Annotated in this window: 59 protein-coding genes and 2 riboswitches (2 of these 61 cut by a window edge); of the genes, 33 read left to right on the forward strand and 26 right to left on the reverse strand. The window is 37.3% G+C overall.

The window, feature by feature from the left end:
• The 13 genes from scpB to MKY76_RS06415 form a co-directional block, all read left to right on the forward strand.
• Nucleotides 1-417, forward strand: the 3' portion of a protein-coding gene (gene scpB, locus MKY76_RS06355; protein WP_342557534.1) for an SMC-Scp complex subunit ScpB. Its footprint begins 177 nt before the window's first position; only the last 417 of its 594 coding nucleotides appear in the window; its start codon lies beyond the left edge, outside the window; the stop codon is at nt 415-417.
• Between the two features lie 77 nt (nt 418-494).
• Nucleotides 495-1,565 (forward strand): serine hydrolase, encoded by a 1,071-nt coding sequence (locus MKY76_RS06360; RefSeq protein WP_054550607.1) that lies wholly within the window; start codon nt 495-497, stop codon nt 1,563-1,565.
• Nucleotides 1,566-1,612: 47 nt separating this feature from the next.
• The gene (locus MKY76_RS06365) at nt 1,613-2,185 is read left to right on the forward strand and encodes a hypothetical protein (RefSeq protein ID WP_342557535.1); all 573 of its coding nucleotides are present in this window, start codon (nt 1,613-1,615) and stop codon (nt 2,183-2,185) included.
• Between the two features lie 300 nt (nt 2,186-2,485).
• Entirely contained in the window at nt 2,486-3,217 is a 732-nt protein-coding gene (locus MKY76_RS06370; RefSeq protein WP_004232209.1) for a pseudouridine synthase, read from the forward strand.
• A gap of 317 nt (nt 3,218-3,534) precedes the next feature.
• On the forward strand, nt 3,535-4,074 hold the full coding sequence (gene resA / locus MKY76_RS06375) for a thiol-disulfide oxidoreductase ResA (RefSeq protein ID WP_004232210.1): 540 nt from the start codon (nt 3,535-3,537) through the stop codon (nt 4,072-4,074).
• Between the two features lie 6 nt (nt 4,075-4,080).
• The gene (locus MKY76_RS06380; RefSeq protein WP_066036606.1) at nt 4,081-5,757 is read left to right on the forward strand and encodes a cytochrome c biogenesis protein ResB; all 1,677 of its coding nucleotides are present in this window, start codon (nt 4,081-4,083) and stop codon (nt 5,755-5,757) included.
• Nucleotides 5,754-6,935, forward strand: coding sequence for a c-type cytochrome biogenesis protein CcsB (gene ccsB, locus MKY76_RS06385; protein WP_048391290.1), 1,182 nt, complete (start codon nt 5,754-5,756; stop codon nt 6,933-6,935). The genes MKY76_RS06380 and ccsB overlap by 4 nt, the downstream gene beginning before the upstream one ends.
• Before the next feature lie 114 nt (nt 6,936-7,049).
• Entirely contained in the window at nt 7,050-7,766 is a 717-nt protein-coding gene (locus MKY76_RS06390) for a response regulator transcription factor (RefSeq protein WP_004232215.1), read from the forward strand.
• Nucleotides 7,759-9,534: an ATP-binding protein gene (locus MKY76_RS06395; RefSeq protein ID WP_048391287.1), complete on the forward strand. Its 1,776-nt coding sequence runs from the start codon at nt 7,759-7,761 to the stop codon at nt 9,532-9,534. Before MKY76_RS06390 ends, MKY76_RS06395 begins: the two co-directional genes overlap by 8 nt.
• A 57-nt stretch (nt 9,535-9,591) precedes the next feature.
• A complete protein-coding gene (sigX, locus tag MKY76_RS06400; RefSeq protein ID WP_081011069.1) occupies nt 9,592-10,146 on the forward strand; it encodes an RNA polymerase sigma factor SigX in 555 nt (184 codons plus the stop codon).
• Nucleotides 10,143-11,429, forward strand: coding sequence for a hypothetical protein (locus MKY76_RS06405; protein ID WP_048391284.1), 1,287 nt, complete (start codon nt 10,143-10,145; stop codon nt 11,427-11,429). The genes sigX and MKY76_RS06405 overlap by 4 nt, the downstream gene beginning before the upstream one ends.
• Before the next feature lie 144 nt (nt 11,430-11,573).
• Nucleotides 11,574-11,759, forward strand: a riboswitch (FMN riboswitch).
• 217 nt (nt 11,760-11,976) lie between these two features.
• Nucleotides 11,977-12,564 carry an ECF transporter S component gene (locus MKY76_RS06410; RefSeq protein WP_036080135.1) on the forward strand — a complete coding sequence of 196 codons (588 nt, stop codon included), beginning with the start codon at nt 11,977-11,979 and terminating at the stop codon, nt 12,562-12,564.
• A gap of 219 nt (nt 12,565-12,783) precedes the next feature.
• The gene (locus MKY76_RS06415; RefSeq protein ID WP_233436312.1) at nt 12,784-14,130 is read left to right on the forward strand and encodes a sodium-dependent transporter; all 1,347 of its coding nucleotides are present in this window, start codon (nt 12,784-12,786) and stop codon (nt 14,128-14,130) included.
• A gap of 571 nt (nt 14,131-14,701) precedes the next feature.
• On the opposite strand, the gene MKY76_RS06420 is transcribed toward MKY76_RS06415, so the two are convergent.
• Genes MKY76_RS06420 through MKY76_RS06435 form a run of 4 tightly spaced genes read right to left on the reverse strand, consistent with a single transcriptional unit; the run spans nt 14,702 to nt 18,411 of the window.
• On the reverse strand, nt 14,702-15,088 hold the full coding sequence (locus MKY76_RS06420; RefSeq protein ID WP_009370722.1) for an STAS domain-containing protein: 387 nt from the start codon (nt 15,086-15,088) through the stop codon (nt 14,702-14,704).
• Between the two features lie 38 nt (nt 15,089-15,126).
• The gene (locus MKY76_RS06425; RefSeq protein WP_048391281.1) at nt 15,127-16,824 is read right to left on the reverse strand and encodes a methyl-accepting chemotaxis protein; all 1,698 of its coding nucleotides are present in this window, start codon (nt 16,822-16,824) and stop codon (nt 15,127-15,129) included.
• Nucleotides 16,825-16,851: 27 nt separating this feature from the next.
• The gene (locus MKY76_RS06430) at nt 16,852-17,271 is read right to left on the reverse strand and encodes an ATP-binding protein (RefSeq protein WP_342557536.1); all 420 of its coding nucleotides are present in this window, start codon (nt 17,269-17,271) and stop codon (nt 16,852-16,854) included.
• 6 nt (nt 17,272-17,277) lie between these two features.
• Nucleotides 17,278-18,411 (reverse strand): response regulator, encoded by a 1,134-nt coding sequence (locus tag MKY76_RS06435; RefSeq protein WP_305193171.1) that lies wholly within the window; start codon nt 18,409-18,411, stop codon nt 17,278-17,280.
• 585 nt (nt 18,412-18,996) lie between these two features.
• On the opposite strand from MKY76_RS06435, the gene glnA reads away from it, so the two are divergent.
• On the forward strand, nt 18,997-20,331 hold the full coding sequence (glnA, locus tag MKY76_RS06440) for a type I glutamate--ammonia ligase (RefSeq protein ID WP_048391277.1): 1,335 nt from the start codon (nt 18,997-18,999) through the stop codon (nt 20,329-20,331).
• A gap of 85 nt (nt 20,332-20,416) precedes the next feature.
• The gene (locus MKY76_RS06445) at nt 20,417-20,611 is read left to right on the forward strand and encodes a hypothetical protein (protein WP_048391275.1); all 195 of its coding nucleotides are present in this window, start codon (nt 20,417-20,419) and stop codon (nt 20,609-20,611) included.
• Nucleotides 20,612-20,646: 35 nt separating this feature from the next.
• Here the strand turns inward: MKY76_RS06445 and MKY76_RS06450 are convergent, their stop codons facing one another.
• Complete coding sequence (locus tag MKY76_RS06450) at nt 20,647-21,030, reverse strand: NUDIX hydrolase (RefSeq protein ID WP_112117576.1); 384 nt, start codon at nt 21,028-21,030, stop codon at nt 20,647-20,649.
• Between the two features lie 255 nt (nt 21,031-21,285).
• On the opposite strand from MKY76_RS06450, the gene MKY76_RS06455 reads away from it, so the two are divergent.
• A complete protein-coding gene (locus MKY76_RS06455; protein ID WP_066036610.1) occupies nt 21,286-22,149 on the forward strand; it encodes an AraC family transcriptional regulator in 864 nt (287 codons plus the stop codon).
• A gap of 168 nt (nt 22,150-22,317) precedes the next feature.
• Nucleotides 22,318-22,821, forward strand: coding sequence for a pyridoxamine 5'-phosphate oxidase family protein (locus tag MKY76_RS06460; RefSeq protein ID WP_342557537.1), 504 nt, complete (start codon nt 22,318-22,320; stop codon nt 22,819-22,821).
• Between the two features lie 50 nt (nt 22,822-22,871).
• On the opposite strand, the gene MKY76_RS06465 is transcribed toward MKY76_RS06460, so the two are convergent.
• Nucleotides 22,872-23,378, reverse strand: coding sequence for a GNAT family N-acetyltransferase (locus tag MKY76_RS06465; protein WP_339280663.1), 507 nt, complete (start codon nt 23,376-23,378; stop codon nt 22,872-22,874).
• A 133-nt stretch (nt 23,379-23,511) separates the two neighbouring features.
• On the opposite strand from MKY76_RS06465, the gene MKY76_RS06470 reads away from it, so the two are divergent.
• Complete coding sequence (locus tag MKY76_RS06470) at nt 23,512-24,297, forward strand: GNAT family N-acetyltransferase (RefSeq protein WP_342557538.1); 786 nt, start codon at nt 23,512-23,514, stop codon at nt 24,295-24,297.
• A 24-nt stretch (nt 24,298-24,321) separates the two neighbouring features.
• Here the strand turns inward: MKY76_RS06470 and MKY76_RS06475 are convergent, their stop codons facing one another.
• On the reverse strand, nt 24,322-24,585 hold the full coding sequence (locus MKY76_RS06475; RefSeq protein ID WP_081011051.1) for a Parvovirus coat protein VP1-like protein: 264 nt from the start codon (nt 24,583-24,585) through the stop codon (nt 24,322-24,324).
• Nucleotides 24,586-24,767: 182 nt separating this feature from the next.
• Between MKY76_RS06475 and MKY76_RS06480 the strand changes: the two genes are divergently transcribed.
• The 3 genes from MKY76_RS06480 to MKY76_RS06490 all read left to right on the forward strand — a co-directional run bounded on the left by MKY76_RS06480 (nt 24,768) and on the right by MKY76_RS06490 (nt 27,887).
• On the forward strand, nt 24,768-25,817 hold the full coding sequence (locus MKY76_RS06480) for a DUF418 domain-containing protein (protein ID WP_328012176.1): 1,050 nt from the start codon (nt 24,768-24,770) through the stop codon (nt 25,815-25,817).
• 136 nt (nt 25,818-25,953) lie between these two features.
• Nucleotides 25,954-26,610 carry a hypothetical protein gene (locus tag MKY76_RS06485; protein ID WP_048391262.1) on the forward strand — a complete coding sequence of 219 codons (657 nt, stop codon included), beginning with the start codon at nt 25,954-25,956 and terminating at the stop codon, nt 26,608-26,610.
• Nucleotides 26,611-26,633: 23 nt separating this feature from the next.
• A complete protein-coding gene (locus MKY76_RS06490; RefSeq protein WP_054550617.1) occupies nt 26,634-27,887 on the forward strand; it encodes a glutathionylspermidine synthase family protein in 1,254 nt (417 codons plus the stop codon).
• A gap of 590 nt (nt 27,888-28,477) precedes the next feature.
• Here the strand turns inward: MKY76_RS06490 and MKY76_RS06495 are convergent.
• Nucleotides 28,478-28,951 carry a YbaK/EbsC family protein gene (locus tag MKY76_RS06495; protein WP_342557539.1) on the reverse strand — a complete coding sequence of 158 codons (474 nt, stop codon included), beginning with the start codon at nt 28,949-28,951 and terminating at the stop codon, nt 28,478-28,480.
• A 235-nt stretch (nt 28,952-29,186) separates the two neighbouring features.
• On the opposite strand from MKY76_RS06495, the gene MKY76_RS06500 reads away from it, so the two are divergent.
• The 3 genes from MKY76_RS06500 (at nt 29,187) to MKY76_RS06510 (ending at nt 31,238) form a co-directional block, all read left to right on the forward strand.
• Entirely contained in the window at nt 29,187-30,329 is a 1,143-nt protein-coding gene (locus MKY76_RS06500; RefSeq protein ID WP_313871560.1) for a substrate-binding domain-containing protein, read from the forward strand.
• A 30-nt stretch (nt 30,330-30,359) separates the two neighbouring features.
• Nucleotides 30,360-30,456, forward strand: a riboswitch (guanidine-I (ykkC/yxkD leader).
• A gap of 126 nt (nt 30,457-30,582) precedes the next feature.
• Nucleotides 30,583-30,924, forward strand: coding sequence for a multidrug efflux SMR transporter (locus MKY76_RS06505; RefSeq protein ID WP_004232293.1), 342 nt, complete (start codon nt 30,583-30,585; stop codon nt 30,922-30,924).
• Nucleotides 30,924-31,238, forward strand: a complete 315-nt coding sequence (locus MKY76_RS06510) for a multidrug efflux SMR transporter (protein WP_016991838.1) — start codon at nt 30,924-30,926, stop codon at nt 31,236-31,238. The genes MKY76_RS06505 and MKY76_RS06510 overlap by 1 nt, the downstream gene beginning before the upstream one ends.
• A gap of 42 nt (nt 31,239-31,280) precedes the next feature.
• On the opposite strand, the gene MKY76_RS06515 is transcribed toward MKY76_RS06510, so the two are convergent.
• From MKY76_RS06515 to MKY76_RS06530, 4 genes are all read right to left on the reverse strand, one after another.
• Nucleotides 31,281-32,165: a glycine betaine ABC transporter substrate-binding protein gene (locus MKY76_RS06515; RefSeq protein WP_342557540.1), complete on the reverse strand. Its 885-nt coding sequence runs from the start codon at nt 32,163-32,165 to the stop codon at nt 31,281-31,283.
• Nucleotides 32,166-32,249: 84 nt separating this feature from the next.
• Complete coding sequence (locus tag MKY76_RS06520; protein WP_048391252.1) at nt 32,250-33,104, reverse strand: proline/glycine betaine ABC transporter permease; 855 nt, start codon at nt 33,102-33,104, stop codon at nt 32,250-32,252.
• On the reverse strand, nt 33,097-34,296 hold the full coding sequence (locus MKY76_RS06525) for a glycine betaine/L-proline ABC transporter ATP-binding protein (protein WP_048391251.1): 1,200 nt from the start codon (nt 34,294-34,296) through the stop codon (nt 33,097-33,099). Before MKY76_RS06525 ends, MKY76_RS06520 begins: the two co-directional genes overlap by 8 nt.
• A 158-nt stretch (nt 34,297-34,454) precedes the next feature.
• Nucleotides 34,455-35,090 (reverse strand): TrkA C-terminal domain-containing protein, encoded by a 636-nt coding sequence (locus MKY76_RS06530; protein ID WP_048391250.1) that lies wholly within the window; start codon nt 35,088-35,090, stop codon nt 34,455-34,457.
• A 269-nt stretch (nt 35,091-35,359) separates the two neighbouring features.
• On the opposite strand from MKY76_RS06530, the gene MKY76_RS06535 reads away from it, so the two are divergent.
• The 4 genes from MKY76_RS06535 to MKY76_RS06550 are packed head-to-tail and all read left to right on the forward strand — an operon-like array spanning nt 35,360 to nt 38,881.
• Nucleotides 35,360-36,091, forward strand: a complete 732-nt coding sequence (locus MKY76_RS06535; protein WP_048391249.1) for a GTP cyclohydrolase II — start codon at nt 35,360-35,362, stop codon at nt 36,089-36,091.
• Between the two features lie 15 nt (nt 36,092-36,106).
• Nucleotides 36,107-37,219, forward strand: a complete 1,113-nt coding sequence (ribD, locus tag MKY76_RS06540) for a bifunctional diaminohydroxyphosphoribosylaminopyrimidine deaminase/5-amino-6-(5-phosphoribosylamino)uracil reductase RibD (RefSeq protein WP_112117584.1) — start codon at nt 36,107-36,109, stop codon at nt 37,217-37,219.
• Complete coding sequence (locus MKY76_RS06545) at nt 37,216-38,301, forward strand: FAD-dependent monooxygenase (protein WP_112117585.1); 1,086 nt, start codon at nt 37,216-37,218, stop codon at nt 38,299-38,301. Before ribD ends, MKY76_RS06545 begins: the two co-directional genes overlap by 4 nt.
• Before the next feature lie 16 nt (nt 38,302-38,317).
• A complete protein-coding gene (locus MKY76_RS06550) occupies nt 38,318-38,881 on the forward strand; it encodes an HAD family acid phosphatase (RefSeq protein ID WP_066036621.1) in 564 nt (187 codons plus the stop codon).
• Nucleotides 38,882-38,923: 42 nt separating this feature from the next.
• Here the strand turns inward: MKY76_RS06550 and solA are convergent, their stop codons facing one another.
• The 4 genes from solA to MKY76_RS06570 all read right to left on the reverse strand — a co-directional run bounded on the left by solA (nt 38,924) and on the right by MKY76_RS06570 (nt 44,020).
• Nucleotides 38,924-40,039 carry an N-methyl-L-tryptophan oxidase gene (gene solA, locus MKY76_RS06555; protein ID WP_342557541.1) on the reverse strand — a complete coding sequence of 372 codons (1,116 nt, stop codon included), beginning with the start codon at nt 40,037-40,039 and terminating at the stop codon, nt 38,924-38,926.
• 127 nt (nt 40,040-40,166) lie between these two features.
• The gene (locus tag MKY76_RS06560; RefSeq protein WP_313871567.1) at nt 40,167-41,516 is read right to left on the reverse strand and encodes a solute carrier family 23 protein; all 1,350 of its coding nucleotides are present in this window, start codon (nt 41,514-41,516) and stop codon (nt 40,167-40,169) included.
• A 51-nt stretch (nt 41,517-41,567) separates the two neighbouring features.
• Nucleotides 41,568-42,935 (reverse strand): guanine deaminase, encoded by a 1,368-nt coding sequence (gene guaD, locus MKY76_RS06565; protein WP_112117588.1) that lies wholly within the window; start codon nt 42,933-42,935, stop codon nt 41,568-41,570.
• 194 nt (nt 42,936-43,129) lie between these two features.
• Nucleotides 43,130-44,020, reverse strand: a complete 891-nt coding sequence (locus tag MKY76_RS06570) for a LysR family transcriptional regulator (RefSeq protein WP_115673501.1) — start codon at nt 44,018-44,020, stop codon at nt 43,130-43,132.
• A 117-nt stretch (nt 44,021-44,137) separates the two neighbouring features.
• Here MKY76_RS06570 and MKY76_RS06575 point away from each other — a divergent pair, with 117 nt between their 5' ends.
• The 3 genes from MKY76_RS06575 to MKY76_RS06585 all read left to right on the forward strand — a co-directional run bounded on the left by MKY76_RS06575 (nt 44,138) and on the right by MKY76_RS06585 (nt 46,777).
• Nucleotides 44,138-45,322 (forward strand): YbfB/YjiJ family MFS transporter, encoded by a 1,185-nt coding sequence (locus tag MKY76_RS06575; protein WP_048391235.1) that lies wholly within the window; start codon nt 44,138-44,140, stop codon nt 45,320-45,322.
• A 185-nt stretch (nt 45,323-45,507) separates the two neighbouring features.
• Nucleotides 45,508-46,248 (forward strand): class I SAM-dependent methyltransferase, encoded by a 741-nt coding sequence (locus tag MKY76_RS06580; protein ID WP_103117660.1) that lies wholly within the window; start codon nt 45,508-45,510, stop codon nt 46,246-46,248.
• A gap of 13 nt (nt 46,249-46,261) precedes the next feature.
• On the forward strand, nt 46,262-46,777 hold the full coding sequence (locus tag MKY76_RS06585) for a DUF6886 family protein (protein ID WP_257961725.1): 516 nt from the start codon (nt 46,262-46,264) through the stop codon (nt 46,775-46,777).
• A gap of 48 nt (nt 46,778-46,825) precedes the next feature.
• On the opposite strand, the gene MKY76_RS06590 is transcribed toward MKY76_RS06585, so the two are convergent.
• Nucleotides 46,826-47,311: an 8-oxo-dGTP diphosphatase gene (locus MKY76_RS06590; RefSeq protein ID WP_342557542.1), complete on the reverse strand. Its 486-nt coding sequence runs from the start codon at nt 47,309-47,311 to the stop codon at nt 46,826-46,828.
• A gap of 19 nt (nt 47,312-47,330) precedes the next feature.
• Nucleotides 47,331-47,816 carry a GrpB family protein gene (locus tag MKY76_RS06595; RefSeq protein WP_342557888.1) on the reverse strand — a complete coding sequence of 162 codons (486 nt, stop codon included), beginning with the start codon at nt 47,814-47,816 and terminating at the stop codon, nt 47,331-47,333.
• Nucleotides 47,817-47,961: 145 nt separating this feature from the next.
• Between MKY76_RS06595 and MKY76_RS06600 the strand changes: the two genes are divergently transcribed.
• Nucleotides 47,962-48,411, forward strand: coding sequence for a DUF523 domain-containing protein (locus MKY76_RS06600; RefSeq protein WP_269898849.1), 450 nt, complete (start codon nt 47,962-47,964; stop codon nt 48,409-48,411).
• Between the two features lie 39 nt (nt 48,412-48,450).
• Here the strand turns inward: MKY76_RS06600 and MKY76_RS06605 are convergent, their stop codons facing one another.
• Complete coding sequence (locus MKY76_RS06605) at nt 48,451-50,835, reverse strand: FtsX-like permease family protein (RefSeq protein WP_342557543.1); 2,385 nt, start codon at nt 50,833-50,835, stop codon at nt 48,451-48,453.
• Nucleotides 50,836-50,838: 3 nt separating this feature from the next.
• Nucleotides 50,839-51,597, reverse strand: coding sequence for an ABC transporter ATP-binding protein (locus tag MKY76_RS06610; RefSeq protein ID WP_112117594.1), 759 nt, complete (start codon nt 51,595-51,597; stop codon nt 50,839-50,841).
• 159 nt (nt 51,598-51,756) lie between these two features.
• Here MKY76_RS06610 and MKY76_RS06615 point away from each other — a divergent pair, with 159 nt between their 5' ends.
• Nucleotides 51,757-52,515, forward strand: a complete 759-nt coding sequence (locus tag MKY76_RS06615) for a DUF4184 family protein (RefSeq protein ID WP_342557544.1) — start codon at nt 51,757-51,759, stop codon at nt 52,513-52,515.
• A gap of 12 nt (nt 52,516-52,527) precedes the next feature.
• Here the strand turns inward: MKY76_RS06615 and MKY76_RS06620 are convergent, their stop codons facing one another.
• From MKY76_RS06620 to MKY76_RS06645, 6 genes are all read right to left on the reverse strand, one after another.
• On the reverse strand, nt 52,528-53,970 hold the full coding sequence (locus MKY76_RS06620) for a HAMP domain-containing sensor histidine kinase (RefSeq protein ID WP_342557545.1): 1,443 nt from the start codon (nt 53,968-53,970) through the stop codon (nt 52,528-52,530).
• A 9-nt stretch (nt 53,971-53,979) separates the two neighbouring features.
• Nucleotides 53,980-54,699 carry a response regulator transcription factor gene (locus MKY76_RS06625; RefSeq protein ID WP_342557546.1) on the reverse strand — a complete coding sequence of 240 codons (720 nt, stop codon included), beginning with the start codon at nt 54,697-54,699 and terminating at the stop codon, nt 53,980-53,982.
• Between the two features lie 32 nt (nt 54,700-54,731).
• Nucleotides 54,732-55,430, reverse strand: a complete 699-nt coding sequence (locus tag MKY76_RS06630; RefSeq protein WP_342557547.1) for an ABC transporter permease — start codon at nt 55,428-55,430, stop codon at nt 54,732-54,734.
• 18 nt (nt 55,431-55,448) lie between these two features.
• Nucleotides 55,449-56,321, reverse strand: coding sequence for an ABC transporter ATP-binding protein (locus tag MKY76_RS06635; RefSeq protein WP_342557548.1), 873 nt, complete (start codon nt 56,319-56,321; stop codon nt 55,449-55,451).
• A 159-nt stretch (nt 56,322-56,480) separates the two neighbouring features.
• Nucleotides 56,481-57,497 carry an ABC transporter permease gene (locus MKY76_RS06640; RefSeq protein WP_259949939.1) on the reverse strand — a complete coding sequence of 339 codons (1,017 nt, stop codon included), beginning with the start codon at nt 57,495-57,497 and terminating at the stop codon, nt 56,481-56,483.
• Nucleotides 57,494-57,671: the final stretch of an ABC transporter ATP-binding protein gene (locus MKY76_RS06645; protein ID WP_112117601.1), read on the reverse strand. It continues 551 nt past the right edge of the window; 178 of the gene's 729 nt are visible here — the last part of the coding sequence; its start codon lies beyond the right edge, outside the window; the stop codon is at nt 57,494-57,496. The genes MKY76_RS06640 and MKY76_RS06645 overlap by 4 nt, the downstream gene beginning before the upstream one ends.

Genomic DNA, 57,671 nt, shown 5'->3' on the forward strand with positions numbered 1-57,671 from the left:
GTGAAAGAAATTGCAGGCGTTTATCAGCTCATTACAAAATCTGATTTTGCCGATACGATTCAAAGATTAGTAGAAAATCCAACCGCACAATCCTTATCTCAAGCCTCCCTTGAAGTGTTAGCGATCGTGGCATACAAACAGCCCATTACACGTGTAGCAATAGAAGATTTGCGCGGTGTGAAGTGTGAACGACCAATCCAAACATTAGTTTCACGAGGATTAATTAAAGAGGTAGGACGGTCAGAAGGGACTGGACGTGCCATCTTATATGGAACAACAAAAGAATTTTTACATTATTTTGGCTTAAATAGGATAGAAGAAATGCCTCCTCTACCTGAAGAGGACCTTGCTGATACAGAACAAGAAACAGATTTATTTATGACGAAGTTCCAAGAGACTTTTAGCGGAGCAAAATAATGGTTAGGTATAATGCGTAGCCTTCAACATAAATTTAAATCTATAATTTCCTATCACATTGAATAAGGAGTGGCTCGTTGCTTCGGTTATTTCGTTTAACACTGTTTATGATCATTGTGTTAATGGTAATGCTTCCTCAGACTAGCTTTGCAAGAGGAGGAAGCGGCTATGCTGTCTTGGATGGCGATACAGGTCGACTTTTAATTGGATCCAATAGCGATGAACGATTACCTATTGCTAGCCTCACAAAAATTTGGACAGCACTTGTGGCAATTGAAAATAGTGACTTGCAGGATGAAGTCGTTATATCCCCTAAGGCTGCTATGGCTGAGGGGAGCTCTATTTACCTACAGGCTGGTGAAACGGTGACAGTTGAAACGTTATTGTATGGCTTAATGCTACGTTCCGGCAATGATGCTGCAACAGCCTTAGCCGAACATGTAGGAGGGTCTGTAGAGGGTTTTGTCAAATTAATGAATGAAAGAGCTGTTATTGCAGGTCTTACCAATACCGTCTTTATGAATCCTTCTGGTCTTCATCATGATGAGCATTTATCGTCTGCAAGAGATACTGCTGAGATGTTAAGACTTGCGTTGCAAAATAAAACATTTGAGAAAATTGCTTCAACGGTACTTTATCGGGCAAATACAGTAAACGGAATGTTATGGGAAAATAAACACCGTCTATTAAGAGAAGGTTCAGGAATGGCAGCAGATATAGATGATGAGACAGAACAGCCTGTTAGTTCCTTAAAGTCAGCCACTGGTACTGCTTTCGCTGGAAAAACGGGCTTTACTAAGGTTGCTGGACGAACACTTGCAACGGCCTTTCAAAAGGACGGGCAAATCTGCGTTGTCGTCACATTAAATGAATCAGATGATTGGAATGTACATCGAGGCTTATCCAATAAAGTATGGCAAGATTATAGTCTTGAAACAGTAGTGAAAAAGGGTAAATACAATGTCAATAAAAAGTTGGCTATTCGTTTACAAGAGCCCGTTCGACTACAGTTAAATAAAGAGGAAAAAGAACAGGTGAGGCAAGTATTACATGTTTCAAGGAAACGCCAAGAAGCAGTCTTGTCTATCTTTATAGGAGAAGAACGGATTTATGCAACGCCAGTAAAAGTTGAATCAGCGGATCGTTAAAAACGATTGGCTGATTTTTTACATTATTTGATCAATTGATGTTAATAATGGAAAGTAATGGTAGGCAAATTCAATTTGGGCTAATCATTATCTTATTCTTATCAAGTTTAATTGTGCCTGTCATTCTTCTATATCCAATTCAAGAGATACTATATCGACCTAATGAATTTTATTATTTTGCACCTTATTTTAATGCTTATATTATCTTTATGGTCTCTTTATTTGTCATGGCCCTCGTACTACTAATCAATTATTTGATCATACCTAAAACGAAAAAAGGAAAGAATATAAAACGTGGTCTAGTATCTACTTCCTTATTAATTGCCTTAGGTTTCATCGCATTAAGCTTTAATACTTATAAATGGATAGATTCAAGAGGTATTCATATGAATCCATTTTTTAGTTTAAAAGTAAATTTTGTCGAGTGGGAAGAAATAGTGAAAGTTGAGCAGGTTAATCTAGAAAAAAGTGGTGTGACAAAGCCTGATCATCTGGTTTTTACATTTCAAGATGGTTCCACAATTGAGGAACCTTTGGCAGGCAACATGGTACTGGCTAAAAACCATATAGCCAATGAGTTAAAGCAACGTGGCCTAACAATTGAAAATGTATACAAATAAAAGCTGCCGAATGGTAGCTTTTTTTGTGTCAAAATAAACATTTTACAATCGATTCGCATGATTATCAAATGAGTATACTGCTAGTAAACAAAACAAAATCTCGGTTCAAATGTTAAGAAATTAACGAATGAGAAATTAGTCGGAATACTCAATTAAAAAATGTGAAATTTGTTTTTCTTTAATAATGTCTAAAAGTATGACATAATTTTCACAGATTAGCGGGAAAAATAACCCTATTCATTGGATCGAAATCGAATGATGACGAACGTGTCAATGTGAAAGAAAACTAGAGGTGAAAAAATGGAAAGATTACAAAAGGTCATTGCCTATGCAGGCGTTGCGTCAAGGCGCAAGGCAGAGCAATTGATTTTAGAAGGTAAAGTTAAAGTAAATGGTGTAGTGGTTCGTGAGTTAGGAACAAAGGTATCTAATTCCGATACAATTGAAGTAGAAGGTGTAAAACTAGAAAAAGAAGATAAGGTATATTTCTTACTTTACAAACCACGTGGAACAATTTCTGCAGTTACAGATGATAAAGGACGCAAAACTGTCACAGATTTATTTCATCATATTCCGCAACGTATTTTCCCAGTTGGTCGTCTTGATTATGATACATCTGGATTATTGCTATTGACAAATGATGGAGAATTTTCCTATATGTTGACACATCCGAAATTTAAAATTGACAAAACATATATCGCTCGTGTCAAAGGTGTGCCAACAATTGAAGGGCTTAAAAAGCTTCAACGAGGGATCAAATTAGAGGATGGAAAGACAGCACCTGCTAAGGTAAGTATGACATCTTTCGATGAAAAAGCGGGCAAAGCTATTTGTGAAATCACGATTCATGAAGGGCGAAATCGCCAAGTTCGTCGTATGTTTGAAGCGATTGGAACACCCGTTGTTAAATTAAAACGCGAACGCTTTGCTTTTTTAGATTTATTTGGTCTTGCTCCAGGAGAATACCGTGAATTATCAAAGCATGAAGTAAAGCAACTACGTGTGTTAGCAGAAACAGGAAAGCTTGATTAATGCAATTTTGCCAGAAGAAAGTGTGGATACCAATAGAGGTATTTGGATGTTTACACTTTCTTTGTGGTGAAATCGTTCATAAATCATTCATAATTAATAGCTAAGTGTTTTTGTATCATTTTGCTATAATAGGTGAGAATAGTACACCTAGTAGCAGTTTGTTCAAAAAAGCTGTAACACATTTAATCCGGTATTGTTGACGTCAATGTGAAAGAAGCTTTTACATATTTATAGACGTATAGAGAATGAAAAAGTTCTATTTGTTTCTTCAATATGTAAAAGCAACGCAAGCCGTAATTGATAGGGGGTTTATTAACTTGGAGAAAAAGAAAAAACGTCTTGTACTGCGAACTGTCATTTTAGCTGTGTTAGCGTTGGCAATCGGGTACACAGTATATGGAACAGCAACAAAGGAAAAAGTAGAGTTAGTAGCAGTAGGCTCTGAAGCACCTGACTTCACGTTAGTAGATTTAAACGGTGAAAAACATAAATTGTCGGATTATAAAGGGCAAGGGGTATTTTTAAATTTCTGGGGAACTTGGTGTAAGCCTTGTGAGAAGGAAATGCCTGCAATGGACAATCAGTATCAAGAATTTAAAGATCACGGTGTACAAACATTAGCTGTCAATATTGCTCAAACAGATTTTGAAGTACAGAATTTTGTCGATCGATATGGGTTGTCATTTCCAGTAGTTATCGACAAAACAAAAAGTGTTATGACTGCTTATAATGTAGGACAATTACCTGCAACAGTGTTAATTGATCCAGAAGGCAAAGTGGCCAAAATTATTACAGGTGAAATGACGGAGAAAGATATTGCTTCGTACATGGAATTAGTGAAGCCAAATAAGGAGTAAATGACGATGGAAAAAATCATTTGTGCTTGTGGTCATAGTAATCCATACGGCACGAAGCTTTGTGAAAAATGTGGTCGTCCTTTAACCGAAGAAGAAAAACAAAATAAAGTTGTTGATATGCGCTATGATGGTATGGCCATTCGCTCCAAAACATATAACAAATCATTTGTTGATAAAATATGGAATTTCTTCTCAAGTGTTAAAGTTGGTATATCCTTAATTATTATCACATTAATTGCTGCTTCAGTCGGAACATTATTACCGCAAGAGTTTTACGTAAAAGCTTCTGATATGGAGAAGGGGGCTTATTACGCAGACGTATATGGTACATTCGGTAAAATCTATTATACGTTGGGGCTTTCGGATTTATATAGCTCATGGTGGTTCCAGATTTTAGTTGGTATGCTAGCAGTTTCAATTATAGTGGCAAGTCTTGACCGAGGCATTCCACTTTATAAATCATTAAAGAATCAACGTGTTAAAAGACATGAAAGCTTTATGAAGCGTCAGCGCATTGTTGCAGAAGGACAAGTGTCAGCAAGTGCGGAGGAAACGCTTGATAAAGTGGCTCAAAAAATGACTGAGATGAAGTATTCTGTTCGTCGAGATGGTAGCGCTCTCTTAGCTGAAAAAGGACGCTTTTCTCGTTACGGTCCGTACATAAACCATGTAGGTCTCATCATTTTTTTAGGTGGGGTCATGCTACGTCTAGTTCCAGGCTTCTATGTTGATGAATCGATATGGGTGCGTGAAGGTGAAACACGAGCTATCACTGGAATGGAAGGCTATTTCATTGAAAACCGTGACTTTATTTTAGAAACACATGATAATACACCTCAAGGTGAGCAAGTTAAACAGGGTGTGAATGTAGTGGCTAAAAACTTCCAGACCGATATTACACTTTACAAGCAACCTGAAGACGCATTGCCTGGGGATACGGAAAATCTAGAAAAAGTAAAAGACTATTCTATTCGTGTAAACCATCCTTTGAAAGAAGATGGCTTTGCTCTTTACCAGATGGATTATCGTCTAAATGAATTAAAACAGATGAATTTTGAATTAATTAATAAGACGACAGAGAAATCATTAGGTAAGGTAGAGATTGATTTAACAAATCCTAAAAAAGAATATGATTTAGGGAATGGTTCATCCGTTCAAATTCTTGTCTATACACCTGATTTTGATGGATTTGAAAATGGAGAACCTCAGACTAAAACGTCTATTCCAAATAATCCTGCATTTTTATTTAAAATGACTACACCAGAAACTCCTGAAGGAGAAGTAAGCTTTGTTGAAATTATGCAGCCTCCTTTAGAACCACTGGGTGAAAATAAATACAGAATGAAATTTGCTAGTGCAGAGATGCGTGATATGTCAGGTATTACGGTGCGAAAAGATAGTACCATCCCTATTCTGTTTGTTGGTGGGGTCATCTTTATGATCGGTGTTGCCATTGGCTCTTACTGGAATCATCGTCGTTTATGGCTTCAAGTGGAACCAGACGGCCGTGTGTTAATGGCTGCCCATGTCAACAAAAATATGTTCAGCATGAAAAAGGATTTAGATGCTGTTACAACATTTGCTGCATTGCCTCCGTATAAAGATCAGTTAGAGAAAGATGAGGCTGGCGAAGAGTCCACTAATGGTGGCATTAAAGAAAAGGAAGGTGACAACACCTTATGAGTTTGATTGACTTAAGTGGAAACTTACTATTTGTAGCGTTTATTGCTTATCTAGTTGCGACATTATTATTTGGTGGTTCAATTAAGCAAGGTAATGCTACTGGTAAAAATACTGGCAAATGGGGCAAGCTTGCCATTGTGGTTACTATTATTGGTTTCCTATCACAGCTTGGCTATTTTATTACGCGTTGGATTTATACAGGACATGCGCCAGTAAGTAATATGTTCGAATTTACAACTGCCTTTGGTATGTTCATTGTCGGCGCGTTTATCCTAATTTATTTTATTTATCGTTTGACTGCACTTGGATTAGTGGCACTGCCTGTTGCGCTTTTGATTATTGCTTATGCAGCAATGTTCCCGAAAGAAGTAAGTCCATTAGTGCCTTCATTACAAAGTCATTGGTTAACAATTCACGTTATTACAGCAGCATTAGGGCAATCTATTTTAGCCATTAGTGCTGTGGCAGGACTTATTTACTTATTAAAAGTAGTAGATTTAACAAAGCCCTCTAAACAACGTTTTTGGTTAGAAGCTGTCATGTACTGTCTTGTAGTAGTTGTTGGATTTGTCGCGGTAACATCTACATTTAGTGCTATGGATTATGAGTCTAGTTATAATTATGTGGATAAAGAAGGAACTACTCGTAAAATTATTTACAATTTACCTCCAGTATTCGGTATGAATGAATATGAAGTGATAGAAGAACATGGCATGTCGCCATTAGTAGAAATGCCAGCGTTAATTAATGCTAAAAAATTAACAACCGTTGTTTGGTCATTATTGGTAGGATCTGTGTTGTATTTATTAATTCGTTTAATTGCTCGTCGTCGAATTAGTGCCATTTTCCAACCACTTGTTAAACGTGTCAATTTACAATTACTTGATGAAATTGGTTATCGTTCAGTGCTGATTGGTTTCCCTGTATTCTCCCTTGGTGCTTTAATCTTTGCGATGATTTGGGCACAAATTGCTTGGAGTCGTTTCTGGGGTTGGGATCCAAAAGAAGTATGGGCTCTTATTACATGGTTATTCTATGCAGCATTCCTGCATTTACGTCTATCAAAAGGCTGGGAAGGTCGAAAATCTGCTTGGTTAGCACTAATTGGTTTTGGGATTATTTTATTCAACCTAATTGCTGTTAACTTAATTCTTGCAGGTTTACACTCCTACGCGTAACCTGTGAAGCAACAAGCCTTTTCGCTGTAGCGAAGAGGCTTTCTTTTCTTTTCAATATGTGTCACACCATGTACAATAGAAGTTAGAGAAAGATGGAAGAGAGGGATCGTGAAAGTGTCAGAAAATATTTCAGTATTAGTAGTAGATGACGAGGATCGTATTCGCCGCTTATTAAAAATGTATCTTGAGCGAGAAGGATACCTTGTTGACGAGGCCGAAAATGGAGAACAAGCGATCGAGAAATCTTTAGAAAAAGAGTATCACTGTATTTTACTTGATATTATGATGCCTGAAAAAGATGGGCTAGAAGTGTGTGCAGAAATTCGAGAGCGCGCAGCAACACCAATTATTTTATTAACTGCCAAAGGCGAAGAAGCGAACCGTGTACAAGGCTTTGAGCTTGGTGCAGATGACTATATCGTAAAACCATTTAGTCCTCGTGAGGTTGTGTTACGTGTGAAGGCTATTTTACGTCGTTCACAGGCTTTCTCACCAACGACTAATGCATCTTCTTCAAAAGATTTAGTGGTGTTCCAACACTTAATGATTGACCATGATGCACATCGTGTGACTGCAGAAGGCATTGAGGTTAATTTAACACCGAAAGAGTATGAATTGCTGTACTTTTTAGCGAAATCGCCAGACAAAGTATTTGACCGTGAACAACTACTAAAAGAGGTATGGCATTATGACTTCTTTGGTGATTTACGCACAGTAGACACACATGTAAAACGTTTACGTGAAAAGCTCAACCGAGTTTCTGAAAACGCTGCTAAAATGATTGTGACGGTTTGGGGCGTTGGATACAAATTTGAGGTTGTCAATGAATAGAATATGGAATAGTGTTGTCGGGAAGCTATGGGTAACCATATTGCTTCTCGTTTCATTTGTATTATTTGTTTTCACGGTATTAATGCTTGAATTTCTTCAAAATTACCATATGCAGCAAGCAGAAATTTCATTGCGACAAACAGCAGCAACGGTAGCTAGTATAGTAGATGACAATGAAACAGCCGAATCTACCTCTGAATTATTAAAAGATATTTTACCTACAGGGACCAATGCATTGATCGCTATCAGTCATGTTGAAGTGTCCTTTGCGATGCAAGAGGGTGTCAACAAAAAAGAAATACAAGATACTATATTAGCCAATAAATCTTTTCATGAAGTGTTTCAATCAGATGAGCCGATTATTAAAGAAATGATGATGCCTTCTTCAACTGATCAAGAAAAGATGGAATCTTATGTCGTACTTGGTTTTCCCCTAAATGTTGAAAATGCAGTACATGGAGCTGTCTTCATCTACCAAAGCCCAGATGCGCTACATAAAACGTCTAAGGAAACTACGAAAATTGTCTTTTTAGCAGCCTTCATAGCATTTGTGCTGACGACATTCTTCGCATTCTTCCTTTCTTCACGTATAACTTCGCCATTAAGAAAAATGCGTGAATTAGCTTTTGAAATTGCAAAAGGGAATTTTGAAGCGAAAATGCCTACTACCCAAAATGACGAAATTGGTCAGCTTGCCGTTGCCTTCAACCAAATGGGCCGTCAATTAAAGCATAATTTAGAGGTTATCAACCAAGAAAACGAACAGCTTTCTAATATTTTGACATCTATGACAGATGCAGTGATTACGTTTAATCGGGATCGTACAATATTATTAAGTAATCCACCAGCTGAACGTCTAATGCAAAAGTGGTTTGTCAACAAAGGCTCACAAAGTGCAAAACCTATTCCGCCAGAGCTGTATCATATGCTTGATCATGTACTGATGTTTGAGGATAAACTAGAAGAGGAAATTGAAATGGATGGCAGCTATTATACATTTACCATTAGTCCTCTTTATAGTGGGGAAATGATACGTGGTGCTGTCGCTGTTATTCGTGATATGACTGAACAGCATCGCTTAGAAAAACTAAGATCGGATTTTATTGCGAATGTCTCTCATGAGCTTCGGACACCGATTGCCATGCTTCAAGGTTACTCAGAAGCATTAATGGATGACGATTTTATTCAGGATCAGGAAGAGCGAAATGAGATTACCAAAATTATTTATGATGAATCGAAGCGAATGGGTCGCCTTGTGACAGATTTATTAGATTTGGCACGTATGGAATCAGGGCATATGACGCTTTATAAAGATGAATTACCAATTAATTCTACTTTCGAACGTATTACACAAAAATTTGCACAGGTAGCAAAAGAAAAGCACGTTCGTCTGCTGTTTGAGAGTGAATTTAATGACGAGGCCATGATTAATATAGATGAGGATCGCATTGAACAAGTGCTTACAAATTTAGTTGACAATGCCCTGAGACATACAGATGAAGGGTCTGTGACTGTAAAAGTAGAGCAGGAGCCGACATTTGCTAAAATATCTGTTCAAGATACAGGACATGGCATTCCTCAAGAGGACTTACCCTATGTCTTTGAACGTTTTTATAAAGCAGATAAAGCACGTACTCGTTCCAAGGGTGGAACTGGTCTCGGCTTAGCCATTGCTAGAAATATTGTGAAGGCACACTCAGGTAATATTATGGTAGACAGTGTGTTGAAAGAGGGTACGACCTTCACGTTTTATTTACCGTTCGATTAATAACAAGTATTGCTATTAATTGGCTGTAACTTCTATGAATGTAAGACGACAAATATTATAGAACGGGGGTGGAGTGCTTTGAATGACTCCGTGTTCCATCGACTATACGATGCATATCACCAAGACGTGTTTCAGTTTTTAATATATTTAGTAAAAAACCGTACACTTGCCGAAGATTTAGCACATGAAGTTTATGTACGAGTGTTGCGCTCATACGATCAATTTGCAGGCAATAGTAGTGAGAAAACTTGGCTATTTGCTATTGCTAAAAATGTAGCAATTGATCATTTTAGAAAGCAAGCTGTACGTCAAAAGCATTCACATGATTTCTTTGACTGGGAAACGGAACAGCTCCATTCAACCACGCCATCACCGGAAGATATGCTACAGGCCAGTGATGAATTTATGCAGGTAGAATCAGCACTTGAAAACTGTACAGGCGACCAAAAAATGGTCATTATTATGCGCTATTTTCAAGATTTATCGATTGCAGAAACAGCGCAAATACTAGATTGGACAGAAGCTAAGGTAAAAACGACCCAGCATCGAGCCATTAAATTTTTAAGGCAACAGCTACAGCCGATTAGAGAACAGGAGGCGAAACGGCAATGACACATAAGCCATTTGATGATGAACAGCTTGAACATGTCTTGAACAATGCCCCTAAGCTTTCTGACCGCCGTTCAAAAGAAGAAATATTAAATCGGTTAATGGCAGATGCTCGCTTGCAGGATAATAGTCACCTACAAGAAGCGATACAACAACCTATAGAGAATGAAGAAGCACAACAAGCAAGTAAATCTTTGATTCAAGATGAACGACCATCACGATTTAAGTTCCGAAAAATGCCGATTTTTACGAGTGTAGCAGCAGTTTTCGCGATAACGGTACTCGTTGGCTTCATGTTCATGAATAATGACGCTAGCCAAAAAGATCTAGCTAGTACGCCAGAAACGGCTAATTACTCTACGTTACAGGAAGATCGTTCTGCTAAAGAGGCAGCTACCCAGGATGAGGCACTTCAATCCAGTATTGTATCGGAGCATGAGCGTATGTTATCTTTACGGTCGTCTGTCTATGAGGAAGATGTGAAAGATGCTGTCGTTTTCCGTATTGGTTTGGCAGGACGCGATGCAGAAAGTGTTCCAATGACATATGTGATACCAAATGAGCGTGTAGCAACTGATTTTGGAACAGAAAAGCCTTCTACCCTACAGATGTATGAAAAATATGCTCCTCAAATAGATGAAGAAGCCAAAGGGTTTACGGATTATCATCCTTTTAAAGGTGAACTGAAGGAGAAGGAAGACAAGCTTGTCCACGTATTACCAAAGGACAATGACTATGATGTTGCATCAGCTACCGTTAATGAGTACAAAGGGACTTTAGAGGATACCTTCTCGGATTCTGAATATACGGAAGTTGAGATTCAAAATGAAGATGGCACACCTTATGAGTTTTCTCAGGAGGGTGAGCCAAGTCAAGCTATGTCATTAACAAACGCCAAGCATTTTAATTATTATTTATACCAAGATGGTAGTGGGGCAGAATACCTGTCACCAGATTTCCGTCAAACATTTGCTAATGTTACAGAGGCGCTTACACTAATGAAAAACAAAAATGATGATGTTTATGTAACAGTCGTTCCTGAAAACGTAACATATACCGTGAAAGAGGAAGCCGAAGGTGTAGTCGTAACATTCGATATTCCCTTAGATTTAGCATCGATGGAGCCAATTCGCGCTACCCAATTAATTGAAGCTATGATGTTAACTGCTGCTAGCTTTGACCAACAATTACGCTTGGATAATGTGGTCCAAGAAAGCTGGGAAGGATTCGATTTAAAAACGTATTTGCCAAAGCCTGTGGGGCCAAATAAACAATATATGCCTTAGTCAAAATCAAAAAATGGAGCATTCCTGTAACATGGAATGCTCCATTTTTACAATACTTACAAATCTAATCGGAATTTTTTAAGCAGAACTATTTACTTTTTCTTAATAATTAATTATAGTAAGGTTGTAGTATAAAATAATATGATTCATCTTCGGGGCAGGGTGAAAATCCCGACCGGCGGTAATAGAGTGGTGAACCGTTAATGTTTCCATTAACTCGAATGGTTTATGCTTCGCTCTTCAGCCCGCGACCTGTGCAAATTTATTTGCATGGCTGACTTGGTGTGATTCCGAGGCCGACAGTTAAAGTCTGGATGGGAGAAGATGGAGGTACGATCGTCATTCATTGTTATGAAATAAACTATGACCGAGCGCTTTTTTTGTATGGCTTTTTAAACAGTGCTCAAAAATAGTTTAAATTGACGCCTATTCGTCATGCCTTTCTCCCTTGTGCTCTTTATGCATAAGGGTTTTTTCGTGCTAACAATTGAAAGATCGTCACCTTTCTTCTTGCGAGATTGAATCAGCAAAGAGGAGAGAGTTTTCTATGAAGAAAAATGTTAAACTTCAATCGTTTATTACGATTGGCATGCTGAGCAGTATTTCGTTTTTATTAATGCTTTTTAATTTCCCAATTCCACCATTCCCAGCATTCTTGGAAGTCGACTTTAGTGATATGCCTGCATTAATAGCAGCCATCACAATGGGGCCTGTAGCTGGTATTTTAGTAGAATTATTTAAAAATGTATTGGATTGGATTTTCTCTGGAACGCCAACAGGTGTACCAGTAGGTCATATTGCCAACTTTGCAACAGGTATTTTATTTATTTTGCCTGTAAGCCTTATTTTTAATCGCTTTAAAACAATTGCTGGTCTTGTTGGAGGTTTAGCGACAGGAACAGTCGTAATGGCAGTAGGGATGAGTATTTTAAACTACGCAGTATTTTTACCGATGTACACATACTTCTTAGGAATGGAACCTGTTGTAGGTGACTCACTTTATAAAATGATTATCGCTGGGATTTTACCATTTAACATTGTGAAAGGTATTTTATTAACGGCTATTATGGCGTTTTTATTTACAACTATGCGCAAGTGGATCGACCGCCAGCGTTCTATCTATATAACAAAATAATTTTTACTAACCTCGGGTGAACATACCTGAGGTTTTTTGTTGGAAGGAATGATGGATAGGGAAAAGTGTGAAGAATAGAAAGGCAAAACTAACGGATAAATATAGAAAAAAGTAATGGGGTAAAAAAGCTAACTAGTACTTTATAATTATAACCTAGTCGAAAGCTATATTTTCATGTAAAATAGAGAAGAGTTTAGAATGTTTGAGGAGTTTGAAGAGATGAGTGGAAAAAAAGGACAATGGTCTAGTAAATTAGGTTTTATTTTAGCATCAGCTGGTGCGGCGATCGGACTAGGGGCAATTTGGAAACTTCCCTATGTAACAGGACAAAGTGGTGGAGGAGCATTTTTCCTTATCTTTGTATTATTTACCTTGTTAATAGGACTACCGATGTTATTGTCCGAGTATGTTTTAGGACGTGGTACACAATCCGAGGCTGTAACAGCGTATAAAAAAATTGCTCCAACTAAGCCAGGCTGGGCTTGGATTGGTCGAATGGGCGTGCTAGGCTGTTTTTTATTATTAACTTTTTATAGCGTAGTTGGAGGTTGGATCTTTATTTATAGCGGGCTAGGTGTAGCTGGCGCGGTAATTGATCCAGCAGTAGATCCAACTGAATTATTTGGAAAAATTATAGGCACGCCTTGGATTACGCTAGTTGGTCTAGTGTTGTTTACATTAGCCAACGTACTTGTGATTTCATTAGGTGTACAAAATGGGATTGAAAAGGCCAATAAATGGATGATGCCGTTACTTTTCATAATGTTCATTGTCCTTGTTGTGCGTGCAGTTACATTAGATGGGGCAATGGAAGGGGTAAAATTCTTCTTATGGCCTGATTTCTCGAATATTACGGGTAAGGCATTATTAGAAGCCCTAGGGCAATCGTTCTTTGGGTTAGCAGTAGGCTTTTCTTGTCTAGTTACATATAGCTCTTATCTAAAAAAAGATGTCAGTCTTCCGAATTCAGCGGGTTCTGTAGTGCTGTTAACTGTGCTTGTTTCATTTTTAGCAGGTTTAGCGATTTTCCCTGTTGTGTTCGCCTTTGATTTAGAGCCAGCAGCGGGTCCAGGCTTGCTATTTATGGTGCTACCAACAGCATTTAGTCAAATGCCATTTGGTGAAGTGTTTTTAGCCATGTTTTTATTGCTATTTTTATTTGCTACATTAACGTCATCATTTAGTTTATATGAGATTATCGTAGCGGCATTTATGGAGCATAGTCAGAAATCCCGTCCGATGTGGACGCTTTTACTTGGTATAGTCGTATTTATTGCAGCTATTCCAGCAGCACTTTCTTCGAGTGTTTTATCGGATATAATGATTTTTGAGAAAAGTATCTTTGATGCAACCGATTTTTTAGTGTCGAATATCATGCTTCCGCTAGGGAATTTATTCATTGCTATTTTTATTGCCTATGTAGTGGATAAAGAATTTGTGAAGAGAGAATTGCTAACGGGTAGTCAAATGGGACAAGGCTATTATTCGACATATCGTATGTTAATGCTAGTTGTTGTACCGATTATCATTCTAGTTGTGTTTGTTAATATGCTACTGCAATATTAAAGAAAAGGTATATTCCGCCATAGGAAAAATACCTTCTCTTAGTGTTAAAAACAAAACAGCCAATAGAAAGGTGTAGAAATGGATTTCTGTTGCAAGGCTACTTGCTTTCCTTTAGGCGAGTGCCAGCAGCTTCCTACGTGTAGGGGCTCACCTGTCTCGCTATCCCACGGGAGTCAAGAAGCCTTCCACACCAACCCAAAAAATCTCAATCTTTTTAGCAAAGGTTTTCAAATAAAGTAAAGGAGTTCATTACTCTTTATGAAGAGGTGTTGTCACTCAGCACTTCACCGCATTGAAAATAAGAGCCTATCCCCTCTAAGAATCCAGATAATGGGTGATTTGATCACTATGCTACTATGAGGTAAAGACACTTTGTAGAATGGTTGATAGCGTCACTCCTATGGGATTTAGCGGCTCATCGGACGCCCCCCTGGAAAGGACGCTGGCGGAACGGAAATCAACCTCTCGCCTTGCAAAGTTACTATTTCTACCGTTGACATCTTCTTTTTTAACAACATAAAAAGGTGTATTCCGTCTAATAGGAATACACCTTTTATTATGATTATAGAGATTAATAATCGTTAAGTGATAGCTCACCTAGCCAATCTTCTTTAATAATCTTCCTTGCTTGTTCTTCACTTTCGGCAATAGGGAATACTTTATCAACCTGTGAAATAGCGAATAAGTTGCGAATGAAATCATCGACGACAATAATGGCGATTTTCTTATCTTTTACAGACACCTTCTTAGCAAAATTAACGATCATCCCGAATCCAGTACTATCAATATTTGTTACTCTTTGCATATCGATAATGTATCCGTGTTTTGTGTCTAAGCTAAGTGTTTGCAGCTCTGACTTTATTTCTTCAATCATCCCGTATTCTAAATCGCCTGTAAACGCAATCACAATATAATCAGCCTTTGTGTCAATATTCATTGCAATTTTCTTCTGATTCATCCTATAGCGCCTCCATTTTTCTTTTCTTGTTTGGGGATTTATTCAAACTTAAATTTATTCACTTCATTTTGTAATTTATCAGCAATTGATGATAACTCATCTGAGCTTTGTGTAATTTCGGCAACAGTCGCATATTGCTCCTCTGAGGTTGCCGCAATCTCTTCTGTAGCTGCTGCAGCGTCCTCGATGATGCGAGAAATATCTTGAATGGCTTGTTGCACATCTAGGGAGTTGTCGTTAACATGTGTAAATGCCACTTTCATTTGTTCGACACCTTCTTCAGTTTCGACAACCTTCTCCACGATTTCTTTTAAGGCACTTCCGCCTTTATTGATGATCGTTACTTGCTCCTCGACAGCTAGTAAATTACTTTCCATTGTTCGTACTGTCACAGATGTTTCCGCTTGGATATCATTAATAAGATTAGTAATTTGTCCAGCTGCTAAACTTGACTGTTCAGCTAATTGACGAACCTCTGATGCAACGACAGCAAAACCTTTCCCTTGATCACCTGCTCGTGCTGCCTCGATGGCCGCATTGAGTGCTAACAGATTCGTTTGTTCTGCGATGCCAGTGATAACGGTAATAATACCACCAATTTCTTCAGAGCGCTTGCCTAATTTTTGGATAGAATCTGTTGCATAAGACACTGTTTTCGTAACATCACTTAGATGCATAATCGCTTCATTGATGGCTTCTTCTCCTTTACGTGCGATATGAGTGGATTCGATAGCGCTATTTAAAGTGATTTCAGCCTTTTGTAAGCTCTTTGATACTTCCTCAAGCGTTTTTTGCATCATTGAAACTATTCGTTCAGCCTGATCAGATTGAGTGGTAGTACCAACGGCGATTTCATTCATTGTTAGTGCGATCTGATTAGATGCTTCACTTGTTTGATGTGATGATTCTGCCAAAGTGTGTGATGACTTGGCAATTTGATGTGCACTACCAGCCACAATCTTTATCGTCTCTGTTAAATGATTTTTCATACTACTAAATGCGCGTGCTAATTCAGCGATTTCATCTTTGCCTTTAGGGTTTAACAGTTTAACATTTAAATTTAGTTCTGCTAGTTCCTTGGCATTGGTACTTAGAATGTTAATAGGATTAACAATTTGCTTTTGTAAGAACCAACTAATTCCTCCGATCATTACAATGGCGATCACTAAGGAAATCGCTACATTCTCCAGTGCTGATTTTGTGGCAATGCTTATATAAGGAGCGGTAGGGACAGCGGTTGCCCATACACCGATAACCTCGCCTTGACTATTTACAATCGGATCATAGGCTGCTTGATGCAAACTTCCTAAGACATTGGCAGAACCGATGAAGCGCTTTTTTTCTCCTAGTACAACAGTAGCAACCTCGTCAGAAACCTTTGTATTTAAAGCGCGTTCACCATTATCCACTATATTGGTACTTATACGCGTATCGTTTTGAAAGATGGATACAGCATTCCCATTTGTGAGTTCTCCAACTTTATCAGCTACCTCAAAGTTTTCTACCATATTGATATCGCCCTTATAGAGTTGGTTGTTTTTAATGGACCATTCACCAGGATATTTAGCGTCTAAATATTCATAGCTCAACTGTATATCTGATAAAAGCTTTGTATCAGCACTTTCTAATAGATTGTTCTTGGCAACAAAAAAATTGACTCCTGCTAAAAGGGAAGTAAGTAAAATAATACAACCAAATATAAGCAGATTCATTTTCTTTCGTATAGATAACTTCATTAAAATGCCCCCAATTTTACGTTTACTTTATAGATGAATCTTTTTGGAAATACCAACTAAAAATTTTGTTTCAGAAATATTTTCGAACCAAATATGGTCGACCATATTTTTGACAAAAAATAAACCGCGTCCACGATCAGCATAATTAAATTTGTCTAAATCGAATTGAAGAACTTTGTCCCAGTCCTTTTCGTCAATGCCTTTTGCTTCATCAGTGACTGTTATTTTTATCTCTTCGTTTGATTGAGTTACTTGTATTTGAATCTCCTTTTGAGCGGGTGTATTAATTTTTCCCATAGCCTCTACAGCATTGATGACTAGTTCATGAACAACAAATCTTAACTCTCGTTTATAAGGTAGATTATATAACTCTGTATAATTCTCCATTACTTGATCAATAAAGGCTATAGCTTGTGTATCAGGATTTACATTGAGTGTGAATTCCATCTTCAATCACCTACCCTTTAATGTAATTGTTATTGAAACGACTGTGATGTCATCGCTGTAATCATTATCAAATAAATTGTACTTTTGAGAAAACTTTTGTAGTGCATAGCTGTTATCCTGTGAAGCATAGGCGTAGAAAAAGTCCATATCAATTGAGTTTTGCTCGTTCAATGTTAATAATCCATCCGTATAAAGAATAATACGATGCCAGCCTGATAAAGGTATTGTTTTTTTATTTATTTGAATAGTAGGGAATAGTCCGAGGATAGGCGTATTCGCTGGGAGGAAGACTGTTTCTCCAAATTTTCCAAATAAAAAACCAGAAGGGTGAGCCGCATTCACATAGTGCAAAGTGCCGTTTTTTGTATCTAGAAGTATGTAGATTGCTGTCATTAAAAAACGGTCCATATCCTCATCAGAAAATAGCTCGTAAATTTGGCGGTTAAGTTCTTGGATTACGGCTACAGGATCAATTAATTTAGTAATCATTCCTTTTAATAATGATCTGATGGACATAGTAACGAGTGATGCAGCTATGCCATGCCCCATTGCATCATACAGAAGAATGGCGGTTAAATGGTCATTAATCTTAAACCAGCAGTACATGTCACCTCCTAGTGTATTGGATGTTACATAAAGACCATCAACCTGTATTTGCTCAAGATTTAATGGAGGAGATAGTGCATTCTTTTGGAATTTTTTTGCAATAAATAAATCTTTTTGAATCATACTTTCTTGCTGCTTTCGAAGTTTGGCTTCCCTCTGATATTTTAAGGCTACTTGAATTCGAGTCTTAAAGTGAGTAAAATCAAACGGCTTTAAAATAAAGTCGAAAATGCCTGCTTCAAAAACCCTATCAATTGTTATGTTTTTTTCGTAGGTAGTTGATAGTAGGATAGGGACATCTATCCAATTTTTAAGTACATGAATGTGCTGACAAATTTCCTCGCAATTGCTGAGTGTCATTTTCGTGTCAAGTACGATTAATTCCAGCTCATCTTTCAAAGCTGAATCTACTAAATAGTTCATTGCTGCTTCCGTTGTTGAAAAGCAATAAATATTGGGGATGCTGATACGATGAAAATACTTTTGCAGACGTAGCACATCATTACTTACGCTGCCAATAATTAATACTGACATGCCTACTTAATTCACCGCCTTATGTATCTATAACTAAATATTTCCTGGAAGCCAACATAATGATTTCTAACCATAATTATATACTCCGTATTTACTGATAATATGAATAAATTAAAATTCTAATTTGCTATAAATTTACCAATAAATATCGCATTATACAAGGCTTTTGTGATATAAAGTAAAACTTAATCAATAGGATTTTTGACATCTTGGTTCTTGGATAGGGTTCACGGGTTATCTTTTTAACGATGTTCTTGATATATCTACAATTAATGCATGGGGAAGTAGTGAATACTTCGTCTCTAGTCATGATACTAGACTGTTCATTTTTAGAGTGACGAAGAATTTTTGTAAGACTAAAGGCCTTTTGTAGAAAGTAGTAATTTTGCCCTTTTTTAAAGATGAAAGATCGCTATTTGAGATGGAAATGTGGTAAGAAAAATTAATCTAAAATAAGGATTAATATATTCGATAAAAAGCATGTCATAAAACCTCACATACATATTGCTTATTCTTCAAATTTAATGTATTTTTAGAGCAGTTATAAAAAACATGTTAATTAAAATTACATTGGAGTGGTGAAGAATGAAACATTATACCAAAGAAGATATTATACGCCGAGTGAAGGAAGAAAATGTGAAATTTATTCGCCTACAATTTACAGATATCTTAGGGACAATCAAAAATGTGGAAGTTCCTGTCAGTCAATTAGAAAAAGCGCTAGATAATAAAGTCATGTTTGACGGCTCTTCAATCGAAGGTTTTGTACGTATTGAAGAATCAGATATGTATTTAAAGCCAGATATCAATACCTTTGTGATTTTTCCTTGGACTGCTGAAAAAGGGAAAGTAGCTCGCTTTATATGTGATATTGCAAGACCAGATGGTACACCGTTTGAAGGAGATCCACGCTCCAATTTAAAACGAGTATTGAAGGAAATGGAGGAGCTGGGCTTTACGTCGTTTAATTTAGGGCCAGAGCCTGAATTTTTCCTATTCAAGTTGGATGAAAAAGGGCATCCGACACTGGAATTAAATGATAGTGGAGGCTATTTTGATTTAGCGCCAACTGATTTGGGAGAGAACTGTCGTCGTGATATTGTTTTAGAGCTAGAGGGGATGGGCTTTGAAATTGAAGCGTCTCATCATGAAGTAGCACCAGGCCAGCATGAAATCGACTTTAAGTATGCGAGTGCTATTGAGGCATGTGACAATATCCAAACATTTAAACTGGTGGTAAAAACCATTGCTGCACAGCATGGTCTCCACGCAACATTTATGCCAAAGCCACTATTTGGGGTCAATGGCTCAGGAATGCATTTTAATCTCTCCTTATTTGAAGGTGATAAAAATGCCTTCTATGATGAACATGCAGACTTGCAATTAAGCGCAACCGCACGTAGCTTTATGGCAGGAATTATGAAGCATGTGCATGGCTTTACGGCTATCACGAATCCACTTGTCAATTCCTATAAACGATTAGTACCTGGCTATGAAGCCCCTTGCTATGTAGCATGGTCTGCTCAAAACCGTTCACCATTAATTCGCATTCCAGCAGCACGTGGATTATCTACACGAATTGAATTGCGTTCTGTTGATCCAGCAGCAAACCCTTATTTAGCAATGGCTGTAATTCTAGCATCTGGGCTGGATGGTATACGAAAAGATTTAACACCACCAGCTGCGGTAGACCGTAATATTTATAAAATGACAGCAGCAGATCGGGAGTTGAACGGGATTGATAGTTTACCATCCTCATTAGAATTTGCGCTAATTGAATTAGAGATGGATACCATTGTTCGTGATGCATTGGGGGACCATATTTATGATAAATTTACAGCTGCCAAAGAAATTGAATGGAATAAATATCGCACACGTGTCCATAACTGGGAGCGTGAGGAATATTTAACGATGTACTAAAGGTGTTGGGGCTTTTTTAGCTCCAACTTTTTTATGTGACATGTACTTCTTTTTGCTCTATCATAAGATTAAAGGAGTGTGAACGATGACACAGATAACTCAAGTTGTGACAATTCAAAACAATGATATTGTTCAATTTGAACTTGATATTAACCGTGCTTTAGTAGATTTAAAAGGCTTTTTCATACTTGATATCAAATACAATACGCTCTTTATTGGAGAGCAGACAGTCATCCATTCTGCTTTAATTATTTATCAGCAAAACAATTACACTATTTAACAAGAGGGGTCATGTCGATAAGACGTGACTTTTTTTTATTTAAATAACGATAAGAGAAATACCCGATCTTCTGGAAATGTTAGGGGTAAAAGTGCTACTTCCTCTTTAGATTTCCATGCTATGTCATATATTAATTCATCGGGATCATGTATCATCATTTGTCCACCTGTTAAGATGGTTTGAAAATAGCGAACTTCCACTACTTCATTGTACTTATAATAAATTTCCTTAATAATATCTACTGTATAGCCTGTTTCTTCATAAACTTCTCGTACACAGCAAGTCTTAAAATCTTCCGTGGCCTCTTTTCCACCTGATGGCACAGTCCAAGTTTTCTCTTCATCAACAGTTCCTTGTAAAACCATTAATAACTGATTACTTTCATTCAAACAAATAGCAGCAGCACCTAACCATTTCATCGCAAAGTCCCCCTATATCTTCTCTTATACCGTTTTACCATTTAATAGAAACTATTGTAAATATATTTTAGAAATATTTTGGATGTTTTGATTTTTACTACAATGGAATTTTAGGGAAAAATAGTGAGTGAGATAAGAAATTAAAAGTGGGGAGCTAGTCAAAAAATGCTTTCCATTTAACCTGTCCAAAGTTAGCATAAAAAGACAGGTTATATAGCAGTATCTATTTTAAGATGGAATCAAGGAGTGAAAGCAATGAGTTGGATTGAGTCGATACAAAAGGCCATTAATTATATGGAGGAGCATTTATTAGAGGATATTACGATTGAACAGATTGCGCAGGAGGTTAATTCTTCTGTCTTTCACTTTCAGCGAACATTTGCCATATTGACAGATATGTCTATTGCAGATTATCTGCGACGAAGAAGATTAACATTAGCTGCACAAGAATTGCTGGGTACTGAACAAAAAATAATCGATCTCGCCTACAAATACGGCTATGAAACTCCTGAAGCCTTTACTAAAGCGTTTCGAAAACAGCACCATGTTACGCCTAGTGAAGCAAGAAAGAAGCAAGGACCATTACAATCATATAATCGCCTGGTCATACAGGTAAGCTTGAAGGGAGCAGAACCAATGAAATATAAAATTATTGAAAAAGACAAGTTTCAAATTGTGGGTGTAAAAAGAACATACAACTGTCAAAATGGGGAGAATACAACGGAAATACCTCTATTTTGGCAAGAGGTAAACCAAAGTGGCTTTGATCACCAGCTATACCAATTAAATAATGGCACGGTCAATGGCGTATTAGGTGTTTGTGTACCAAATACTGAACAGGGACAAAAGGGCTTCATTGATTATTGGATTGCTACTGATCATGTAGGAGAAGTAGGGGAAGATCTCTTAACAATGGAAGTACCTGCATCCAAATGGGTTATCTTTGAAGTACATGGACCTATGCCTGATGCAATGCAAAATACGTGGAAACAAATTTATTCAGAGTGGTTCCCATCCAACCCATATGAACCAGCAGGAACAGCAGAGTTGGAGGTTTATCCTGAAGAGGATGCTTATAGCCCTGATTCGTATTCAGAAATTTGGATTCCAATTAAATAACAAGAAAGCCAAGGATGCTATACTAGTGCATCCTTGGCTTTTATTATTCTATTAAAAAAATTTACCCTTTTTTTAGTTTTGTTAAAGATGTAAAATATATATATGTTTAAAGTGAACGGTTTAGCGATGTTTATTAATCGTTACATAATTTCATGAGGGGGTTAAGAAATGATGAGAGGTACGATTCAAAACAAATGTGTTGAAATTTCACAAGAGGATGCACAGCAATATTTAAAGTTGGGAAAAGTTGCGCATGTTGCAACAGTTGATGAGGAAGGTTTTCCTTATGTTATTCCGTTTGTCTATGTATATGAAGGGGAGGACAAACTATACTTGCATATTGGTAATCTTCGAGAAAGTCACTTTTGGTCAAATATCAAACAAAATCCTAAAATTTGTATAGAAGTTTGCGATATGGGTGATTTACATCCAGGCAAAAAATATGCCTGTCAATCCGCACTAGTTTATCAAAGTGTTGTTTTGTTTGGACATATCGAAAGAATTGAAGAGGAAACGAAAAAAGAATGGTTCTTTGATGCGTTACTGGAGAAGTATGGCAAGCCTGAATGGACATTTGAAAGAGAAGGCTATCCGATTATGCCGAAAATTGAACTATTTGAAGTAAAAATAGAAAAGCTGACAGGGAAAATTAATAACGGCATGTATCATTAATCAAAAAGGCTAAGTATTGGTTGAATTCTACCATGCTTAGCCTTTTCTTCTTACGATTTTGTTAAAGTGTAAAGTTGTAGAGTATCTTCAGTATTGTGCTTCTCTTGGTAAATGAAATTCAATTTTTTTAAAACCTTGATTGAATTGATATTGGCAGCGTCAACTTCTGCAGCAATTGTTTCCATTTTTAAGTGCTTAAAGGCATAATCAATTAAAGCAGTTATAGCTTCTGTTGCATAGCCTTTTCCCCAATATTCCTTGCCCAAATCATAGCCAATCTCTGTTAGAGCATTGTCATAATCAAGCATATTAAAGCCACATGACCCAATGATATGATTGGATGCCTTTTCAAAAATAGAGAAGCGGATTGCCTTGTGTTGCTTAGCTAATTGTTCTAGAAGTTCAATCATTTCCAAGGCTTGCTCTTCTTGTGTAAACTGAGTAATGTTCATATACTTGGTTACATCAGGATCAGACCAAATGGTTAATAAACTTTTAGCATCAGCTTTCTCCATTTTTTGTAACCGCAATCTTTCCGTGTTGATATTTTCAATCAATACTTTTACCTCCAAAATTATGATGATGTTGGATGAAAAATATTGCTATCTGCGCATAATTCAGTCCCTTCATATGGATATAAGTTTATTATAATAGAAATGATACATACTGCAAAATACTGGAGGAAATAGCATGATAAAAGTCTCGGAAGAGCAATATCCTATCATTAAACAATTTATTTCAAGAGCCCCGACATTTGTGTATAGTATACTAGATCGAATGATAGAAGGAGCTGTCTATTCTGATACAGCTGCTTTTCAAACATTATTATTTCACACGAAATCAGGCATATACTATGTATATGGCAATGAAAATAAGACTTCGATTGATTATCAGCTTGCCTATTGTTTGCAACAGGCTATAGAACAACAGAAACGGTTTACCTTATTTTCTTATTCAGAACAGTGGAATACTAAAATCGAACAATTGTTAAATAACCAGCTGAGAAAGCTAGAACGCTATACATTTACATTTGATGAAAATATTTATAATCATAGAGAGAAGCATGGGAAACGTGATTACGAAGTCAAATTTATTACTGAACCCTTGATTAAAAATTCACTGGAATTTGATCAGACATATTATGAGGAATATTGGGATTCTACCTCTAATTTCCTCAAAAATGGCTTTGGCTTTTGTTTCGTACATAAAGAACAAATCATTAGTGAAGCGGTCTCTATATTTAAATCAAATGAGTATGCAGAAATTGATATTATGACAAATTCGAATTTTAGAGGACAAGGATTAGCAAGTAGCATTGCAGAAACATTTATAGATCATTGTCTTGTCAACCAGCTAAAGCCTTGTTGGGATTGTGACATTTCGAATACAGGATCCATTCACCTAGGCACAAAGCTTGGTTTTACAACACCACAAAAATATACTATCTATACAAAAAGTAGCCCACGCGGTTATTAAAAACATCGTGAGCTTTATCTGCTTTTAAAAGAAACGATTGCGTAATTCAAAAACTCGATAGAATAGTCTAGCGTCTCTAGCCATTTTATTTGGAGCGTTCATATGGGGACGGAGGCATTGTTGAAACAATTCATCACAGTATTTTGTGCTACCGTGGCGTTCATAGCATTCATCATGCAGTTTACAGCAAGCATCCACTGCATTTGTAGGCGTACCTGGTCCTGAGCAGCCAGGACCACAGTATCGGTAGCCGGGATAACAAAAACCGAGCTTGCGATTTCTATTCATCTCCTAAACCTCTCTTTTCGATGTTTTTACTATAAAATATGTAATATTTCATCGTAGAAGAGGATAAAAAACTATAAGACTATTCTTTTTGATTTGTAAGGTTCCTGTAAGCTTAAAAATAATTAGTTGTAAGGATGGGGAGTTATGCTAGCTATAGCATAAAAGATAAGGAGTTTTTCAACATGAATCCATCCGTTACACAAAAAGAACGAATCATTGCCTTAGATATTATACGAGGATTAGCGTTATTTGGTATTTTATTTATTAATGTAGGTGCCTATCAGCTCATAATAGAGGGTGCACCAATGCCTGATATGAGTGGAATCAATGGGGTTATTGATTCACTTATTAATATTTTTATAGAAAAGAAATTTTTCTCTATCTTTTCATTCCTATTTGGGGTTGGTTTTTATATTTTTGCTACACGTGCAGAAGCGCGGGGAGATAGACCGAGAATGCGCTTTGCAAGACGCTTATTGGCTCTATTGGTTATAGGTATTATTCATATTTTTATTTTTTGGGGCTCTATCCTAGCCATTTACGCAGTGATTGGTTTTTTATTGCTACCATTTTACTCTGCGAAGGTTTCAACCATTTCTAAATGGTTGTTTACGATTATCACACTGCATATTCTGGCATTATTAGGACAAATGTATATGCCGTCTAATACAGTTTCGTCAGCTATATTTGGCTTTTTAGGCAATGATGCCGTAGCCATCTTTATTATGTTTTTAAGTGGATTTTTAGTAGCAAAAGCTGATTGGATTGGGCACATTGGAGCGCATAGTCAAAAAATAAAATGGTTGCTTTATAGTACTTTCCCGTTCTTTATTGGATTCTCATTATGGATTTGGTTTGCCTCACAAGCAGAAGACCAACAGCTTCAATCTATCATTGGCTTAGGGGTTGTTCCAACAACCTATTTTTATCTAAGTTGTTTGTTTATTCTATTAGAACATAAAACAATAGCGAAGCTACTTCAGCCAATTGGACGTGTGGGGCAAATGGCCTTTACAAACTATTTAGCGCAAAGCTTTATTGGAACAGCCATCATTTCATTAATGGGGCTAGAAGTAGTTTCACCATCAGATATTGTAGTGATAGCGAGTATTACGTTTATCATTCAAATAATTTTTAGCGTGATTTGGTTTAAGTTCTTTACAATAGGACCATTTGAAAAATTATGGCGATATATGACTTATGGAAAAAAAGTCGTGTCCAAACAATCGTAAAATACTGTAAATCCCAAACAATCCTACTGTTTGGGATTTTTTCTGCTAAAATAAATTGTATGTTTTTGTAAAAAATGAAACCTAAAATAGGAGATAATCGTAAACTAGGTACCAGAAATAAAGGAGCGTTTATAATATGGCTAAGCAAATAAAAAAATATATGGCTGTGACAACGGCATCTTTGATGGCTGTGCAGCTTGCAGCATGTGGAAATAGTGAAACTCAAACAGCAGAAGAATACCCTTTAACTACTTCTAATCAGATAACTGAAGATCAAAATCAAGCAAATACAAGTGATGAAATAGAAAGTGTTTACAATAGTGAAATGGCTGATGCCTGTGATGAATGGCAAGAAGGTGATGATGGTTCCTTTGAATGTATCGATGAAAATTCACCTTACTATGCCCAGCATTTCTTTAATGGTTTGATGTATGCAACGGCTGGAGCCATGATAGGAAGTGCGATATATAAAAGTCGCAATTTAAAAAATGGTACAGATCGAGATGAGCAAAGCAATGGTGGCGGCTCAGCAGTGCCACGATCGTCATCAAGCGTTAAGGATGAAAGTAAACAAACAAATGGTATAACAAACAGTACGCAAAATAAGGCTAGTTCAACTTCAGGTAGCTCAACTTCAAGTGGATCAAATTCTTATTCGAGTGGACAACGCTCCTATTCGACGGATAGTTCATCTAAGAGTTCCAATTCCTACTCCAATAGCTCTTCCTCAAGCACAGGAAAATCGGGCTTTGGTTCTGGTGGGGCATCTCGTGGCGGCTCGTCCTCCTCGTAGGGTTAGGATAGGGAGTGAAGAACATGATGAATCACACACAGCAACGACAAGCATTTTACTCAAAATTCCCTGACTTCTTTCCTGACTTTGAGGATTTAGAGTACGCATTATATGATGTTTTAGAATTGCCAAAGCAACAAATTGATCAACTTCATTATGCAACACAAATGCTTTGGCGCATCTTTTTAAAAGTCGGGAAACAATTTAAACATTTATCGGTCGATCAGCTCTTAGCCTTAGGTATTCGACCGGAAATGATCCCATATATTCAATTAGATTATTTACAGCAGCAATCAATTCTGGCACGATTTGATTTTATTTGTACAGAGGAGGGTTACATTAAATGTTTAGAGTTAAATGGAGAAACCCCTTTTCTTGTACAAGAAACCTTCAAGATGAATGACGCACTATGTCAGCATTTTGGCTATAAAAATCCCAATGATGTAACAGCCTTACAAAAAGCATTGTCGGGCGCTCTTTTTGCTGCCATTCAATATTTACATAATGTCAAAAAGCCGAAGATTGTCATCACAGGAAAAACAGCGAAAGAGGACTACGAAGAGTATTGCCAGGTACAGTTTATCAAGTCCTGTATTCCTTTTGACATTGAGTATGTGCCCATACAAGAGCTTATCATCTTTTCTAGTGACACGTCTGAGGTAGCACAAGGTCTTTATACACCTACAATGGAGAAAATTGATATTTTATTTAGACCCGCACACCCTGTAGAGTTTTTAATAGATGATGTGGCAGCAGATGGTGATCGCATTGGCTTGCATCTTTTAGAGCTTGTCAAAAAACGACAGCTAGCCATTATTAATCCACCTGCTGCCTATGTATTACAATCGAAAATCTTATTATGGTTAATATGGGAGCGGAGAAATGATCCATTGCTCTTTACTTCCGAGGAACGAGCAGCTATTTTGCAATATATGCTTCCTACATACCTTACAGCAGAACCATTTATTCGTGATGATGTACCCTATGTCAAGAAGCCTGTTTATTCTCGTGAGGGAAATACAGTAGAAATTTACGCAGGAAGTGGGCGGAGAGTAAATGCTTCCACATCCAAACACTATGATGATAATTTGTTTATTTACCAACAGTATGTGGAGATGCCTAGTATAACAGTGCAGTTAAAAGAAGGATATCGTGCTAAGAAGTGGCTAATTGGCTCATTTGTTGCTGATAATTGTGCATGTGGTTTAAGCTGTCGGGTAGGCAATCAAATTACAGAATGGGATTCACATTGGTTAGCCGTTGGTTACAAGGAATAGCAAATCTATAGTGCTGAAAAACAAAACCACCCATAAAATTTTTTTAGAAGGTGAAAATGGATTGCCGTTGCAGGCTACTTGCTTTCCTGTGGGCGAGCGCCGAACCGCTTCCTTCGCTCCGCTCCGTGCAGGGTTTCGCCTGACTCGCTATCCCACGGGAGTCAAGTAGCCTTCCACTCCAACCTACAAAAGTGTTATCTTTTTAGCAAAGGTTTTCAAATAAAGTGAAGGTGTTCACTTCTTGTCACTCATCACTTCTCCACATTGAAAATAAGAGCTTATCCCCTCTATGAATACAGATAATGGGCGATTTTATTACTATGCTACTATTAAAAAAGTAAAGACACTTTGCAGAATGGTTGATTGGAGAGGAGCCAGCGTCACTCTTAGGGGATTTAGCGTCACTGATGAGACCCTGGAGCGAACGTAAGTGAGAGAAGCGGCTCATTGGACGCCCCCTGGAAAGGACGCTGGCGGAACGGAAATCAACCCTTACCTTGCCAAAAGGTTTTATTTCTCCTAGCGATATTATCTTTTTTCAACAACATGAATTGGCGAGACTTTTAAAAGTATCGCCAATCGTTTGGTCCTTATTCATTCCAGCCTTTACAGACATCAATCCATTCTTTATAGGGAGCATATGTTTCAAGTTCTGAAATGGTTACCTCAATGGCTGAATTACTACTACCGCACGCTGGAAATACTGTAGTAAAACGTTTTAAAGATTCATCTAAATAAATGGCTACGCCATCATTCACACCAAAAGGGCATACACCTCCGACATCATGGCCGATCATCGTCTCCACATCATCTTTGGATAACATCTTTGCCTTCGTACCAAATACGGCTTTATATTTTGCATTATCGATTTTTGCGTCACCAGCAGCCACAATTAAGATCGCTCCATCATTTACAAGAAAAGATAAAGATTTTGCTATGCGCTCTGGCTGACAGCCAAGCGCCTGTGCTGCTAACTCAACTGTTGCGGAGCTTTCTTCTAATTCTTGTATTTTGTGTTCTACATGCCATTGTGCTAAATGGCGACGTACTTTTTCAATTGCCATATGTACACCCTCCTACTTGTATCAATTATGCCCTAGCATAGGTTGTCGAGATTTTTTGAGATTTTCGAAAAGATCCCTTTTCTATAGTTGATATACCACCTTCATACAAAAAGCATTCATTAAATCCAGACAAAATTAATTTTACCATAATTTTCAGAATATATAGTTGTGAATGCTTTATCTTTCGGGTACCATTGGTATAAGGAGTGTAAAATTACACTAGGGAGGTCTTTGTATGCTTAAGTTTATACAAATAGTATCGATACTAATTGGTTTATCCGTTGTGACATTAATGGTTGCATTCATGATCACATTAAGTGGTGGGCTGCATTTAATTAATTTGGTCTTTACTATACCTGTTTGTTTATTTGTCTGGATTGTTTGTAGTATGTTTAAATGGACCAACACAAAAAAACGAAGGGGCTTGCTATTTGGTGTCATGGGAATCGCCCTGTTGATTGCAGCCATTAAACCGATTCAACATTATTATAAAATGAGTATTCCCACTGTTGATGCGGAAATTGATGTAACAGTCTATCAGCCATTTGTCCCTGGCAATGAAATAGTGAAAAATAAAGCTTCCTTACAATTGACAGAGTCATTACCACGACTAGATGGTGCAACAGCCATGTACCCTTTATATGCGGCTTTTGTGGAGGCTACGTATCCCAAAGGGGAATATCCTCCATATAATAGTAGAGTTCAAGTAAGTCGTACACCAGAGGCCTATCAAAATTTAATAGCTGGAGATGTTGATTTAATCTTTGTGGCAGCCCCGTCCATCTCACAAGAATGGCAGGCAGAAAAGGAAGGACTTACATTTGATATGACGCCAATTGGTAGAGAGGCATTTGTCTTTTTTGTGCATCGTAAAAATAAAATCGATAATTTAACACTTGAGCAGGTCAAAAAAATATATGCTGGAGAAATAACTAATTGGCGTGAAGTGGGTGGGGAGGATGAGGCCATTCGTGCTTTCCAACGCCCAGCAGATAGTGGAAGCCAAACGACACTAGAAAAGCTGATGGGCAATACGCCAATCATGGAGGCACCCACTGAAGATGTTGCATCAGGAATGGGTGGAATCATTCGTGAAGTGTCGCAATATCGAAATTATAAAAATGCCTTGGGCTTTACGTTTAGATATTATTCTACAGAGATGGTTGGTAACAAAAAGATCAAATTACTATCCATTGACGGAGTAGCACCAACAAAAGAGAATATTCAAAATGGTACATATCCTTTAGTGTCTGAATTTTATGCCATCACAGCAGGAACGGAAAATCAAAATGTACAGAAACTGATTGATTGGATACTTTCTGAGGAAGGGCAGGCAATGGTAGAAAAGGTTGGCTATGTACCAGTGGAAAATCATTGAATAGTTTGCTATACTAAGAGTAATAATCGAATAAAAGTTTTCTAGGGTTCCGTAGCGCTTGCTAGTCTGGTCCGAGAGAAAACCACAAATTGATTTTGTGACACGGAAGGATAAAAGCCTGGGAGATACTGTTTAAAGACAGTTTCTTCAGGCTTTTTTTGTTTGGCTAAAATCAAGTCATTTGGCGAATGCTGAAAAAGTAGTTGGATCATCCAATTATTCGGCCGTGTCTTATAAAATGGAGGGATTTATGATGAATAAACAATGGATCAGCGTCATTATAGCGGCTTGCTTTGAAGTTGGCTGGGTCATTGGGTTAAAGCATGCAACAAGTGTACTAGAATGGATTGGTACAGCAATTGCCATTTTTATTAGTTTTTATTTGCTCATTAAAGCAGGTGAGCATCTACCAGTTGGGACCGTTTATGCAATCTTTGTCGGATTAGGAACGGCTGGTACTGTATGTGCGGATAGCTTGCTATTTGGAGAGCCGTGGAAATTAGCAAAAATCATATGTATTGTTGTGTTACTTGCAGGAGTTGTAGGCTTAAAGCTAGTAACAGGAGAGCCTAAGGAACAAGAGGTGAGTGAATAATGGCATGGATGGCATTAGTTGTTGCAGGGTTATGTGAGATGATGGGTGTATATATGATTAGTAAATATAATAAGACGAAGAGTATGAAAAATTTAGGACTGTTGATTGGTGCATTCACCTTAAGTTTTGCAGGCCTTGCCTATGCGATGGAAACATTACCAATGGGTACTGCCTATGCGATCTGGACAGGGATTGGTGCAGCTGGGGGAGCACTGCTAGGTATGCTGTTTTTTAATGAATCTAAGGACTGGCGACGCATCGTTTGTATTATCCTTGTATTAGGAGCAGCAATCATGTTGAAATTGCTATCATAATTAAACAGGCACTCCTCTTATGCAGGAGTGCCTGTTTTTATATTATTTTTTTACGTCTTTTGTCCATTCAGCCACTTTATCCGGGTTAGCATCAACCCATTCTTTCGCAGCGTCTTTTGGATCTTTACCATCCATTACTTCTAACATAACACTTTCTAAATCTTCTGCTGTCCAGTGGAAGTTATCGAGTACTGAATATACATCTGGTAAATCTTCTTTTAAGCCTTTGCGTACGAATGTATTAATCGTTTCTTCTCCACCATATACACCCTTTGGATCTTCTAAGTATTTAAGATCATATTTCGCAAATTTCCAGTGTGGTGACCAGCCTGTGACAATAATCTCTTCCTTATCTTTCAGCGCTTTTGATAATGCAGTTGTCATCGCACCAGAAGAAGAAGTAATAAAGTTCCAATCTGCTAAATTATCATATTCTTCTAATGCTTTTTCTGTAGCAGCAGTAATGCCCGCACCTGGCTCAATACCAGTGATTGTATGATCTGCTTCATTAGATAAATCTTCAATAGAATTGACATCCATATAGCTTGGTACAACTAAACCGATTTTTGCACCAGCAAGGTTTTCACCTAGCTCATCTAAATCAGCTTTATATTTTTCATATTGTGAAGCATGTGTATGTGGTAGCCAAGCAGCAACCATTCCATCAGCCTCTCCTTTCGAGACAGCCTCCCACATGATCGCATTATCCAAAGGAGTTAATGTTACATCATAACCTAAATCTTCGAGTACCTGCACAACAACATTCGTTGAGGCAATTTCTGTATCCCACTCAACATAGGCTAGGTTTACCTCCTTAGAATCACTGTTTTTTCCAGAACTTGAGCCTGAGTCGCCTCCACTACATGCAGCAAGCATGAAGCCTAGACCTAGAGCCATTCCTAACTTTGATAGTGTTTTCAGTTTCATCGAATCTCCCTTTCTCTTCATCATTTTGTATCCAAACTGCCGACATCCACCGGAGGATGGATGGTAGCAAGAAAGATGACATTTTTATAATGCTTTCTTTTTATTGAGGCTTTGTGTTAAACGGTCAATAATGATCGCGAAAATAACTAAGCCTAATCCTGCAACGAAGCCATTCCCAACTTGAGTACGTTGAAGGGCTGTTAATACTTCACGTCCTAGACCAGGAGCCCCAATCATAGAGGCAATAACTACCATAGAAAGTGACAGCATAACGGTTTGGTTAATCCCTGCCATAATGGTTGATTTAGCAAGGGGGATTTCTACTTTAAATAATTTTTGGCTAGCTGTACTACCATAGGAGTCTGCAGCTTCCACTAATTCTTTTGGTACTTGACGAATACCGAGGTTTGTCATACGTACTGTTGGGGGTAAAGCAAAGATAACGGATGCAAAGACACCAGGTACAATACCAATACCAAAAAAGGCAACGGCTGGAATTAAATAGACAAAGCCAGGCATTGTTTGCATGAAATCTAGTATTGGTTTAATAATGTTTTCAGCTACCGTTGATTTTGACATTAAGATACCTAGTGGAATACCGATGATGATGGATATAATACTGGAAAAGATCACAAGCGTGGTTGTTTCCATAAGATGAGTCCATAATCCTTGGTTATAGATAAACAACAAGCCAATTAATGAGAATGCAGCAAGCCCTAACTTTTTGCCTGAAACGAAGAAGGCAAATATCACGACAAGAAGTATAAGAATAATGGCTGGGATACTAATTAATAAATCAGTGACCTGATTCATGAGTAGTTTTCCGAATTGCTGAATAGAGTTAAAGAACGCTGAAAAATTACTCGTCAACCAGTCCATAGCTGATTCTACCCACGGAGCTAGTGGTAATGTTGGAATATTATCTAAAAAGTTATTCATGTGATTCGGCCTCCTCATCGCTAGTTGACAGTGCTTGGATGACAACGCCCCTAATTAGTACACCAAGCAAGCGACCATCTTTCACAACGGCAATAGGAGTAGGAGAATTATAAATCATCCCTAAAATATCCTGTAGTAGCATATCGGGTGGAACAGTTAATACTTCTGATTGCACAATAGAATGGACGGTTTGCTCTTGTTTCTTCGCTGCAGCTAGTGCATCGTCTGCAGTGATATAGCCTTTTAAATGTCTATTTTTATCAACAGCCATTAATAAACTTACAGCCTCTTGACGCATACGCTTTAGTGCCACTTTAGGGCCATCTAGGTCTGTATTGACATAAACTGGACGTACCATGACATTTTCAGCTGTCAATACTTTAGAACGATCCACATCTTCCACGAATGTTTTGACATAATCATTTGCTGGGTTGGTTAATATTTCTTCACCCGTACCAATCTGAATGATAGAGCCATCCTTCATAATGGCAATGCGATCCCCAATGCGTAATGCTTCATTTAAATCATGTGTGATAAATAAAATAGTTTTTTTCAATGTTTGTTGTAGATCGAGTAGCTCATCTTGCATTTCCTTGCGAATCAATGGATCAAGTGCTGAAAATGCTTCATCCATTAGTAATATTTCAGGATCATTAGCAAGGGCTCGTGCTAAACCAACACGCTGCTGCATACCACCTGATAACTGATTTGGATACTGGTCTTTATAAGCGAGTAATCCAGCATTTTCTAAAGCCTGTTCAGCTTTTGCTTGCCGTTCTTCTTTTGAAATACCTCGAATTTCAAGGCCATATTCGGTATTTTGAAGTAATGTACGATGGGGGAATAAACCGAAGTTTTGGAAAACCATGCTCATTTTGTTTCTTCGTACAGACCGTAGACTTTCTTTTCCCATGGTAGAAATATTTTCTCCATCGATATATATATTTCCGCTCGTTGGTTCAATTAGGCGGTTTAAAAGCCGTATAAGCGTAGATTTGCCACTTCCTGACAATCCCATAATAACAAAGATTTCTCCTTCGTTGACAGTAAAGCTTGCATCGTATACTCCAACAGTTGCACCTGTTTCTTTTAAGATATCAGTCTTACTTTTTTGTTGCTTAACGAGTTCTAGTGCTTGGGGAATATGTTTGCCAAACACTTTCGATACGTGTTCTATTTTAATTTTTTCCATAGAAGCACTCCTTTCGTAGATTATTACTATGTGAGGATAATGATACCCAAAAATAAACAAGTAACAACCTTACTGTAGCAAAGGGTTGTTACTTTTGTCAAATCGACAAATAAGAAAAAACCCGCTTAAACGCTGTTATATCAGCGCTTAAACGGATTTTAATTTGGGTATAAAAAGCTTTGAACTCTAGCGAAACTTTCATCATTTCCAACAAAATAAATAATGTCCCCTTCTTCAAATGAGACATAAGGACCAGGGGATAGTAATAATTCATTGCCACGTCGAATACCAACGATAGTACTAGAAGTATTTTGCCAAAAATTTAAAGCTTGTACAGTTTGATGAATGCATGGACTATCAGCTGTCATTTCTAATTGATAGGGGATGAACGGATTGACTGACCGGTAATGCTCTGTGCGGCTAATTAGTTGCTTTGCCTTGTCTTGTAAATTAATCAATTCATGATGTTGCTTTTGAATACTTGTCAAAAGCTCATTTTGTATTTCATGAATCGATTGTACATCATGAAACTGTCTGACGAATTGAGCCGCTTTTTCATACGATTTTATAATTACGCCACTACCTTTTGAAGCTTCAACAATTTCTAAGTCTTGCAAAACGGCAATAGCTCTTCTTGCCGTCTCAGCAGAAACATTATATTGACTGGCAAGAGAGGATCTTGCATATATTTTATCGCCAATGCTGTATTTTCTTTCAACAATCTTGGAGGCGAGATCAATGGCTATTTGTTGATATTTTGGTTGCTTTAGTTGAACATTTTTTTCTAAGTTCATGTTAAACTTCCTTTCGTCATTACAGTACCACAGCTTATTATAGACTAGCCTGCACAGAAAAAATAGCATCTCCATAAGCTAGTAGTATATGATGAAAAAGTAATAATAAAATTATCATCGCTAATAATTATAATTAAAGAGTAATAGCTGTCGATTGACACTTTTTAGTTATTATTATAAACTAAGTTACGTTATGTAAGTGATGTGAAAATACATGTGCTCAGTTGGTGAATTTAGCCAACTGTTTCTATAGAAGGTTGGAGATTAATATGACAATTACAACTAAAGTGATGGACTTAGTAAAAGATAAAATGACGTTAGTAAAGCATACAAATACAGAGAATATTTGCCTAGTTGGACCAGTGAAATTACCTGTAAAACAAGGCGATTTTTCTGCAACTTTTCAATGGTATAACTGGCTTAAAATTGATGCGAATTTAACTAAAGAAGAAATCATTGATGGATTAGCCGCTGCTAATTTAGCATTTTTACAACAATCCTCTGTGCTTGTATATGGTGATTTTACCCATTCAGAAGATGCTTTAATCCGAATGCATAGTATTTGTCACACAGGCGACATATTTGGCAGCCAGCGTTGTGATTGTGGATACCAGTTGCATGAGTCTATGAAAATGATAGTTGAGCATGGCTGTGGTGCTATATTTTATTTAGCTGATCATGAAGGTCGTGGTATTGGACTATTCTCTAAATCTCTTGCTTATTTATTGCAAGAGGAAGGGCTCGATACAGTTGAAGCAAACCATGCACTTGGCTTCCCAGATGATACACGTTCTTATGACGAAGCACTTGCGGTATTAGCTACACTGCGTACCAAACCAGTAACACTTATTACAAATAATCCGAAGAAATTGGCTGCATTACAGGCTCGTGGCATGGCTGCGGAAGGGCATGTTCCTTTATGGGGCGGTTTGACAGAGACGAATCGTTTTTATTTAGAAACGAAAGTTGAAAAATCTGGACATATACGTGAAAAGCAATAGGTGGAGGTTGCGATGATGATGAATGTAGATGAAAAGTATATGCAACTGGCTTTGGATTTAGCAGCTAGTGCTAAAGGAAATACGAACCCTAATCCACTTGTTGGGGCTGTAATCGTGAAGAACGGTGTGATTGTAGGTACAGGTTTACACAGAAAAGCAGGGGAACCACATGCTGAAGTGCATGCTTTTCGAATGGCTGGAGAGCATGCACTGGGTGCTACGTTATATGTAACGTTAGAGCCTTGTTCACATTATGGTAAGACACCTCCTTGTGCCAATTTAGTGAAGGAATCTGGTGTCAGTCGAGTGGTAATTGCTATGCAAGATCCAAATCCAGCAGTAGCAGGTCGTGGCATCCAATTGCTACAAGATGCTGGAATAATGGTGGAAGTAGGGGTTTTAGAGCAACAAGCGCGCCGTTTAAATGAGCGTTTTATTCACAATATGCTTACGCATCGTCCTTTTGTTATTTCAAAATTTGCTATGACTTTAGATGGGAAAATTGCTACGCATACAGGACATTCAAAATGGGTAACTGGAGAGGGTGCACGTGAGGATGTTCACCATATTCGTCATGAAGTAGATGGAATTTTAGTTGGCGTGGGTACAGTCATTGCTGATAATCCTTCTTTAACAACAAGACTAAAAGAAGGATATGGAAAAAATCCAACACGTATTATTATGGATAGTTCTCTACGTACACCTGACAATGCAAATGTCTTGAATACAGAGGATGCACCAACGATTCTTGTTTGTAGTGACGACGTAAGCCAAGAAAAAATTCATTTATTAACAGAAAAAGGTGTTACAGTTTTACCCGTACAAAAAAATGAATATGGATTACAGATTGATGAGATGCTTGAAAAGCTTTATATACACGGCATAACAGATATTTTGCTAGAAGGTGGAAGTAAAATGAATGCTTCCTTTTTACAGCAAGGTGCAATCGATAAATATGTAGTATATATAGCACCTAAAGTTTTGGGTGGAAATCTATCGTTAACGCCGTTTGCCGGCTATAATCCCTCTCTCATGCATGAGGCATGGAATGTTGAGTTTGCATCATTTGATAAAATAGGCGAGGATTTGCGTATTATTGCCTATCCAAAGCAGGGTGAAAAAAAGTGAACTATCAAGCAGATGTCTGTATAGTAGGGGCAGGTCCTGCTGGTGCATTGTTATCCTACCTACTTGCTAAAAAAGGGCTGTCAGTGATTTTATTAGAGCAAAATGTAGCACTTGGTCAGGCATTTCGTGGCGAGCATTTAAATGAGGAAGGGGAGGCTGTTTTAAAAAGCCACCATCTTTTCGAAGCAGTCGAGGCACTCGGTATATTACGAATGGAGAAACTTGAGTATTATGCTGGTGGCAGAGCATTTAAAACAATTCTTCCAGATGAAGCAATAGGACATTTAGGCATTCATGTACCACAGGCAAATTTATTAAAAGGAATTTTACAAAAAGCACAGCTGTTCCCTAACTTTACATGCTTGCTACATACAAAGGTAACAAAGCTGATCGCGGATGCTACTGGTCATTATAGAGGCGTTATGGCGATAAAAAACGGGGACCCTATACAAATCGATAGTCAGTTAATTATCGGTGCGGATGGTCGTTATTCTACTATTCGTAAGCAAGCACATATTGATGTTCAGAAACAGAAGCATGGCTTTGATTTACTGTGGGCTAAAATTCCTGCGCCAGCTGATTGGGAACCATCCATAAAAATGGCACTCATCGATGATAAGCAGCTGTCATTGTTTACACAAGTTGGTGGTTATCTTCAAATAGGCTGGAATATTGAGCAAGGTAGTTTCCCTCAGCTTCGAAAACTAGCATTTACACCCTTTATCCAGCAGCTTGTGGAGGCATTTCCAGAATTAACGAAGACAGTGCAGGCACAGATAACTTCCTGGCAGGATTTTGTTTTGCTTGATGTCTTTAGTAGCCATTGTAATAGTTGGGGGACAAAGGGCCTTGTCTTGCTAGGGGACGCTGTTCATACAATGACACCAACAGGCGCTTTTGGGCTGAATAGTGCACTAAAAGATGCAGATTGTCTTGCATCATTGCTAAATAAAGACACACTAGCACAATTTAACGTACAATATTTTCAACAAATGCGTAAGCAAGCCATTGAGGAAGTATTAGCAAAACAAATTGAAAAAGAACAGACATTTGCTTCTAACTTTATAAACAAGGCTTCGTGAAAGGACGAACAACTAGATGAAGTTTGGCTTTGATATAGATGACACATTAATTGATTTACGAGCACATGCCTTTTCACTTTATAATAAAAAGCTTGGCAAAAAGGTTTCCTTTGAAACCTTTCAAGCGATACAACGAGTAGAAATTCATGAACCATTTGGATTAACAGATGAGGAAGGAACTGCCTTGTGGAATAGCGCATTGGAAGAGATCTATTTTACGGACTGTCCATCTTTTGATGGTGCTTTAAAAGCCCTCCAAGCTTTAGCAGAGCAGGGACATGACATTTACTATATTACATCTCGTCCAAAGCAATATTGTGCGCAAACAAAAGCTTGGATGGAGGCACAGGGCTTTCCAATAACAGACGGTCATTTTTTTTGTGGCATGCAAGATGCAGAAAAGGTAGCCATTATAAAAGAGCTTGCTTTAGATATTTATGTAGATGATAAACCAGCAGTACTTGAGACACTTCATGATGTGACAACTAAGGTAATCTTAAAGAATCAATCTTATAACCAGCATGTAAATCTTCCACGTTTATATGATTGGCAAGAGTTTCAAACGATGTTAACAAAATAAAGGATTGGTGCAACGACTAACCGTTGTACCGATCCTTTTTTGCTAAAATCGACTAAGTTTAAAGGTAGATAAATCTTGTTTACTTTTGCCCTCTATAATTAAATCTGCAAGAGCTTCCCCAACGGCACTACTAAATTTAAAGCCATGACCAGAAAAACCTGCAGCAATCACAATATTCTGATGTTCAGGTAAAAAGTCGATGATGAAATCTTCATCTGGTGTCATCGAATACTTACATGTTTTTCCGTATTTAAGCGTTCCATGCTGAGGCATAAACTGATCAATGAAGTTTTGTAAGTCAACAGCATCAGACGCATCAAACGGACGTAGAGGGTCGTTTGGATTAACCACATCACCCCCATCGTGTCGTCCAAGTTTTAACCCCGCTCCATCAATACTTGGAAAGCCGTAGTAGGTTGAATCGGCAAATTCAAAGCAATAGGCTGGAAAAACTTTATCATGATACAGCTGCTCATCTGCCTCAAACCATGCAAAGGTTTTCCGCGTTGGTGTGACGGGTATGCTCACATCTACTGTTTGTAATAATTCTGTTGCCCATGCACCCGCCGTTACTATTAATTGCTTTGCTTTATAGCTATTATGTACTGTTTGTACCTGTACAATATCACCAGCTTGGATAGCCAATACTTTTTCATTTGTTCGAAGGCTTGCACCCGCCTCCAAGGCTAATTTTTTATAGGCTTGGATACATGCTTCAACACGAAGGACACCAGCTGTAGGTTCAAAGCAAGCAACTAAATTTTTTGGCAAGAATAACCCTGGCCATTTGTTCATTGCTTCAGCAGGTGAATAGTGTTCAAGTGCTAAATTATAGAGCGAGGCACTAGCCTCCACATTTTGAATAAAGGCACATGTTGGCTCTCCAATATTAACTACACCAGTTTGTATAAATAAGCTTTCATTTGTTAAAGACTCTAGCTCTTGCCAAAGCTCGCCAGCTCTTTTTACAAAAGGTACATAGCTAGCTCCTTCACCATAGGCAAAGCGAATGATTCTTGTATCCCCATGATGACTACCTTCTTCATGGGGTGGAGTAAAGGCATCTAGCATAAGTACATTTTTTCCTTCCTTTGCTAAAAAGTAACCAGCCGCCATCCCCATGGAGCCAGCACCAACTATTATGACATCATAGTCCATTTTAATCCCTACTTTTTTGCTCTAGTATAACAGATTTATAGGGAAGGAAACAGAAATTTTAGAAAATAAATAGACACAGCACCTGCAATCCGAATGGACTAGAGATGCTGTGCGTTGTAGATAGCTACTATTTTGAGCTTGGTAAAATTTTATTAAGGAAAATCGCTACGAGCGCAGCGGTTGCAATAGGCGAACCAAATAAATACTGCAAGGTTGTAGGTAAGGAATACAGGAAATCATCAGGCAATAATGTCAATGCTAACGTTAAAATAACAGGAATCGCGATGACATACATTTCCTTTTCACCAATATGTTCATTTTTCATGACCTGTAAACCACTAATGGCTATTATGCCGCAGACGATCACAAATACACCACCAATAACAGCTGAAGGAATTGCTGAGATGAGTGCTGCTAATTTACCAGAGAAGCCGAAGACGATAAACCAAATACCTGCTGCTATAAAGACACGACGGCTCGCAATCCCAGTAATAGAGATAACACCTGCATTTGTTGAATAACCTGTCACAGGAGTGGAGCCAAGTAAAGAAGCAATAAAGCAGCCAATTCCTTCACCAATAACACCACGGTTAATTTGTTTATTTGTTAAAGGTTGGTCGATGACATTGCTAATGGCAAACCATGTTCCTGTTGTTTCAGCCATTAAGACAATATATATAATGACCATTGTGATAATAGCAGAAAAATTAAAGCTAAAACTAAAATCTGCAAATGGAATTTGTGGCATGCTAAACCATTTGGCTTGCGATACAGGAGATAAATCTAAAACACCCATGATATTTGCTGCAATACTACCAGCAATTAAGGCGATGATAACAGAAGCAATTCGGAATAGACGTCCTTTTTGATGGAAGACTGTGCCTAACATGACACAAATAATTAATACGAATGCTGAGATAAGTGCTAAATAAATGTTTTGATTTATGGATGCGCCTGCACCATTAAAAATATTATCACTTAAACCAACAGGCATTAAGGACAATCCCACCACAAAGATAATCGTTCCACCAACAATTGGTGGAATAAATGTTTGGACAATTTTATTGAAGATACCTGTATAGCCTAAAATAATAACCAAAATGGCTCCAATTAAACTAGCACCTAGCACAGTACTCCAACCTAAATCACCACTACCACTTGCTGCATAGATCCCAACAATGGCACCAAGTGGAACATAGGATGGACCTTGTGCCATCGGTAATTTCATACAAAAATGTGTTTGCACAATCGTCGCGACCCCAGCCGCAATAAAGGTTGATTGAATCAAGGCGCTTGCCTGACCAGTTTGTAGACCGATTAGCATGGCAATTAAAAAGGGCACCACATAAACATCCATAGCCATAACATGCTGTAAACCGAGTAGAGCAGACTGACCGAACGAAATTTTTTCATTTGGTAACACGGTTAATTGTGTTTGTTTTGTTTGATTAGTTAGTTTTCTATGTTGTGTTTCCACGAAGTTGTACACCTCAAAATGATAGATTTTTATTAGAGAATAAGAGAATGATTAGCCTCTCCTATGAACTTTATTTCCTTGCACCCATACCTCGCGGATATTTTCTGGGCGTACAAGATACATGATTTTTTGGAATATATCGTGTAAATCTTCATTTGGATCAAAAATCGGAAGCCTAGCAGTAGGAATTTTTGTATCGATAATTTGTACATCCCATGTATAGTTTTCCTGTAAACGGCCAATTGGAAGACTTAAGCTTTCTCCACCACCAGCTGTCGCTAGATAGAAGGCCTCATTTATTGTAATGCGTGAATTTGGGACACCACGCTTTTCGGCGGAAATGGTTGTATCTACACCATCCTCTAGCATTCTCGATGACATAACAGCTTGTCTTGCATTATCAAAAAGACTTGGAGAAAATCCGCCTGAAACATCTGAACCTAGTCCAATATCAACGCCCATTGCATGAAAGCGGGCGATTGGAATCACGCTGTTAGCAAAATAGGCATTAGAGATTGGACAATGACCTATGGCAGTGCCAGTTTCAGCAAATAATCTGGCATCCTCATCGCTTAAGAAATTACAATGAGCCATGACAGATTTTTCACCTAACAAACCAAAATTATGTAAGGCGACGGCATCATTTTTGTTGAATCGTTCTTTGACGTAGCTGTGCTCCCAGTCACTTTCACTACAGTGTGATTGGATATGTGTATCATATTTCGCAGCTAATTCACCTAAGCCCTTTAAGGCACCGTCTGTACAGCTTGGAATAAAGCGAGGAGTGACAACGGGGTAAACACCCTGTTTAGTCGTTTTGGCTAAATTTTTTACAGCTAAAATAAATTCTTCCGTATCCTCTAATGCGGTTTTTGTGTTTTCATCTCGATAAAAATCAGGATTCTGTTCAGGATCGTCCATGACCACTTTTCCGACTAATCCTCGCTGTCCCTTTTCAGCACAGATTTTCGCTAAAAGTACACTGGCCTCCTTATGAACCGTCGCAAAATATAATGATGTAGTTGTACCATTGGCAAGTAGTGTGCTTACTAAATCCTCATAAACTTCTTGAGCAAATACTAAATCGGAGAATTTTGATTCGATAGGGAAAGTATATGTGTTTAACCAATCGTAAAGAGGAATGTCTAAAGCTGTCCCAGATTGTGCCCATTGAGGTGCATGTACATGCAAATCGACAAATCCCGGTAGGAAATATTGGCCTTCAGCTAATGCATGGAAGTTATTTTGATTTTGATATGTAATTAATAGTTGTTGGTAATCAGGTTGTTCGGGAGCGATAGTTTTAACAATCATACCGTCAGCATTAATGAAAAATAAATAATCCTTTAAAATGTGAACGTCAGTAGCAGATTTACTAGTAAAAGCTGTTCCTTTGAAAATATGCGTATATTCAGACATAAAAACCACCTTAATGTTCGTTTATTGGTAATAACACGGATTATTATAGGCTATAAAAACTATTAAGTCTACAAAAAAACGAATATTAATATAATGACTAAAGAAATGCATGCACCTTTTTAACTACATTTTTACAGCTTTTACAAGCGTTGATAGATAACAAAAGAAGGCACCTATTTGAGAGTGCCTTCTTTCTATATGATCGATTCATTGATGATGTGAAGAAAATTATTAAAGGATGTGGAGTGATGCAATTCATTTTTTCTTGTACAAAGGTAAATCGGTCGTTGGATATCAATGTCCTTAATAAAAACGCGGGCAACTTGCTGCTGTAGAATAAAGCTAGAAGCTGCTATGGATGGTGCTAGCATTGTACCAAAACCTGCCGCAATGGCATGTATGGATTCATTAATCCCGTCTAGTTGTAAACCTACTTTCGGTGGAGGGATTTTATGCACTTTACATAGAGCATTTAAGTATTCTTTTGTGGAACTACCATCCTCCCTTGTGACGAAGGGCTGCTGCATAAGTTCTGCAAGCGATACTGTTTGACCTGCCAGATGATGATTGTGCGGCACAATAAACCAATAATCCAAATTCATTAGAAATTGATAATTAATATCAGCATGATGTCCATCTTCTTTGACGATAAAAGCTAAATCAGCTTTATAATGGAGTAAATCCTCAATCACTTGCTGGGAATTGGCGGTCTTTAAATGAATATGTGTTGCTGGATAAACTTGTTTAAATTGAGCTAACCATTTAGGTAGTAAAAAATGGGAGGGAACATGCGTGGAGGCAATTTGCAGTTCTTCATTGCCCGTATTTTTAAGCTGTTCAACTTTATTTTCGATATCAGTTTCTAGATCAAATAAGCGCTGTGCCTGTTTGTATAAAAAAGTACCATTTTGTGTTAGCGAAATGCCCCTACCTTTGGCTTCTAGCAGTGTCAAGCCTAGTTCTTTCTCTAAATTTCGAATTTGAATGGTTACAGCAGGCTGACTAATCATAAGTGTCTGTGCCGCTTTGGAAACACTATTGAGTTCAGCCACCTTTGTAAATAAACGTAGAGCATGTAAATTCATGTCGTTACACCTTTCATAAATTTTTTTTATGCTTTTATATACATTATATATTAGATTTATTAATTTGCGCTCTGTATCCTTTTAATTACAGTAGAATATATGAGAGGGGGGTTCATCATGAATCGACAACATGTAGGAATTGTCTTTGGAGGAATTTTATTATTAGTTGTTGCTATGGGGATTAGTCGATTTGCCTTCACACCGATTCTACCCTTTATGCGTCATGATGTAGGGTTTTCATTGGAAGTGGCTGGTTTTTTAGCTTCAAGCAATTATATTGGTTATTTCATTGGCGCATTATGGGCAGGGTTCATTTATCGTCAACGTAAAAATGTTTTAATGGCAAGTGTTGTTACCAATGTCCTATCTGTTATATTAATGGGCTTAATAGAAGTGTATAGTGTTTGGCTAGTTCTGCGTTTAATTGCGGGCATTACAGGGGGCCTTATTTTTGTGTTAACATCGAGTATTATTATGGATTACTTGGCGAAGCATTCATTATCACGATGGTCTGGCTATGTATTTAGTGGTATAGGCTTAGGGATTGCTATTTCAGGTTTATGTGTACCTGCTATAGAAGCAAGATTTGCTTGGCAGGGTGCATGGTTAGGCTTAGGAATTTTATCAGCGATTTTTTTATTTATTACCTCTTATTTATGGAGAAGTTTAGTGGTGCAGGACAGCACAAAAGTTACGAAATCTCTTGATACAAAAATGACAAAGGGTTTTATGCCATGGCTGATTTTATCCTATGGTTTAGAGGGGTTAGGCTATATTATTACAGGTACTTTTTTAGTCGATATTATTCATAATATTCCTTCTCTTCAAGCTTACTCTTCCTATAGCTGGGTCATTGTGGGGCTCGCGGCTATTCCATCAGCTCCTGTTTGGACGGTCTTATTAGAGAAGTTTTCAGCTATAAAAATTTTGTTTGTGGCATACATACTGCAAGTGGTTGGTATCCTGTTACCTGTTTTTGCACAAACGGTATGGAGCGTTTTACTAGCATCTTTTTTATTCGGTCTAACCTTTGTAGGAATTGTCACGCTAACTACTTCCTATGCACGACAGCTATTCCCGACAAAGAGCGGATTCGTTGTTTCTTTATTAACAACCTTTTATGCTTTTGGACAAATTATCGGACCGATTATCGCAGGAAAACTGGTCGAAGTTTATAGTAGCTATAAAGCAGCACTTATATTTGCTGGTGTCATAGTGTTTCTTGCATTGCTCGTTATGGTAATTGGTAGATGGCTAACTGTAAAAAAAGAAGCTGTTGCTGAACATACAATTTCTATATAACGCATAAAAGCCAGAAATCCAAATAGGATTTCTGGCTTTATCATTTACTTAAAGAAGCCGTGCCTCTATCTACATGATATTAAAAAATAAAATAAAAGTCTATATATTTTTTTCTTTATATGGAAAAATAGACAAGTGCACACAGGACGTAACGTTACGATTTTACTTTGAAATGGGGACTGTAAATGAACACAGAACAAGCTATTCAACGCTGGAATCGATATGCGGAAAGGTATACAGCAAACTACGATGAGCAGGGGGATATTCATCGTGTCGTATTGTTAAATCCCACTATCTTTTCTTTGCTAGGTGAGGTAGATGGAAACCATCTATTAGATGCAGGATGTGGAGAAGGCTATTTAAGCAGATTACTGGTAAAGAAGGGTGCAAGAGTAACAGCTGTTGATTTTTCACAAAAAATGCTAGACATTGCTATGGAAAGAACACCACAGCAGGAAGCTATTCAATTTTTACACGGGAATTGTGAAAATTTATCCTTTTTAGCAGATGAACAATTTGATGGTATTGTTTCAAATATGGTTCTCCAAGATTTAGAGGATTATCAGGCTGCTCTATGTGAGATGTTTCGATTATTAAAACCTAATCGCACTTTTATTTTTTCGATTTTACATCCATGCTTTGTGACACCAAATAGTGGATGGATGAGACATGAGCAGCTAGATCAACAGTATTGGAAAGTCCAACGTTATTTTTATGAAGGGGAGTATCACCAGCTAGATGCTGACCCACCAATAGTTCTATACCACCGAACATTAACAAGCTATGTGCAAGCAATTAGGCAAGCTGGATTTACTATTGAGACTATTGTAGAGCCAAAGCCATCACAAGACATGCTAAAGAAGTACCCTCAATTTGCGGAAGATTTGCATTGTGCAGATTTTATTGTTTTTAAATTAAAGAAATAAAGGAGAAGTACCCATGCGTTTATTTCATGTCAGTGAAGACCCTACTATTATGATTTTTCATCCTCGACTGCCTGAGCGACCAGATTTAGATGCCAAAAAAGGGCTAGTATGGGCAATCAACGAAAGATGCCTGCCAAACTATTTAACGCCAAGAGATTGTCCGCGTGTCTGCTTTCATGCAGGGGATCAAACAACAGAGCAGGACAGACAGCAATATCTACATCAAGCTTCACATGTAGTAGTCATAGAAAACAAGTGGTTAGAAGTATTGAAAACTACAAGTCTTTACCTATATGAGTTTGATAGTAATGGATTCACTTTACAGGATGATATTGCGGGCTATTATACGAGTGAAATAACACAAATGCCCATCCATGTCTCAGAGATCAATGATATAGCTAAAGCATTATTGGAGCGCAATGTTGAATTGCGAATCGTGGATAGCTTATGGGAAATACATGATGACATCCAAAATACAAGCTTAAATTGGTCAATATGCAGAATGCGCTTTGCACAACCAAGATTCTAAAAACAAGCCTCGTTATGCACCTATTGCATGGACGAGGCTTATTTATTATTAGACAGTCGATGTTTGTTCAATTGGTGCTGAAGAGATATTGACTAATTTCTTGTCTTGATATGTAAAAATATAATCATAGTTAGTTGTTTCATTGAGCATCTTAGGTAAATAATATTTTAAGTCCGCAATACCTACATTTTCAGGGTGTAAAATCCAAGTAAGCTCCTTCCAATCAAGAATGCCCTCAGCAACCTTTATCGGTGTTACATATGGAAAAGATTCAGGTAGTTCCGCTATAAACGCATACATACAGCCATAGTTAACAACGCCATCTGTCCAGGTAATCTTACCCTTATAGGTAATATCCTCAACCGTAATGCCTGTTTCTTCTTTAATTTCTCGTAAGGCACCAGCTAATGGTGTTTCATCCTGTTCAATTTTGCCACCAACACCATTCCATGCGCCCATCCACTGAGGCTTTTCTCTATTCAATAAAAGGATATAATCACCTTTCTTCAGAAAACAAATTGTAAATTCAGCCAAGTTTGTTCCTCCCTTTTCTTTAGTTATCTGAATTGGCAGGAGACCAGCCAGTCTGCTGACTCCAATGATTTGCTTGTTTTAAAATTTCCCATATGATCGATTCTTTAGATTTTGTATAAAGTTGACGATTATATTGGTATTTCTTAGCCAATTCATATTTTACCTGCTCATAGCGACGACAGTAATCTGGATGACGGCGCAAAAAATCTCGAAATAATAAGGCTAGCTGCTCTGCCCAACTACCAGCCTGTCGAACATGAATATGTACACGTCTATCTCCTGGAGCCTCTCGAAAATAGCGTTTAGACTTGTCTGGATTTTCTGCTCGATAACTAAAACCTAGAGATTCTAATGAAGCTTTAAATGCTGCCAATGGTGTAAACGATGTGACGGATATTTGTATATCAATTACAGGCTTTGCTGCTAGCCCTGTTACAGCAGTTGAGCCAATATGATCAATTCTCAGCGCTATGTTTCCTAAGGCCTCCCGTAATTGACAGCCTATGCTATGAAATTCCTTAGCCCATTAAATCTGTATAAGGTAAAATCAAAATAGGATCAGGCATTTTATCTCCTCCCTTGGTCTTCATAAAATTATTGTAGCATGCGTGTTATAGTGGAATAAAGATAGTAGAGGGAGTGAGAAAACGATGATTTTAATAAGTGCTTGCTTAGCAGGTTTAAATGTTCGTTATAATGGCACAAACAGTATAGATGAAAAAATACAAAAGCTTGTGTTAGAAAATAAAGCTGTCACGGTTTGCCCAGAGCTGATGGGAGGCTTTTCAACGCCCCGCGAACCGGCTGAAATTGTAGGTGGCAATGGACAAGATGTACTTGATGGCAACGCGACAGTGGTTGAAAGTTCTGGACGAGATGTCACAGATTTATATCTGAAGGGAGCCTATGCAACTTTACAAAAAGCACTTGAGGTAGGGGCAACTCATGTCATTTTAAAGGAATATAGCCCATCCTGTGGCAGTGCAAAGATTTATAACGGTGCGTTTAATGGAACAAAATTAGCTGGCGAAGGAGTAACTACGGCATTGCTTCGAAGAAACAATATTGTCGTGCTATCTGAAGAGAATTTTTTTGAATGATTAAAGAGAGGCCCCTAAACTAGTAGGGGCCAAATTTATTTATTCAACAATTAATATGCGAGGCGACGTTTTAGCAATTATTTTGGTCGAAATCCAGCCGCCAAAAATGGCAGCTATTACACTTACAAAGCTTATACCGATACTTGTCGGCCAGTTTATAACAAGCGGTAGTTCGAGTAAGCCATAATCTAAAATAATCGACTGAAGTGCAAGTGGAATTAATTTTATCCCGATAAAGATTCCTGCTAATGCACCCATTATGGATAGAATTAAAATACCTATTGTAATCGACCATCTAATATTTGTAGAGGTCATTCCAATCGATTTATAAATGCCATACGTGCTACTTTCTTTTCTAACATTAATTCGTGATACACTAAAAATAATGATGCAGGTTACGATGATAAATAAAATACCAACAATTGAAAGGGGAATGACTAAAACGGCCACGACTTCTTTAAAGACGGCATCTAATAATAGCTGTTGTGTGACAGCTGATACAGAACTTTTAAAGTGCGTATTTAAATCCTCAACGAATGGCGTAGCGACTGTTTCATCTAAAAGATTAATCATACTTACCTCTGAAGTAGTATAGGTAGTATTATAAACTTTAATAACCTCTGCTGTAATCCTTGCTGAATTTGACATATTTGCTATCGATTGATAGATTCCGGTCACAATAAGAAAATGCGGTTTCCCCTCAAGATAAACTTCTACAATATCGCCTATATTTTTATTTAAAGCGCGAGCGACATTGAGTCCAATCGCGATTTCGTTCTTACTGATTGGATTACGGCCAGACATTGTCACATAGCCAGCGGCATCAAAGCTACCCTCAATCACATTGACATTAATATTTAATGGGGGATGGCTGTCATTAGGGAGTATGCCTGTGAATTGATCAAGCCATGCATAATCTTTAACCCGTTCATCAGCCATTAAAAAATCTTCAAATTGTTGTTTTGTAAAGGTTTCTTTATTAGATACAGTTACTACTACATGTGAGGCATCATATCCCCATAAAGGAGATGTTTCTTTAATGGAAATAAAGCTATTTAATATGACTACACTAAAGACTAGTATGGCAGACGTAATGGAAGTAAGTGCAATAACAAGAATGGAACTTTTTATGTTTTTTGTGATACTTTTAAGACCAATTTGAAGTTGAATCGGTAGACTGCTTAATCTAAATAATCTATTCGAGCTGTTTCTGCGCTGATTCATTTTACTATTTGCATTTTCTGACATCCCATATTTGATGGCTTGAACAGGCTCTACATTTCGCGCCTTGTGTGAGTAGAAATAGGCAGTGAGTAGGACGATGCCAAATAAGATGAGAGCAATCACTATGTTAAATAGAGTATCTTGATGTATGGTTAAATGATTTCCTGCCTTCATATAAGATAAGGAGCTTTCTATAATTATTCTGGAAAGGAATTTACTAATGATGATGCCAGGTATAATCGCGACAGCAGATAACAATCCGAATTGTAATACGTAAGTGATACTTATCTCTCGAGAAGAAAGACCCAATGATTTTATAACGCCTATTGTTCTGTAATTCGTTAAAATGGCATCGGAAATGCTAAAACCAATAACAAACAAGGAAACCAAAAGCATAGCTATACCAAAGGCGATCATAATAAAGCCAATAATTTTATTAATGATCAAATAAAAAGAAGCTATTTCTTCATATTCCATTTTAGATTCAAGATAAGGTCCCTGCAGATACTTTTCAAAATCACCCCAATAATTGGTGTTTTGCTGATAGTCATTAAAGCGTAATGCCATCATGTACTGATCAGAACCTGTCATGGTTGCTAAATGCTGTTGATAATCAGTATTGTTCATCCAGATACGAGCATTTGTTGTAAAAGGGCCTCCGTATGGCATATCAACCACAATACCTGACACTGTTAAATTAAACGTGCTCTCACCTGTATGAAATTCAATTGCATCACCGAGCGAAATGGTAGCGCTTGATGCCAATGATGTGGGAATCCAAATGGTACCCTTAGGAGGAGAGAGTTGCTTTTCACCCTCAGAAAGTAGTAATTGATCAATCATAAACGGTGTATTTGGCGTATTCATCATAAATAAATAGATATTGGATATTTCTTTCCCATTGAAGGTAAATCTAGATAAATTTCTATAGGGTATGAGACTAGAAGTAGTCACGCCCGGTTGCTCCTGCCACCATTCGTTTACAGCAATCGGGTTATGAATATTGTTACCCATTGTTAAAATTTGATGGGCACCATTTGAATCATGATGGGCTTTTTCAAAAATATTGTTTGTATTGGTCAGTATAGTGACAGAAGTCGCCAGTAAAAGTGTTGATAAAAAAATAAGGACAACCATCAGTCCATTTTGTATTTTCCGTTTTCTTATATAGGAAGAGCAAAGGGTTATAATCGCGTACATTTTTTACTCCTTCCCAGCAACATAAGAAAAGATAATGTGTTCCCGTTCTTGTATGTTGGTATGATCATATTTTTCAAAGTTTAAGATCCCATCTATTTTTCCATCCTGAATGATGATTAGGCGATTCGCACGACAAGCTGCCTTCATATCATGTGTAATCATGACAATGGATTGCCCATTTCTATTTAAATTCGTTAAGGTATCTAATACTGCTACACCTTGATCAAAATTTAAACTACCAGTAGGTTCATCTGCAAATAACACTTCAGGATTGTTGACCAACGCTCTAGCAATGGCAGCTCTTTGTTGCTGTCCACCTGATGTTTGAGAGGGTAATCGATTTCGTTGTTTTTCAAGTCCCATTAAACTTAGTAGTTGCTCCGCTTTTTGTATGACTTCTTTTTTATTTTTTTTCGCGATGTATCCAGGAAGAGCAATATTCTCTAGTAGTGTCATATCTGGAATGAGATTGCTACTTTGATAGATATAGCCAACCTTCTGTGAACGCAAAGTAGCTAACTTTCGTTCAGAAAAGGTATCAAGTTTTTCTCCCTGAAAATAAACCTCTCCTGCTGTAAGGGCATCAAGCCCACTTAAAAGATAAAGAAGCGTTGATTTACCAGAACCAGAATTCCCCATAATAACGGTGAAATCCCCTTTATAAATGTCGACATTCATATTCTTAATAGCATGGAATTGTTCGCTGCCGGTTGAATAGGTTTTACATAAATTTTGGGCTCGAATCAGTATCTCTTTTTCCATGATAAGGCCTCCTTAACTCATTTTCTTTAGTGTAATATGTAATTATTAGTAAGTCCTTATGAAATTATTAATAAATTCTTACAGACAGAGTAACCTTTCTTAATAGTAAACGTTATAATATGCGATTTAATAGATGTAATAAATAAGGAGGTTTGAGATATGCCCTTAACATTTGCTCATCCAGCGGCAGTCTTACCTTTTTCTCGAAAAAGTAAATATATTCATTTTTCTGCATTAGTTTTAGGAAGTATGGCTCCAGATTTTGAATATTTTTTAAGAGGTCGGCCGATAGGGGAGATTGGTCATACCTTTGTAGGGTTCTTTTTATTCAATCTGCCACTCGTTCTTTTCATCTATTTGATTTATCAACGGTTTATCCAACAGCCAATCATGAGCCATTTACCAGAGTTTTTACAAGCTACAGAAAGCCATCCAATTGCAGGAAATAACATATGGAAAGTATTTGTTTTTGGCTACTCTGCATTGCTGGGCATGTTAACACATGTCATATGGGATTCATTTACACATCAAAATGGGCTTATGGTGACAAAACTTCGAGTTCTTACTCAAACATATACTTTCTTTGGCTATCAAATACCAATTTATAAATTTCTACAACACGGGAGTACCTTGTTTGGCATTGTGTTAATCTTTGGATATGTATATTACAGAGCAACTTTAAGCAAAGATAAAAAAATACCAGCTATATCGCCACGGAAAAAACTCATCTTTTGGAGTTTACTAGCTGTTTTAACGCTCGGATATGTATGTCTATGGCAGCTTATTAACGGCATTCCTTTAAGAAGTTATGGAATATGGGTTGTCCGTATTATCGATTCATTTTTTGGTAGTATACTTACCCTTTCTTTCTTTTTAGCATATAAGAAAAGAACGTTGAAAGAAAAAAAGACTTCCTAAAACGGGAGTCTTTTACGAGATGGGGAGTATAAGTGTAAAGGTAGTGCCTTCATTAGGCTTACTATGAAATGAAATGGACCCATGGTGCGCTTCCATAATATGCTGACAAATGGATAGGCCAAGTCCTGCTCCTTCATTTTTAATGACTGATTCACTTCCAGGCTGCCGACCTCTAAAGTAACGTTCAAAAATAAAAGGCATATCTTCGGGAAGCATTCCATTACCAGTATCTATTACTTGGATATAGAGTGATTGATTTTCAATATAGGTAGTAATGGTGATTGTATCTTCATGAGAAGAATGTTTTAACGCATTGGTAATAAGGTTGGAGATCACCTGCTCTAGTCGATCAGCATCTACTAGAATAAGGACATTAGGAATACTAGTAGGTCTTATAAAATGAATATTTGTTGTTTGGACATAATATTGAATTGGTTTCAGAATGTTTGTAAGAACGTCTTGGCTATATTGTTCTTTTAAATGGATCGGGATATGACCAAGCTCCTTTAAGGTATGAATAAATAAATCATCAACTAGCCTCGACATCTTATCCGTATTAGACTGCATGATTTGAATATAGGCCATAAGTGAATCTTCATCTCGACAAATACCCTCTGAAATAGCGTCTAAATATGCTTTGATTGTGGTTATGGGAGTTCTCACTTCATGAGATATATTAGAAATGAGCTTCTTTTGAGTTTGCTCTTGTTCATTGTGCTGGATGGCTAACTGTTTAATCTCTAATCGCATTTGATCAAATACTGCATACAATTCACCAATCTCATCCATTTTCGAGTGGATGGTAATTTGTTCGTAATTTCCTTTTACAATTTCCTCTGTGTTGTCCTTTAGCTCATCTAAAGGCTTTAAAATATCTTTATGAACTTTCCTTACTATGAATAGGGCAAGGCAAATGATCAAAAGGCTCAAGAAGCCAATAAAGACTAATAAAAGAGTCGAGTTGGAATTAGTCTGTTTTAAAGGAAAGAGAATGTCTTTGTTCAGGGAAAAAATAGCATTACCTATCTGTTCATTACTTTCTCCATTCATAATCGGAAAGGCTATATTAATCTTTCCAGGCTCTTGTTGTGAGGTAAATAAATCATAATGTATATCATGTTTAATATGAATAGTAGTTGAAACATCATTCTTAATTGAAGTGTAACTTACTGTTCCATCTAGTTGAACTACTGTAATATCAATATTCTTGTCATCACTCATTTGTTGTAGCGTGCTACGTACAGCTGAATCTAATGCGAAATTTGGAAAATGATCTTCTATGTACAATAATAATGGATTTACTGATAAACGAATTTGATTAATAACATATTTATCTTGTGATTCTTCTTGAGAAGTCTCTGTTGCAAAGTATAGTGAAAGGACAACGATAAACAATAATACAACACAGATTAATAGGGTCCATAACCACTTATTCATCCAATTTTTTAGGTACATTTGATTCTCCTATGAGTGATTGGGTGTACTGAATTTATAACCCACTCCCCAAACCGTTTGAAGATAAATAGGATGAGAAGGGCTGACTTCAATTTTTTCTCGAAGCCTTCTAATATAAACTGTAATTGTATTTTCATCTCCATAGGTCTCATAACCCCAAACGGCATCAAGTAACTGACCTTTAGAGAAAACTTGATTTCTATTTTTAGCTAGGAAAAATAGCAGTTCAAACTCTTTTGCTGACAGTGGTATTGGCTTGCTATCACGTAAAAAAATATATTCCTGTTTATTTATGACCATATTATCTATGTGAATGACATCTCCTCCCATATGCCGTCCATTATGCTGAAGCCATCTATCCTGTTTTCGTAAATGAGCGTTAATTCTTGCGACAAGTTCACTTAGAGAGAACGGTTTTGTCATATAATCATCCGCTCCAAAACCTAATCCCAGTACTTTATCTGTATCACTTCCTCGAGCACTTAAAATAAGAATGGCAACATTGCTATTTTCACGGATTTTACGACATATTTCAATGCCATCACAATCGGGTAGAGAAAGATCAAGGATAATGAAATCAGGTTTAGATTCTTGCAAATAATGGATTGCTTCATGACCTGTTCGAACAATATGTGAATCGAACTGATTAACACTTAAGTAGTCCCTTATAATATTAGCTATATCATTTTCGTCTTCAACAATTAGTACTTTGATGTTCCCGTTGCTCATACATACTATCTCTCCTTAGTAAGATGTCTAAATCATTTTCTTCGGTTGACTAGGAAAAAAAACAAAACAATGATAAGGAATGCATAAATTATAATCCATGTGTATTGCCAATAAAAAACGTTGGGTATAACTTCAATTTGATCGCCCACACTCATCATTTCTAATGAAAGATGAAGAGGAGGAAGTAACCAAAGAAGTCCAGTTAGAATAGAATCTTTTAAAGTAGCGATCACGACAGAAATAATAAGGATGCCTATTACACCCCACCACGTATTTCGCCTATTTTTCACGAGTTCCCTAGTAAATAAAGCAGTGAGTGCAATGGCAAGTAACGATAAACTAAAATGAGACAAGAAACCTAGGAAAATATGTAATAGCTTGGGCTTCTCAAAAAATGCCTCTATTAGAATTGGATAGATGACAGAAACACAGCTTAGGCTAAAGGCAAGCAGCCCACAAATGATGAATATCCCTAAATTGTAGTCTATTGTTTTTCTCGTATGAAGGGTAGTAATCATTTTTTGTCCTTCATCTTCAGCATGAAATAATGTAACAGTAAACCAGCCCATTAAAAAAAAGAGCACAAGAGATGTAAATGAATAACTATCTAATATTGGATTAGGCACAAAAGTATAATTAACGATAAGACATAGAATGAAGATTGTAAAAGGTGGAACGTATTGATAGGTTCTTAAATAATTTATCAATTGATAACGTACTAAACTGCTCATCGTTTTTGATTCCTCCTTTCAAAAATGAGAAGAGAATTGTTCTTTTTTGTGGTGGACAGTAGCTAAATATTTAATTGAAGCATTGTGTTGTAATAATTTCAGTAAAATTTCATCTGAATCCTTTGCTGGAACAATCGTCACGATTTCATAATGTCCATTCACTAAAAGTTGTTTTTGTTGAATCTCAATAGAAGGTATGATTTCATCGAGTAATGACAGGCTAGCAATCTCAAAAATTAATCGATGAGTTGGATTACGATCGAATTCCTTTATCTGAATGATCGTATTCTCTTGAATAAGTAAAACGGAGTCTACAAGCTTTTCGAGTAATTTGGTTTCATGACAGGTTAAGAGGATACTGAGACCTTTACTTCTTACTCTAGCTAAGATTTGTTCGAAATCATTTTGTGCCTTGGCATCAAGTCCTGACAATGGTTCATCCATTATCAGTAGATCAGTTTCTTCTAGCATCGCCTGCATAATCATCACCTTTTGCTTCATCCCTTTAGAGAAATGGACAATCCTTGTATTTTTTTCCTCTTTTAGTTGAAACATCTCAAGTAATTCTTCTATCTTCTGCAAAAGCTGCTTTTTAGCCATACCTCGTATACAGCCCATGTGATAAAGATATTCTTGAGGCGTAAATAAAATATGAGAAGGAGTTGTTTCTGGTACATAGCCAACTTTTAAAGACGTTTTATGCTTCACAATAGAACCACTGTCGGGTTTAATGAATGCTGCAATAATCTTGAGTAAAGTGCTTTTTCCAGAACCATTTTTCCCCACTAGAGCAATGATTTGATTGGACGCAATTGAAAACGATACATTCTCTAAAATTTTTTTCCCATTGTATTGTTTACAGATGTTTTGTACTTCCAAAATAGTAGTCATCTTCACACACCTTTATTTTTGGATAATTCTTCTCCATAAAATAATTATAATGAAAATCGACCATTCACTTCAATTAAATTGGTTATATTTCCTGTTTTTAGTTATTTCAGTTACATAAAAAAGCTCTGCTTTTTAAATAGCAGAACTTTTAAGGATTGATTACAACGAACGATATTTTTTTAAACTGATAATATTTAACGTAATGAAAACAATGGCAAAACAAGCAAGAATGCTGAGATTCACTATAATATCAGAAAGTGAATAACCTTTATACATCACACCATTCAATGCGTCCGCAGCATAGTATAGAGGCATGATACGCCCAATGTTTTGAAGCCATTCCGCCATACTATCCAGCGGGAAAATACCCGAAAAGAACACTTGAGGAACAATAACAAGCGGAATAAATTGCATCATTTGAAATTCTGAAGCGGCAAAGCTAGATAGCAACGCACCTAAGGATAACGAGACAAGAGCAACCATCATATTGATGAGTAGGACAAGCCAGATGGAGCCTACATGGACAATATCGAGCACATAAATACCAAACAGGACGATAATAATTGTTTGCAGGAACGCAAATAAACCATAGCCAACCATATAGCCTGCTACAATTTCTGAACGTTTAATCGGTGTCGCTAGTAAACGCTCCAATGTTCCAGAAGTACGCTCCTTTAATAAGGCAATGCCCGTAATTAAAAAAACAAAGAAAAAAACAAAGAAGCCAATGAGCATAGGACTAAATATATCAAAAATAGCCGTATCCTGATCACCATAAACATAGTCCGTTTTCATACTGCCTATAGAGGCTTGTGTAGGCTGTAAGATTTGAGCAAGTTGCATCATTAAAGCCTTTGCCAGAGAAGGATCATCATTTAATAAAGTTAACTTACTAACATTTTGCTCTACTGCTAGCCAACCATTATACTCTTTATCTTGTAGCTGTTTTTTTGAAAAATCATTGTCCACGATAATGGTAAAATCAGTCTCTTTTAATTTGTCGATCAATGGGGCGGGCGCATTAGAGACCACAAGTGTGACGGAAGCCTCATTACTATTGAAAATAAAATACATTAAGGACAAGACAAGAAGTGGGGCTAAAAATAATAAAGCAAGTGTCCGTCTATCTCTTTTCATTTGTTGGATGATTCTTGTGATGATAGCACCTATTCTCATTGAACGTCACCTCCAGCTTTTACAAACACCTCATCAAAGTCTTTTGCTTGATATTGTTCTTTTAACTCTTGAGGGGTACCCTGTGCAATAATATGTCCACTTCTCAGCATGGCCAATTGATCACATCTTTCCGCTTCATCCATCGCATGCGTCGTCACTAAAATGGTTTTTTGT

Origin of the sequence: Lysinibacillus sp. FSL P4-0201, from assembly GCF_038593425.1 — a bacterium.
Classification (GTDB): domain Bacteria; phylum Bacillota; class Bacilli; order Bacillales_A; family Planococcaceae; genus Lysinibacillus; species Lysinibacillus capsici.

Coding starts and splice junctions, on each gene's coding strand:
- MKY76_RS06490 (WP_054550617.1), top strand. CDS start 26,634: ATGATGAATCACACACAGCAACGACAAGCATTTTACTCAAAATTCCCT.
- MKY76_RS06580 (WP_103117660.1), top strand. CDS start 45,508: ATGAACACAGAACAAGCTATTCAACGCTGGAATCGATATGCGGAAAGG.
- MKY76_RS06520 (WP_048391252.1), bottom strand. CDS start 33,104: ATGAATAACTTTTTAGATAATATTCCAACATTACCACTAGCTCCGTGG.
- MKY76_RS06505 (WP_004232293.1), top strand. CDS start 30,583: ATGAATAAACAATGGATCAGCGTCATTATAGCGGCTTGCTTTGAAGTT.
- MKY76_RS06420 (WP_009370722.1), bottom strand. CDS start 15,088: ATGAATCAGAAGAAAATTGCAATGAATATTGACACAAAGGCTGATTAT.
- MKY76_RS06625 (WP_342557546.1), bottom strand. CDS start 54,699: ATGAGCAACGGGAACATCAAAGTACTAATTGTTGAAGACGAAAATGAT.
- MKY76_RS06445 (WP_048391275.1), top strand. CDS start 20,417: ATGACACAGATAACTCAAGTTGTGACAATTCAAAACAATGATATTGTT.
- MKY76_RS06600 (WP_269898849.1), top strand. CDS start 47,962: ATGATTTTAATAAGTGCTTGCTTAGCAGGTTTAAATGTTCGTTATAAT.
- MKY76_RS06610 (WP_112117594.1), bottom strand. CDS start 51,597: ATGGAAAAAGAGATACTGATTCGAGCCCAAAATTTATGTAAAACCTAT.
- MKY76_RS06480 (WP_328012176.1), top strand. CDS start 24,768: ATGAATCCATCCGTTACACAAAAAGAACGAATCATTGCCTTAGATATT.
- MKY76_RS06615 (WP_342557544.1), top strand. CDS start 51,757: ATGCCCTTAACATTTGCTCATCCAGCGGCAGTCTTACCTTTTTCTCGA.
- MKY76_RS06450 (WP_112117576.1), bottom strand. CDS start 21,030: ATGAAATGGTTAGGTGCTGCTGCTATTTGTTTGAATGAAAGTAATCAG.
- MKY76_RS06495 (WP_342557539.1), bottom strand. CDS start 28,951: ATGGCAATTGAAAAAGTACGTCGCCATTTAGCACAATGGCATGTAGAA.
- MKY76_RS06570 (WP_115673501.1), bottom strand. CDS start 44,020: ATGAATTTACATGCTCTACGTTTATTTACAAAGGTGGCTGAACTCAAT.
- MKY76_RS06405 (WP_048391284.1), top strand. CDS start 10,143: ATGACACATAAGCCATTTGATGATGAACAGCTTGAACATGTCTTGAAC.
- ribD (WP_112117584.1), top strand. CDS start 36,107: ATGATGAATGTAGATGAAAAGTATATGCAACTGGCTTTGGATTTAGCA.
- MKY76_RS06430 (WP_342557536.1), bottom strand. CDS start 17,271: ATGGAATTCACACTCAATGTAAATCCTGATACACAAGCTATAGCCTTT.
- solA (WP_342557541.1), bottom strand. CDS start 40,039: ATGGACTATGATGTCATAATAGTTGGTGCTGGCTCCATGGGGATGGCG.
- MKY76_RS06620 (WP_342557545.1), bottom strand. CDS start 53,970: ATGTACCTAAAAAATTGGATGAATAAGTGGTTATGGACCCTATTAATC.
- MKY76_RS06585 (WP_257961725.1), top strand. CDS start 46,262: ATGCGTTTATTTCATGTCAGTGAAGACCCTACTATTATGATTTTTCAT.
- MKY76_RS06550 (WP_066036621.1), top strand. CDS start 38,318: ATGAAGTTTGGCTTTGATATAGATGACACATTAATTGATTTACGAGCA.
- MKY76_RS06635 (WP_342557548.1), bottom strand. CDS start 56,321: ATGACTACTATTTTGGAAGTACAAAACATCTGTAAACAATACAATGGG.
- MKY76_RS06410 (WP_036080135.1), top strand. CDS start 11,977: ATGAAGAAAAATGTTAAACTTCAATCGTTTATTACGATTGGCATGCTG.
- glnA (WP_048391277.1), top strand. CDS start 18,997: ATGAAACATTATACCAAAGAAGATATTATACGCCGAGTGAAGGAAGAA.
- ccsB (WP_048391290.1), top strand. CDS start 5,754: ATGAGTTTGATTGACTTAAGTGGAAACTTACTATTTGTAGCGTTTATT.
- MKY76_RS06530 (WP_048391250.1), bottom strand. CDS start 35,090: ATGAACTTAGAAAAAAATGTTCAACTAAAGCAACCAAAATATCAACAA.
- MKY76_RS06575 (WP_048391235.1), top strand. CDS start 44,138: ATGAATCGACAACATGTAGGAATTGTCTTTGGAGGAATTTTATTATTA.
- MKY76_RS06395 (WP_048391287.1), top strand. CDS start 7,759: ATGAATAGAATATGGAATAGTGTTGTCGGGAAGCTATGGGTAACCATA.
- guaD (WP_112117588.1), bottom strand. CDS start 42,935: ATGTCTGAATATACGCATATTTTCAAAGGAACAGCTTTTACTAGTAAA.
- MKY76_RS06370 (WP_004232209.1), top strand. CDS start 2,486: ATGGAAAGATTACAAAAGGTCATTGCCTATGCAGGCGTTGCGTCAAGG.
- MKY76_RS06500 (WP_313871560.1), top strand. CDS start 29,187: ATGCTTAAGTTTATACAAATAGTATCGATACTAATTGGTTTATCCGTT.
- MKY76_RS06605 (WP_342557543.1), bottom strand. CDS start 50,835: ATGTACGCGATTATAACCCTTTGCTCTTCCTATATAAGAAAACGGAAA.
- MKY76_RS06535 (WP_048391249.1), top strand. CDS start 35,360: ATGACAATTACAACTAAAGTGATGGACTTAGTAAAAGATAAAATGACG.
- MKY76_RS06435 (WP_305193171.1), bottom strand. CDS start 18,411: ATGTCAGTATTAATTATTGGCAGCGTAAGTAATGATGTGCTACGTCTG.
- MKY76_RS06510 (WP_016991838.1), top strand. CDS start 30,924: ATGGCATGGATGGCATTAGTTGTTGCAGGGTTATGTGAGATGATGGGT.
- MKY76_RS06640 (WP_259949939.1), bottom strand. CDS start 57,497: ATGAGAATAGGTGCTATCATCACAAGAATCATCCAACAAATGAAAAGA.
- MKY76_RS06630 (WP_342557547.1), bottom strand. CDS start 55,430: ATGAGCAGTTTAGTACGTTATCAATTGATAAATTATTTAAGAACCTAT.
- MKY76_RS06380 (WP_066036606.1), top strand. CDS start 4,081: ATGGAAAAAATCATTTGTGCTTGTGGTCATAGTAATCCATACGGCACG.
- MKY76_RS06485 (WP_048391262.1), top strand. CDS start 25,954: ATGGCTAAGCAAATAAAAAAATATATGGCTGTGACAACGGCATCTTTG.
- MKY76_RS06455 (WP_066036610.1), top strand. CDS start 21,286: ATGAGTTGGATTGAGTCGATACAAAAGGCCATTAATTATATGGAGGAG.
- MKY76_RS06470 (WP_342557538.1), top strand. CDS start 23,512: ATGATAAAAGTCTCGGAAGAGCAATATCCTATCATTAAACAATTTATT.
- MKY76_RS06525 (WP_048391251.1), bottom strand. CDS start 34,296: ATGGAAAAAATTAAAATAGAACACGTATCGAAAGTGTTTGGCAAACAT.
- MKY76_RS06365 (WP_342557535.1), top strand. CDS start 1,613: ATGGAAAGTAATGGTAGGCAAATTCAATTTGGGCTAATCATTATCTTA.
- MKY76_RS06475 (WP_081011051.1), bottom strand. CDS start 24,585: ATGAATAGAAATCGCAAGCTCGGTTTTTGTTATCCCGGCTACCGATAC.
- MKY76_RS06515 (WP_342557540.1), bottom strand. CDS start 32,165: ATGAAACTGAAAACACTATCAAAGTTAGGAATGGCTCTAGGTCTAGGC.
- MKY76_RS06415 (WP_233436312.1), top strand. CDS start 12,784: ATGAGTGGAAAAAAAGGACAATGGTCTAGTAAATTAGGTTTTATTTTA.
- MKY76_RS06425 (WP_048391281.1), bottom strand. CDS start 16,824: ATGAAGTTATCTATACGAAAGAAAATGAATCTGCTTATATTTGGTTGT.
- MKY76_RS06460 (WP_342557537.1), top strand. CDS start 22,318: ATGATGAGAGGTACGATTCAAAACAAATGTGTTGAAATTTCACAAGAG.